Origin of the sequence: Anaerococcus porci (assembly GCF_034090325.1) — a bacterium.
In the GTDB taxonomy this organism is placed as follows: domain Bacteria; phylum Bacillota; class Clostridia; order Tissierellales; family Peptoniphilaceae; genus Anaerococcus; species Anaerococcus porci.
In genome coordinates, this window is record NZ_JAXDSU010000029.1 from 1 (window position 1) to 49,318 (window position 49,318).

Annotated in this window: 51 protein-coding genes, 1 tRNA gene, 1 other RNA gene, 2 pseudogenes and 1 riboswitch; of the genes and pseudogenes, 46 read left to right on the top strand and 9 right to left on the bottom strand. The window is 28.6% G+C overall.

Annotation, left to right across the window (positions count from 1 at the left end; all coding sequences use genetic code 11):
• Positions 1-563: 563 nt before the first annotated feature.
• On the top strand, positions 564-1,403 hold the full coding sequence (locus tag SOR60_RS02965; protein ID WP_154538947.1) for a PrsW family intramembrane metalloprotease: 840 nt from the start codon (positions 564-566) through the stop codon (positions 1,401-1,403).
• A gap of 466 nt (positions 1,404-1,869) precedes the next feature.
• Here SOR60_RS02965 and SOR60_RS02970 read toward each other — a convergent pair whose 3' ends face one another.
• Positions 1,870-2,328, bottom strand: a complete 459-nt coding sequence (locus SOR60_RS02970; RefSeq protein ID WP_154538946.1) for a MaoC/PaaZ C-terminal domain-containing protein — start codon at positions 2,326-2,328, stop codon at positions 1,870-1,872.
• 107 nt (positions 2,329-2,435) lie between these two features.
• On the opposite strand from SOR60_RS02970, the gene SOR60_RS02975 reads away from it, so the two are divergent.
• The 18 genes and pseudogenes from SOR60_RS02975 (at position 2,436) to SOR60_RS03060 (ending at position 18,542) form a co-directional block, all read left to right on the top strand.
• Complete coding sequence (locus SOR60_RS02975; protein WP_176269240.1) at positions 2,436-3,209, top strand: DODA-type extradiol aromatic ring-opening family dioxygenase; 774 nt, start codon at positions 2,436-2,438, stop codon at positions 3,207-3,209.
• Between the two features lie 186 nt (positions 3,210-3,395).
• On the top strand, positions 3,396-4,061 hold the full coding sequence (sdaAB, locus tag SOR60_RS02980) for an L-serine ammonia-lyase, iron-sulfur-dependent subunit beta (RefSeq protein ID WP_154538945.1): 666 nt from the start codon (positions 3,396-3,398) through the stop codon (positions 4,059-4,061).
• On the top strand, positions 4,061-4,945 hold the full coding sequence (sdaAA, locus tag SOR60_RS02985; RefSeq protein WP_154538944.1) for an L-serine ammonia-lyase, iron-sulfur-dependent, subunit alpha: 885 nt from the start codon (positions 4,061-4,063) through the stop codon (positions 4,943-4,945). The genes sdaAB and sdaAA overlap by 1 nt, the downstream gene beginning before the upstream one ends.
• A gap of 258 nt (positions 4,946-5,203) precedes the next feature.
• A complete protein-coding gene (gene gloB, locus SOR60_RS02990; protein ID WP_154538943.1) occupies positions 5,204-5,890 on the top strand; it encodes a hydroxyacylglutathione hydrolase in 687 nt (228 codons plus the stop codon).
• Between the two features lie 183 nt (positions 5,891-6,073).
• Positions 6,074-6,145: riboswitch (Fluoride riboswitch) on the top strand.
• 46 nt (positions 6,146-6,191) lie between these two features.
• Positions 6,192-7,382: a cation:proton antiporter gene (locus SOR60_RS02995; protein ID WP_154538942.1), complete on the top strand. Its 1,191-nt coding sequence runs from the start codon at positions 6,192-6,194 to the stop codon at positions 7,380-7,382.
• A gap of 386 nt (positions 7,383-7,768) precedes the next feature.
• Entirely contained in the window at positions 7,769-8,671 is a 903-nt protein-coding gene (locus SOR60_RS03000) for an alpha/beta fold hydrolase (protein ID WP_176269244.1), read from the top strand.
• 346 nt (positions 8,672-9,017) lie between these two features.
• Positions 9,018-10,322 carry a citrate transporter gene (locus SOR60_RS03005; protein ID WP_176269245.1) on the top strand — a complete coding sequence of 435 codons (1,305 nt, stop codon included), beginning with the start codon at positions 9,018-9,020 and terminating at the stop codon, positions 10,320-10,322.
• Positions 10,323-10,330: 8 nt separating this feature from the next.
• Entirely contained in the window at positions 10,331-12,460 is a 2,130-nt protein-coding gene (locus tag SOR60_RS03010) for a hydantoinase/oxoprolinase family protein (protein WP_176269246.1), read from the top strand.
• Positions 12,460-13,077 (top strand): hypothetical protein, encoded by a 618-nt coding sequence (locus SOR60_RS03015; protein WP_154538938.1) that lies wholly within the window; start codon positions 12,460-12,462, stop codon positions 13,075-13,077. The genes SOR60_RS03010 and SOR60_RS03015 overlap by 1 nt, the downstream gene beginning before the upstream one ends.
• A complete protein-coding gene (yiaK, locus tag SOR60_RS03020) occupies positions 13,067-14,080 on the top strand; it encodes a 3-dehydro-L-gulonate 2-dehydrogenase (protein WP_154538937.1) in 1,014 nt (337 codons plus the stop codon). The genes SOR60_RS03015 and yiaK overlap by 11 nt, the downstream gene beginning before the upstream one ends.
• The gene (locus SOR60_RS03025) at positions 14,073-14,354 is read left to right on the top strand and encodes a DUF1294 domain-containing protein (protein ID WP_154538936.1); all 282 of its coding nucleotides are present in this window, start codon (positions 14,073-14,075) and stop codon (positions 14,352-14,354) included. The genes yiaK and SOR60_RS03025 overlap by 8 nt, the downstream gene beginning before the upstream one ends.
• A 513-nt stretch (positions 14,355-14,867) precedes the next feature.
• Positions 14,868-15,071, top strand: coding sequence for a P-loop NTPase family protein (locus SOR60_RS03030; RefSeq protein WP_195837831.1), 204 nt, complete (start codon positions 14,868-14,870; stop codon positions 15,069-15,071).
• Positions 15,064-15,378 carry a hypothetical protein gene (locus SOR60_RS03035; RefSeq protein ID WP_229771189.1) on the top strand — a complete coding sequence of 105 codons (315 nt, stop codon included), beginning with the start codon at positions 15,064-15,066 and terminating at the stop codon, positions 15,376-15,378. The genes SOR60_RS03030 and SOR60_RS03035 overlap by 8 nt, the downstream gene beginning before the upstream one ends.
• The gene (locus tag SOR60_RS03040; protein WP_229771188.1) at positions 15,272-15,928 is read left to right on the top strand and encodes an ABC transporter permease/substrate-binding protein; all 657 of its coding nucleotides are present in this window, start codon (positions 15,272-15,274) and stop codon (positions 15,926-15,928) included. The genes SOR60_RS03035 and SOR60_RS03040 overlap by 107 nt, the downstream gene beginning before the upstream one ends.
• A gap of 214 nt (positions 15,929-16,142) precedes the next feature.
• Positions 16,143-16,571: pseudogene (locus SOR60_RS03045) on the top strand (glycine betaine ABC transporter substrate-binding protein).
• Between the two features lie 61 nt (positions 16,572-16,632).
• Positions 16,633-17,160, top strand: coding sequence for an NUDIX hydrolase (locus SOR60_RS03050; protein ID WP_154538935.1), 528 nt, complete (start codon positions 16,633-16,635; stop codon positions 17,158-17,160).
• 79 nt (positions 17,161-17,239) lie between these two features.
• On the top strand, positions 17,240-18,178 hold the full coding sequence (locus SOR60_RS03055) for an L-lactate dehydrogenase (RefSeq protein ID WP_154538934.1): 939 nt from the start codon (positions 17,240-17,242) through the stop codon (positions 18,176-18,178).
• A gap of 61 nt (positions 18,179-18,239) precedes the next feature.
• On the top strand, positions 18,240-18,542 hold the full coding sequence (locus SOR60_RS03060; protein ID WP_154538933.1) for a DUF4298 domain-containing protein: 303 nt from the start codon (positions 18,240-18,242) through the stop codon (positions 18,540-18,542).
• A 616-nt stretch (positions 18,543-19,158) separates the two neighbouring features.
• Here SOR60_RS03060 and SOR60_RS03065 read toward each other — a convergent pair.
• The 3 genes from SOR60_RS03065 to SOR60_RS03075 form a co-directional block, all read right to left on the bottom strand.
• Positions 19,159-19,896 (bottom strand): ECF transporter S component, encoded by a 738-nt coding sequence (locus SOR60_RS03065; protein WP_320595160.1) that lies wholly within the window; start codon positions 19,894-19,896, stop codon positions 19,159-19,161.
• A gap of 297 nt (positions 19,897-20,193) precedes the next feature.
• Positions 20,194-20,269 (bottom strand) — tRNA-Lys (locus SOR60_RS03070).
• 61 nt (positions 20,270-20,330) lie between these two features.
• Positions 20,331-21,221 (bottom strand): C39 family peptidase, encoded by an 891-nt coding sequence (locus SOR60_RS03075; RefSeq protein ID WP_320595161.1) that lies wholly within the window; start codon positions 21,219-21,221, stop codon positions 20,331-20,333.
• 630 nt (positions 21,222-21,851) lie between these two features.
• On the opposite strand from SOR60_RS03075, the gene SOR60_RS03080 reads away from it, so the two are divergent.
• Positions 21,852-22,352 carry a QueT transporter family protein gene (locus SOR60_RS03080; protein ID WP_154538930.1) on the top strand — a complete coding sequence of 167 codons (501 nt, stop codon included), beginning with the start codon at positions 21,852-21,854 and terminating at the stop codon, positions 22,350-22,352.
• A gap of 97 nt (positions 22,353-22,449) precedes the next feature.
• Here SOR60_RS03080 and SOR60_RS03085 read toward each other — a convergent pair whose 3' ends face one another.
• The 3 genes from SOR60_RS03085 to SOR60_RS03095 all read right to left on the bottom strand — a co-directional run bounded on the left by SOR60_RS03085 (position 22,450) and on the right by SOR60_RS03095 (position 25,743).
• Positions 22,450-22,872 (bottom strand): Asp23/Gls24 family envelope stress response protein, encoded by a 423-nt coding sequence (locus tag SOR60_RS03085; protein WP_320595162.1) that lies wholly within the window; start codon positions 22,870-22,872, stop codon positions 22,450-22,452.
• A gap of 64 nt (positions 22,873-22,936) precedes the next feature.
• Positions 22,937-23,209 (bottom strand): metal-sensing transcriptional repressor, encoded by a 273-nt coding sequence (locus SOR60_RS03090; RefSeq protein ID WP_176269253.1) that lies wholly within the window; start codon positions 23,207-23,209, stop codon positions 22,937-22,939.
• Positions 23,209-25,743: a heavy metal translocating P-type ATPase gene (locus SOR60_RS03095; RefSeq protein WP_176269254.1), complete on the bottom strand. Its 2,535-nt coding sequence runs from the start codon at positions 25,741-25,743 to the stop codon at positions 23,209-23,211. The genes SOR60_RS03090 and SOR60_RS03095 overlap by 1 nt, the downstream gene beginning before the upstream one ends.
• Before the next feature lie 112 nt (positions 25,744-25,855).
• Between SOR60_RS03095 and SOR60_RS03100 the strand changes: the two genes are divergently transcribed.
• Positions 25,856-26,122 (top strand): acylphosphatase, encoded by a 267-nt coding sequence (locus SOR60_RS03100; protein ID WP_176269255.1) that lies wholly within the window; start codon positions 25,856-25,858, stop codon positions 26,120-26,122.
• Positions 26,123-26,287: 165 nt separating this feature from the next.
• Here the strand turns inward: SOR60_RS03100 and SOR60_RS03105 are convergent, their stop codons facing one another.
• Positions 26,288-26,641, bottom strand: coding sequence for a phage holin family protein (locus SOR60_RS03105; protein ID WP_176269256.1), 354 nt, complete (start codon positions 26,639-26,641; stop codon positions 26,288-26,290).
• 138 nt (positions 26,642-26,779) lie between these two features.
• Here SOR60_RS03105 and SOR60_RS03110 point away from each other — a divergent pair, with 138 nt between their 5' ends.
• The 11 genes and pseudogenes from SOR60_RS03110 (at position 26,780) to SOR60_RS03165 (ending at position 39,880) form a co-directional block, all read left to right on the top strand.
• On the top strand, positions 26,780-27,469 hold the full coding sequence (locus SOR60_RS03110; protein ID WP_176269257.1) for a DeoR/GlpR family DNA-binding transcription regulator: 690 nt from the start codon (positions 26,780-26,782) through the stop codon (positions 27,467-27,469).
• The gene (gene pfkB / locus SOR60_RS03115; protein ID WP_154538923.1) at positions 27,466-28,380 is read left to right on the top strand and encodes a 1-phosphofructokinase; all 915 of its coding nucleotides are present in this window, start codon (positions 27,466-27,468) and stop codon (positions 28,378-28,380) included. The genes SOR60_RS03110 and pfkB overlap by 4 nt, the downstream gene beginning before the upstream one ends.
• Positions 28,371-30,248 carry a PTS fructose transporter subunit IIABC gene (locus SOR60_RS03120; RefSeq protein ID WP_320595163.1) on the top strand — a complete coding sequence of 626 codons (1,878 nt, stop codon included), beginning with the start codon at positions 28,371-28,373 and terminating at the stop codon, positions 30,246-30,248. Before pfkB ends, SOR60_RS03120 begins: the two co-directional genes overlap by 10 nt.
• A gap of 109 nt (positions 30,249-30,357) precedes the next feature.
• Positions 30,358-31,733, top strand: a pseudogene (locus tag SOR60_RS10585) (aldehyde dehydrogenase family protein).
• A gap of 82 nt (positions 31,734-31,815) precedes the next feature.
• A complete protein-coding gene (gene dnaG, locus SOR60_RS03135) occupies positions 31,816-33,468 on the top strand; it encodes a DNA primase (protein WP_320595166.1) in 1,653 nt (550 codons plus the stop codon).
• A 26-nt stretch (positions 33,469-33,494) separates the two neighbouring features.
• Positions 33,495-35,357: an RNA polymerase sigma factor RpoD gene (rpoD, locus tag SOR60_RS03140; RefSeq protein WP_320595167.1), complete on the top strand. Its 1,863-nt coding sequence runs from the start codon at positions 33,495-33,497 to the stop codon at positions 35,355-35,357.
• Complete coding sequence (locus SOR60_RS03145) at positions 35,358-36,065, top strand: tRNA (adenine(22)-N(1))-methyltransferase (RefSeq protein WP_154538919.1); 708 nt, start codon at positions 35,358-35,360, stop codon at positions 36,063-36,065. It begins immediately after the preceding gene.
• Entirely contained in the window at positions 36,031-36,798 is a 768-nt protein-coding gene (locus SOR60_RS03150; protein ID WP_154538918.1) for a Nif3-like dinuclear metal center hexameric protein, read from the top strand. The genes SOR60_RS03145 and SOR60_RS03150 overlap by 35 nt, the downstream gene beginning before the upstream one ends.
• Before the next feature lie 36 nt (positions 36,799-36,834).
• Positions 36,835-37,168: RNase P RNA component class A (gene rnpB, locus SOR60_RS03155), an RNA gene on the top strand.
• Between the two features lie 265 nt (positions 37,169-37,433).
• The gene (locus SOR60_RS03160) at positions 37,434-39,035 is read left to right on the top strand and encodes an NlpC/P60 family protein (protein ID WP_320595168.1); all 1,602 of its coding nucleotides are present in this window, start codon (positions 37,434-37,436) and stop codon (positions 39,033-39,035) included.
• 47 nt (positions 39,036-39,082) lie between these two features.
• Positions 39,083-39,880: a bifunctional 5,10-methylenetetrahydrofolate dehydrogenase/5,10-methenyltetrahydrofolate cyclohydrolase gene (locus tag SOR60_RS03165; protein WP_320595169.1), complete on the top strand. Its 798-nt coding sequence runs from the start codon at positions 39,083-39,085 to the stop codon at positions 39,878-39,880.
• A 284-nt stretch (positions 39,881-40,164) separates the two neighbouring features.
• On the opposite strand, the gene tpx is transcribed toward SOR60_RS03165, so the two are convergent.
• On the bottom strand, positions 40,165-40,677 hold the full coding sequence (gene tpx, locus SOR60_RS03170) for a thiol peroxidase (RefSeq protein ID WP_320595170.1): 513 nt from the start codon (positions 40,675-40,677) through the stop codon (positions 40,165-40,167).
• Between the two features lie 154 nt (positions 40,678-40,831).
• Here tpx and SOR60_RS03175 point away from each other — a divergent pair, with 154 nt between their 5' ends.
• From SOR60_RS03175 to SOR60_RS03240, 14 genes are all read left to right on the top strand, one after another.
• On the top strand, positions 40,832-41,479 hold the full coding sequence (locus SOR60_RS03175) for a 50S ribosomal protein L25 (protein WP_154538914.1): 648 nt from the start codon (positions 40,832-40,834) through the stop codon (positions 41,477-41,479).
• 112 nt (positions 41,480-41,591) lie between these two features.
• Complete coding sequence (gene tmk, locus SOR60_RS03180; RefSeq protein ID WP_154538913.1) at positions 41,592-42,221, top strand: dTMP kinase; 630 nt, start codon at positions 41,592-41,594, stop codon at positions 42,219-42,221.
• Complete coding sequence (locus SOR60_RS03185; protein WP_154538912.1) at positions 42,218-42,547, top strand: cyclic-di-AMP receptor; 330 nt, start codon at positions 42,218-42,220, stop codon at positions 42,545-42,547. The genes tmk and SOR60_RS03185 overlap by 4 nt, the downstream gene beginning before the upstream one ends.
• A gap of 3 nt (positions 42,548-42,550) precedes the next feature.
• Positions 42,551-43,378: a DNA polymerase III subunit delta' gene (locus SOR60_RS03190; protein ID WP_320595171.1), complete on the top strand. Its 828-nt coding sequence runs from the start codon at positions 42,551-42,553 to the stop codon at positions 43,376-43,378.
• On the top strand, positions 43,353-44,165 hold the full coding sequence (locus SOR60_RS03195; RefSeq protein WP_154538910.1) for a PSP1 domain-containing protein: 813 nt from the start codon (positions 43,353-43,355) through the stop codon (positions 44,163-44,165). Before SOR60_RS03190 ends, SOR60_RS03195 begins: the two co-directional genes overlap by 26 nt.
• Before the next feature lie 79 nt (positions 44,166-44,244).
• Positions 44,245-44,421 carry an indolepyruvate ferredoxin oxidoreductase subunit alpha gene (locus tag SOR60_RS03200; RefSeq protein ID WP_154538909.1) on the top strand — a complete coding sequence of 59 codons (177 nt, stop codon included), beginning with the start codon at positions 44,245-44,247 and terminating at the stop codon, positions 44,419-44,421.
• 118 nt (positions 44,422-44,539) lie between these two features.
• Complete coding sequence (gene uraA, locus SOR60_RS03205) at positions 44,540-45,805, top strand: uracil permease (RefSeq protein WP_320595172.1); 1,266 nt, start codon at positions 44,540-44,542, stop codon at positions 45,803-45,805.
• A 289-nt stretch (positions 45,806-46,094) separates the two neighbouring features.
• Positions 46,095-46,334, top strand: coding sequence for a hypothetical protein (locus tag SOR60_RS03210; RefSeq protein ID WP_229771186.1), 240 nt, complete (start codon positions 46,095-46,097; stop codon positions 46,332-46,334).
• Positions 46,327-46,629 (top strand): hypothetical protein, encoded by a 303-nt coding sequence (locus tag SOR60_RS03215; RefSeq protein WP_320595173.1) that lies wholly within the window; start codon positions 46,327-46,329, stop codon positions 46,627-46,629. The genes SOR60_RS03210 and SOR60_RS03215 overlap by 8 nt, the downstream gene beginning before the upstream one ends.
• Before the next feature lie 153 nt (positions 46,630-46,782).
• Positions 46,783-47,463, top strand: coding sequence for a polymorphic toxin type 50 domain-containing protein (locus SOR60_RS03220; protein WP_320595174.1), 681 nt, complete (start codon positions 46,783-46,785; stop codon positions 47,461-47,463).
• A complete protein-coding gene (locus tag SOR60_RS03225; protein ID WP_154538906.1) occupies positions 47,456-47,662 on the top strand; it encodes a hypothetical protein in 207 nt (68 codons plus the stop codon). The genes SOR60_RS03220 and SOR60_RS03225 overlap by 8 nt, the downstream gene beginning before the upstream one ends.
• A gap of 74 nt (positions 47,663-47,736) precedes the next feature.
• On the top strand, positions 47,737-48,048 hold the full coding sequence (locus tag SOR60_RS03230; protein WP_154538905.1) for a DUF6275 family protein: 312 nt from the start codon (positions 47,737-47,739) through the stop codon (positions 48,046-48,048).
• A gap of 24 nt (positions 48,049-48,072) precedes the next feature.
• The gene (locus tag SOR60_RS03235) at positions 48,073-48,240 is read left to right on the top strand and encodes a hypothetical protein (RefSeq protein WP_176269269.1); all 168 of its coding nucleotides are present in this window, start codon (positions 48,073-48,075) and stop codon (positions 48,238-48,240) included.
• A 68-nt stretch (positions 48,241-48,308) separates the two neighbouring features.
• Positions 48,309-49,037, top strand: coding sequence for a hypothetical protein (locus SOR60_RS03240; RefSeq protein ID WP_229771185.1), 729 nt, complete (start codon positions 48,309-48,311; stop codon positions 49,035-49,037).
• Positions 49,038-49,318: the final 281 nt, after the last annotated feature.

Genomic DNA, 49,318 nt, shown 5'->3' on the forward strand with positions numbered 1-49,318 from the left:
TTTCTGATAAAGATTTATATGAGATATTTGATCCTAAATATTCTTTTACTACTTTCATTTTGAATTCTGTACTATATTTTGCCATTTAAAAACTGACCTCCTTAAGTTAGTTTCTAGGTCTAACTTTTGGGGGTCAGTTCATTTTTCTTTGAAGTTTTATATAAAACATGTAAATTATTATTTTAACTATTTATATTGGAAATAATAATTATCATATATTTTATTCTGCTTATAAGGAATAAGAATTTCCTTTAGGAATAAATCAAAAATAAGAAAAGCAGAATATTATTATTTGATAATTTAGTAAATTCTAAAATTAAGGATGTTTTTAAACAACACTAAAAAAATTTAGTCATTTTAAATATCAAAAATAAGATGTAGGTTTAGAAGACAAATCTTATTTAGATGGTTGAAATAATATCTAAAAAATGATATAATTATCACGAAAATTTTATTATTTTAATGAATAATATAATTCTAAATAATATATTTTTTTACTATGAAATAAATTATATTATATTAAAAAATAATTCAATTATATTATTAAATATGGAGGATGATATATGAAAAAATTTATTAGTAAATATGGGCGTAATTTGTTAGTCGCGATAACTTTAGCATTAGTATTTGTGAGTTTTCGTGATTTTTTTATTCAGTTTTCAGAAAAAGATAAAGATGTAGCTTTATTTCCTAGCTTTTTAATTGCATCAAGTATAGTTTTATTATATGCTATACCAATTGCATTTTTAATATACTATTTAGTAAAAAAATTAAATGTTTCATGTAAAGTAGTTATGTTGAGCTTTATACTTGGATTTACATTGCCATTATATTTAGGAAGTCTAGGAAATTCCTTGATTTCAATGTTCTTATTTTTTATAAAAGCACCACAGACATTACTTGATGAGTGGGGAGCTGCTTTAACTGCTCCTTTTGCAGAAGAGATAGCTAAAGGTATAGTTGTACTTTTAGTATATTTATTGTGTAAAGGAATTTCATTGAAAGAAGCTTTTATATCTGGAATGATTTCAGGATTTGGATTTCAGGTTTTTGAAGATTGGGCATATATTTTTCAAAGTACTTTTGGGGAGACAAATAGTGGATTTACAATAGCTTTTGAGAGGGTTTCTAATGCCCTTGGTAGTCATATGGCTTTTGCAATAGTTTTTGGAGTTGGACTTATAGCTCTTATAAAAAAGAGTTCTGTAATTTCTAGACCTAAAGCCTTATGTTTTATTATAGCTCCAGTTATCTTGCATTTCATTTGGAATTCTCCACTTGAAGGTGATTGGGTATTTCTTTTGATTGGAAGTATAAATTTAAATCTTGCTTATTATGTATTTACAAATGTTAATAATTTAGATAATAATGATAAGCTAGCTAGGAATGTGTTGGTTGAATAAAATTGCAATTTAATTACAATTAATAACATAAGTATTATATTTATAATAATTATAGAAATAATAAAATGATTATTGATTATATATTAATAAATATATTTAATTAAGCAGATATCAATTTGATAAATGCTTATTCAAGAAACAGTAAATCAGATTAGTTTTACTGTTTTTTGTTGCTTAAAATTAACAAGATAGGAGAAGAAAATAGACATATTGTCAAAAATTAAATCTTTCAAAGACTATTTTATAAAGATAATAAATTTATAAAAGATTAATTTATTAACTTAGCACATTTTAAAAACTATAAAATGAGTAAATCTAAGATAGTTAAATCTTGAAATAGTAAGTATTGATGATAAGATTTCTAAGTTAAGGTTAGATAATTATTAAGATAATAATTATCTAGCTTATCTTAGATAAAATATGGATGGAATTTTAATAATATAATGACTTACCAAAATATTGATTTTTAAATAGAATCTTGATTATTTGTAGAAGTTTTACTTTTAACTAAAATATTTGCCTCAAAGTATAAAACTTTCTGATTATTTTGGTTTGTGGTAAGATAAGATAAATTTACTATACCTTGCTTCTTTGTCTTAGATTTTCTCTTATCTAAAACTGTAAGAATAGACTTTAGTCTATCATTTGCATAAACAGGATTATACCATACAAGATTATTTAATCCAGCACCTGCAATCATTCCCTCTTCGTCTTTTTTTGTCTTAACCCACTTAGACCAAGAAAAGGCTAATGTAAAAAAACCTGATGCAATTATATCATTAAATCTGGTTTCTTTTGCACTATTTTTATTAAGGTGAAATGGCCTAGGGTCATATTTTTTTGCAAAGTCAATCATTTCATCAAAGTCTACTATTTCTTCATCTAGTAGATATTTATCACCTATTTTATAATCTTCAAAATACATAATAACTCCTTTTAACTCTTATAACATTATTATCCATTTATAGATAATTTAAACATTTATATAATAATTTGATTTTAGGGTATCTATATTTTTGTAAAGGAGATTTTATGAAATTACCAACATTATTTGTAGGTCATGGCTCACCTATGATCGCACTTGAAAACACAGAGATAACAAAGAATTTTAAAAAAATAGGAAATTATATAATAGATGAATATGAAAGGCCTAAGGCAATATTAGCTATATCTGCACATTGGTTTACAAGAGGGAATTTTACTCAAAATGAAGATAATCCTAGACAGATTTATGATATGTATGGATTTCCAAAAGAATTATATGAGGTCAAATACCATGTAAATGGAGACCATGTATTGACAGATAAGATTCTTAATCTTTTAAAAAATGATGATATAAAACTAAATCAACAATGGGGGATAGATCATGGTACTTGGACAGTTTTAGTTCATATGTTTCCAGAAGCTGATATTCCTGTTGTTCAATTATCAGTAAATGCTAGTATAGGAGAAAGAGAAGTATTTAAGATTGGAAAAAAATTAAAAGATTTAAGAGATGAAGGATATCTAATACTTGGAAGTGGAAATATTGTCCACAATCTTAGGTATGTTGATTGGGAAAAAAAAGATGCAAGTTTAGAAAATAGGGAGTTTGATAAGTTCATAGTAGAAAATGTCTTATCTAAAAACTTTGAGAATGTCATAAACTATGATAAAAACCCTTATTCATCCTATGCAGTCCCAAGCAAAGATCACTTTTATCCTCTTATTTATGTATTGGGAGCAAGTGATAATGATAAGGTAGAAGTTTTTAATCAAGTTGGAAGTTTAGCTTCTATTTCAATGACTTCTTTTATATTTAAATGATGATAAGTAAGACTTTTGTGCTTACTTTTTAAGTTATCTTAATTAGTCAAGTAAAGGTATGAATTAATAATATATCAATATTTAATTATAAAAATATAAGAGTATTATAATATTGTAGATGTATTAAAATGATAAGCTTGAAAAGGTTTTATTTATATTTAAATTATAGTAAATAAAGGAGAAAATATGAAAGAATATGGAGTATTTGACATAATAGGACCTGTTATGATAGGTCCATCGTCATCTCATACTGCAGGAGCTGCAAGAATTGCTCAAGTAGCTATATCTATTGTGAAAAAAGGCTTCTATAGAGTGGACTTTCATTTACATGGCTCTTTTGCCAAAACTTATAAGGGTCATGGTACTGATAAGGCACTTTTGGCTGGTGTTTTAGGTTTTAAACCAAATGATAAAAGGCTTAGGGATTCTTTTGCAATAGCTAAAAAAGAAGGTTTAGAATTTCACTTTATTAAAGATGACTTAGGTACTGTTCATCCAAATACAGCCAAGCTTGTATTTTATTATAAGGATGGAACTACATCATCTGTTACAGGATCATCAATTGGTGGTGGTAATATTGAAATTATTGAAATAAATGACGTATTAATCTCCTATAACGGAAAATTTCCTACAATTATACTTAAATATGGGGAACAGAAGGGTGTTATCTATGAAGTGTCTAAACTTCTTGCAACCAATAATTACAATATAGAAAGTATAAAGACCGTTAAACAAGATGAGGAAGTAACATTGATTGTCGAGCTTAATGAAAGGCTTAAAAAAGATTTGATTGATAAAATTATAAATGATAAAAGATATGACTATGCAAACTATATAGAAGGGGTTAAATAATGTTTAGAAAGGCTAAAGACGTAATTAAAGAATGTGAGGAAAGAGGACTTCACATCCACGATTTAGTATTGGAAGAAGAATTAAAATCATCGCAAATTGACAAAGATGATATTTTAAATAAATTAAGAAAAATGTTTAAGGTAATGGAAAGATCAGCTCAAGGCAATCTAAATAATGAAACTAAGACCACCATGGGTATGATTGATGGATTTGCAAAAAAAATGAATGCATATTCTAAAGAAGGCAAGTCAATTACAGGTGATTTTATAACAGAAGCTATGGCTATGGCTTTTTCAACTCTTGAAATATCAGCCGCTATGGGTGAGATTGTTGCAAGCCCTACAGCAGGTTCTTCAGGTATTCTACCTGCGATTTTATATTCTTTAAAGAAGAGAGAAGGATTTTCAGATGAAAAAATTGTAGAAGCAATGCTTACAGCAATAGGCATAGGTAAAATGATTGGTTATTATGGATCATTTGCTGGAGCTGAAGGTGGTTGTCAGGCTGAAACTGGCTCAGGCTCTGCAATGGGAGCAGCAGCCGCATGCTATCTCTATGACCAATCTCCAGAAGTATGTTTTCATGCTGCAAGTTTTGCTTTTCTTCATGTTTTAGGACTGGTTTGTGACCCCATAGCAGGACTTGTAGAGTATCCTTGTACTTTTAGAAATGCATCTGGTGTTGTAAATGCTTTTATTTCTGCTGATATGGCCATGGCAGGAATTACATCTATTGTACCATTTGATGAAGTTTGTAGGGCTGCTGGTGAAGTTGGATCAACACTTCCGGAAGCGTTAAGAGAAACAGGAATAGGTGGAATAGCAGGTACAGAAACAGGAAGAAGAATAAGAGAAAAATTCTTTGCACTTGGAAATGATGAATAAAAAATAAGACCTAGTTATATTTCTTACCTGTTACATTACTATATTAATAATATATTTTTGTAGACTTTATAGTACTAATATAAAAGTATTCTAAATATCGATTGTGATTTTTAGAATTTAGAAATGAAGAAAAAAAGACAATTAGCTATATTAAAACTTTAAAAACAAAATCCAAATGTATAAAAATACCTTTTTCTTTATTAAATAATTAAATTTGTGGTATAAATAATAATAACTACTAATAAGAAGGGATTGTGTATGAAAATTAAATATATAAAAGCTTTAAAAGATAATTATATATGGGCTATAGAAAAAGCTAATGATATTATTATAATAGATCCAGGGGAAACAAGACCTGTTTTAGAATATATCAAAGGTAAAAATCTTGTAGGAATTTTAATAACTCACAAGCATATGGATCATATTGGTGGAGTTTCGAGCTTGAAAGAAAAATATAAGAACTCTATTGTAATAGGACCAATTGAAACTGAAGATTTAAACGATAAGACAGTAAAAGATGGGGACGAGTTTGAGCTTTTGGGATTTAAATTTAAGGTAATAGAGACAGATGGGCACACTGAAGAGCATATATCATATCTTACTGAAAATAACCTATTTTGTGGAGATACTATTTTTTCATCAGGCTGTGGCAGGGTATTTACTAAAAAATATGATAGAGCATTTAATTCTGTTAAAAAAATTAAAAATCTAAGCATGGATACTCTAATATATCCTGCTCATGAATATACCATAGATTGTCTAAAATCATCAAAGAAAATTATAAAAGATAAGATTATTGATGATGCTATAAATGAAGCTCAAGAAAAAATTGATAAAGGACTTCCAAGCTTACCTACAAGTGTAGAAAAAGAATATCGTATTAATCCATTTTTTATGGCTAAAGATCTTAATGAGTTTAAAGAATATATTAGGATAAAGAATTAGTTAAGGATTTAAATAATGATTATGATAGTGAAGATATAAATATTTCTAAAATAATTATAAGTGGTAAAAATAAAAACAAAGCTAGTATTATTTTGATAAGGGCTTATTTTATATAAGAGCTATCAGTATATATTCTTAAATATAGACTTTAACTTCTTGACTTAAATTATAAATTTATATATAATAAATTTAGGGAATGAAGTTCTCCCTAAGATTAATCTTAAACCGCATTATGCTGATGACTTCTGTCTATATAAGGGACAGGATTCATCAGTTTTTTTGTCCCAAAAGGAGGATATATATGTTATTATCACTAGGCCTCATTATACTTATAGGTCTTTTTCTTGGGGAGATTTTAAAAAAATTAAAGCTTCCCTCTCTTATTGGAATGCTTCTTACAGGTATTATACTAGGAACTTTTGGACTAAACATACTAGACGATAAAATTCTTTTGATTTCAGAAGATTTAAGACAAATTGCTCTAATAATAATTTTATTAAAAGCAGGATTTTCCTTAGATATATCAGATTTAAAAAGGGTGGGAAAATCTGCCATTCTTTTATCTTTTCTACCTGCAAGCTTTGAAATTCTAGCTTATTTTTTATTTGCAAGATTATTTTTTAATATAAGTCCTATTGATTCGCTTTTAATGGGGTCAGTTCTTGCCGCAGTATCTCCTGCTGTTGTAGTACCTAGGATGGTTAAGTTAATAGAAGAAAAGAGGGGAGTAGGAAAGTCTATTCCACAAATGATTATGGCTGGCTCGTCTTGTGATGATATATTTGTTTTAGTTTTATTTTCGATTTTTCTATCTATGGCTAAGGGAGAAGGTACAAATTTCATATCTTTGCTAAATGTTCCTGTGTCTATTATTTTAGGAATATTACTTGGGTGTATAATAGGATATTTACTTGATAGGATATTTGAGTTTTTTTATAGTAGAGATTATCTAATAAGAAATTCTATTAAGTTACTTATATTTTTGGGTATTTCCTTTCTTCTAGTATCTTTTGAAAATATTTTGAAGGGAAAAATTCCAATATCTGGACTTTTGGCAATAATATCTATGGCAAGTTTTTATAGGCTTAAAGCAAAGGAAATTGTATCTAATAGGCTTTCAGAAAAGTTTGGAAAAATTTGGATTTTTGCAGAGATTCTTTTATTTGTTCTAGTAGGTGCAGAAGTTGATATAAGATATTTGTCAAATATTGGACTTTTAGGGATAGTTATGATATTTATTGCTCTTTTATTTAGATCTTTTGCTACTTTAATAGCTGTAAAAGATGCAAAACTTAATAAGAAAGAAAAGATATTTACTATTGTATCATATATGCCAAAGGCAACAGTTCAAGCGGCTATTGGTTCAATTCCCATGGCAAATGGACTATCATCTGGAAATGTAATTTTGTCTATTGCAGTCTTAGGTATTTTAATAACAGCACCTTTAGGAGCAATATTTATTGATAATCTTTATAATAAGTTATTGGATTAATTATAGTCTAAATAAAAAACTCGTATAAATCATTGGATTGCTTATACGAGTTTTTATATTTGAGAGAAATCTTTGCCTAGTATTTTATTTAAAAATTTTACATATGTATTTTCTTAAATTTATATCTATTGAATCTTAATATATCATTATAGATAACTTTTTATCTATTTTTTTAATATACAACAACTATAGGTTTTTATTAGTAAGAATACTACATTTATTATATTAAATAAGTTTTTTTCTTAATTGCTTTCTATATGAAAAAATATCTGTTTTTCTAAAATTTTTTATTAGATATAAATTAATAGACTTATCTATATAAATATATTATTTTTAGTATATAATAGAATTGTATAATTATATAAGAGTGAGATAGAAGGTGCAAAATGAAAGAAATTGAATTTAGTAAAATTAAATTAGAAAATGGCGAAATAATGGCTTATAGACATGTTGGTAAAGGAGACAATGTGCTTATTCTTGTACATGGTTTTCAATCTTCATCTAGTTTTTTTGAAGATTTGCTAGAATCATTTGATCAAGATATAAATGTCTATGCACCTGATTTGATAGGTTATGGAGACTCAACATATAAAATTAAACATAAAGAGATGAAAGATTGGGCTTTTGATTTATATTATTTTTTAAATGCTTTAAAGATTAATAGGATAAGTCTTGCAGGTTGGTCTTTGGGAGGATTAGTCTGTATGGATTTTGCAGGATTATACCCAGATTTTGTTAAAAATCTTATCTTAATAGCATCTGTTGGAAATGAAGGTTTTATTATGCCTGATAAGAAAGAAAAAAAAGATGATCACTTTAAATTAAAGCTTCCAAACTTTTTAAAAGATTTTAGCTTAAAGCATGATGAATCTTTTACTATTCCAATTTTAAATGGGATAAAGGATAAGGATATTGACTTTTTTAAAGACCTTTTAAGTCAAACTATATTTAATGTTAATGATCCTGATCCTAATGATTTAAGAAAAATGGCAGAAGACTTTATAAAACAAAAATGTTTTCTAGAAGCCTTGCTTGCCATGGTTAAATATGATAATACTAAAAATGGTTCTGGTTTGATTAATAATATTATCATGCCAACAACTTGGATGCATGGGGATAAGGATATGGTTATTCCGATTGATAATGCTTATAAAAGTATAGAAAATTTTCCAAAAAAAGTTAATTTTATAGAGTTTAAAGATTCAGGTCATGCGATTTTTGTTGATGAAAAGGACAAATTTTTATTATCTTTATATAAAATTTTGGGAAAAGAGAATAAAAATAATTGACGAATTTTAAAATTAAGAATTCTATCTTTGCATAATACTCTAATATAATTATCTATTTTGCTTTGATAGATATGGGTAATAAATGGTTGTATTTTATTATAATCTATATTAGGATTTTTTAATGTAAAAGATTAGTAGCTAATTAATAATTTCATTTATCTTATATATTTTGATTAAGCTCTTATCATTCAATTTACTTAATGGTGTATAAAGTTTTATTTATAATAATTCTTATATTTAATTTATAAATAAAAATATTTTAATTGACTTTAGTAAAAAGTTTTCATATAATAGATCTTATGAATGTAAGCGATTACATTTTATTTTTTAAAATTAGGAGGTTAGTATGGAACTTGCTATTGGAATAGCACTTATTATTTCCTATATAGGTCTTGCGATTTATGCGGCAAGAGGAGGAAACCTAATGACTGGATTTTTTGTTATGGCAGTTATTTGGCTATTCTTTTGTATCTTAGGTGGTAAGCTTACTTGGGAAGATGGAATGAAAGATATTTTACAAGGTGGACCCGAATCATGGGGTGCCACAGCAGTTAATGTAATTTTTGGTTCTTGGTTTGGGAAAATCCTTGTTGATACAGGAATTGCATCAAAACTTATAAAATCTGTAACAGAGCTTGGTGGAGATGATCCTTTTATAGTTACTCTTTTACTTTCTATTGTTACAGGAATAATTTTCACAGCAACATTTGGAGCAGGAGCTGTAGTTGCTATAGGGGTAATTGTTTTACCTATATTATTATCACTAGGTGTACCTAAGTATTTAGCAGTAACTTCATATTTGATGAGTGTTGCAAGTGGTATGTATTTAAATCCTGTTTTATTTTCACAAATGCAAGCAATTTTTGAAGATATGACTTATAATAGTGAATATTTAAATTGGGCTTTTATTGCCATGGCTGTTCAACTTATAATTATTGGAATTATGCTTTTTGTTCATATGAAAGTTTTAAATAAAACAAAAAGAAGAAAATCTTGGGATCTTAATTTAAATGAAGAAAATGTGTCTTTAGATAATGTACCAGCTATAGCATTAATAACACCAATTATACCTACAACCTTATCAATAGCATTTTCGTGGGCATCTATTCCTGCTTTTATTGTAGGTTCAGTATTTGGTTTAGGAGTTTGTGGTAAATTAAAAGGTGGTTGGAATAATATTTCAAGAGTAGTATCCCAAACATTTTATGATGGGGTAATAGATGTAGCAAGCCTTTTAGGTTTCTTATTTATTCTACCTATGTTTAATAAAATAAGTGGTGTAGCAGCACCTTTCTTCGATCCTATTTTAGGAGATTTATTGCCAAAAACTACTTTGGGTTTAACAATTGCTTTTGTAGTAATTGCCCCTTTGGGATTATTTAGAGGACCACTTACAATATTTGGTGCTGGTGCTGCAACTGTGGGTGTACTTTCACAACTTGGATCATATTCTACACCATTTTTATTTACTCTTATGTACGTACCAACTATAGCAATGAACCTTGCAGCTTGTCCTACTCAATCTTGGAATTTATGGGCTTTAAATTACAGTAAGGTTAGTGTAAAAAGTTTTATGAAAACTGGAGTTGTATGGGCATGGCTTATATCAGCCATTAATTTATTCTTAGTTTTCGTATTTTTTGGATCATAGGAGGTATTATGTCAAGAAAAATTCGCGTAGGTATAGATGTTGGCGGAACAAATACGAAGGCAGTAGCCATTGATAATGAAACATATGAAATAGTCGGAGTAGGAATTATACCAACAACTCACGATCATGAACTTGGTGTAAGCCAAGGGGTAATAGATTCGTTTAAAAAATGTTTAACTGAAAATAATATTTCACCAGATGAGGTTACATTTATTGCACACTCAACTACTCAAGCTACAAATGCTCTTGTAGAAGGTGATGTTGCAAAAGTTGGAGTAATAGCTGTATCAGATGGTGGAATTGTTGGATTTTTATCAAAAATTCAAGCTAAAATTAAAGATATAGATCTTGATGAAGAGGGTAAAAGAAAGATAACTACTGCTTTTAGATATATCAATAAAAAAAATTTTAATGAAAAAAATATATCAGATGCGATTGATAGTCTTATAAGTGAAGGATGTGGGGTTATAGCAGCTAGTAAAACTTTTGGTGTTGATGATATAGAAGAAGAACTTTTAATCAAAAAGATTGGCAAAGAAAAGAATATTGAAGTATGTGCTGCATCTGAAATTTCAAAATTATATGGTCTTACAAGAAGGACAAGAACTGCAGTTATAAACGGTTCAATTCTTCCTAGAATGATTCAAACAGCAAATTCAACTGAATCTGCCGTTAAATCTGCTGGCATTAAGGCACCTCTTATGATAATGAGAGGTGATGGTGGAGTAATGGATATAGAAGAAATGAGAAATAGACCAGTTCTTACTATGCTTTCAGGCCCTGCCGCATCTACAGTAGGTGCTTTGATGTATCTTAAGGTTTCAAATGGTATATTTTTTGAAGTAGGTGGCACAACAACGGATATTGGAGTTATAAAAAATGGTAGACCTATGATAGATTATGCGGTTGTAGGTGGACAAAGAACGATGGTAAATTCTATGGACGTTCATACAGTAGGAGTTGCTGGAGGTTCTATGATTAGGGCAAATAATGGTAAAATTATAAAAGTAGGGCCTAGATCATGCCATATTGCAAATCTTGAATATGTTGTTTTTAATAAACCAGATTTATTCGATGGTGCAAAAATCAAGCAAATATCTCCAATAAAAAATGATCCAGAAGATTATATAGTTATTACTGCAAATAATGGCAAGGACTATGCATTAACAACTACTTGTGCAGCAAATGCCTTGGGAATTATAGAAGAAGGAGACTACTCATTTGGTTATGTAGAAAGTGCAAAAAAATGTTTTAATCTTCTAGGGGAATTCTTAAATATGTCTGGAAAAGATGCAGCCCAAGCTGTTCTTGATGATGCGGCCAATACAACTAATGAAGTTATTTATGAGCTAATGGATAAGTATAAAGTTGAAAAATCACAAACTACCATAGTAGGAGGTGGAGGAGGGGCAAAGGTGCTCCTACCAAATGCTAGCCGTAAGATGGATGTTAAATATAAATTAGCTGATAAGGCAGAGATAATTTCATCAATAGGGGTTGCACTTGCAATGGTAAGAGATGTTGTGGAAAGGGTAATACCACAACCAACTAATGATGATATAAGATTATTAAGAAATGAGGCAACAGATCAAGTAATAAAATCTGGTGCTACAGCTGAATCTGTAGAAATACAAATTGAAATTGACCAACAAACTTCAAAGGTTCGTGCTATAGCAACAGGATCTACAGAAATCGCAACTCAAGAACTATCAAAACATATAAGTGATGATGAGGCAAAAGAATTAGTAATAGATAGTTTTTCTGATACTAAGGGTGAGATAAAACTTGAAGCTAAAAATGATTATTTTAGAGTTTATACAAAAGAAGTAAATGGTAAGTCAGAGCTTAGGGCTATTGATAATAAAGGTTTTATAAAACTACAACGAGCTGATGCAAAGGCTTTAAAAACTTCTAGTGCAAGTATAAGATCTCTTGCAGATAAAATTTGGGAAAATTTATCAGTATTTAAATCAGATATTAAGCTAAACCCAGATCTTTATTTGTGTATTGGTGCAAAAATAGCAGATTTTGAAGGACTTACAAGTTTAGAACAGTTAAATATGTTGATAGATTCAGAACTATCAGTAAGGGATACAAATGAAGAGGTAATCTTAATTGGAGCTAAAAATGATTTATAATGGATATAATAAAAGATATTTTACTAATAGATGATAAAACTTTTGCATTATTTTTATTAGATCAAGATTTCTTATCAAGAAAAATTAAAAATAAAAAGGAAATCATAAGAAAATCCATGGAATGTGGGTTTTCTTTTGCTAATAAATATAAGAGTTATAGTATTAAAGATCTGTTAGAAAGATTTAATCTAAAAGTAGTTGAAGATTGTGGAAGTGAAAATTTTTCCTATTATGAGTTAGCCTTTTTTGAGAAACCTAACCAAATTCATCTATGCAAAAACAATATTAAAAAGGTAGAAGATAAGATTATATCTTTAGGCTTAAATATTAATGTAGAGGATATTGTGCTTGCTCATGAAATATTTCATAAAATAGAACAGGAAAATAAGTATGTATATACTGATAATATTTATATTGAAAGTTTTAAACTTGGTCCCATTAAGAAAAAAAATAAATTAAAATCATCAAGTGAGATAGGTGCAATGGCATTTTCAAAAGAATTTTTATCACTTTCTTTTAATCCAGTACTGATAGATTATTTTCTTTCCTTAGCATTTAATAAAGAAAATGTATTCTTAAAAAAAATTAATTATTACAGGAGTAAGAATGAAAGTTAAATATGATATTTTAAAAAATACTATAAAATTAGCCCTATTAAAAAATTGTGTATCAGAAGAAGATGCTGAAATAATGGCTAAAGTTCATGCAGATTCAACACTAATAGGAGTAAATTCACATGGTTTAAATAGGATTCCTAGACTTATTAATTTTATAAATGATGGTTTAATTAATATAAATGGAAAACTCAAACTCATTAAAAAATTTGGAGCTATAGAAAATTATGATGCAAACTTGGGTTTTGGAGTTATAAATTCTATAAAAGCTTCTAAAAGAGCTGCAGAACTAGCAATAGAAAATGGAATAGGAATGGTTAGCGTTAAAAACTCCACTCATTGGATGAGAGCTGGAACTTATGGTGAGCTTATAGCAGAAAGAGGGATGATTGCTTTATGCTTTACTAATACTGAATCACTTATGCCTTTATGGGGTTCGGATGAAAAATCCATAGGAAATAACCCAATGTGTATAGCAATACCATCAAAAAGTGGAAATATAATCCTTGATATGGCTATAAGCCAATATTCATATGGTAAACTTGATTCGTCAAAAATAAAAAATGAGTATCTTCCATATCCTGGTGGCTTTGATAGTGAAGGCAATCTAACTAATGATCCTAATAAAATCATTGAATCTCAAAGACTTCTTCCAATAGGTTATTGGAAAGGCTCAGGTCTAAGTTTATGTCTTGACGCTATGGCATCATTGTTATCAACCGGAAAGTCAACCTACGATATGGATGAAGACAAAGCTTTTAACTGTACAGGATGTTCCCAAATATTTATTGCTATGAATCCAGAAGTTTTCTCCACTGAGCAAGAAAATGAAAAAGTAATCGAGAAAATAAAACAAAAAGTTCACTCTGTAAGAACTCTTGAAGAAAATTCATCTGTACGTTTTCCTGGGGAAGGAAGCATAAAAAGAAAAGATAAGAATCTAAAAGAAGGAATTGAAGTTGATGACTTCTACTATGAGAAAGTTAAATCTTTTATAAATGTTTAATTTAGGAATTTTAATTTACCTATTGATAATAAATCTTTTTTCTATAAATTTAACTTGCTATGATAAAATAGCTTCAAAAAAAATAAAAAGAAAAAGAATTAAGGAAAGCAAGCTTTTAACAATAGCTTTTTTAGGTGGAGCTTTAAGTATGTATATTTTAATGAGACTAATTCATCATAAAACAAAGCATAAAAATTTTATGATACTTCTTCCTATATTTACGCTTATACATTTATTTATAATATTGATATTAAAAACCAATCATATATTATAAATAATATCATTATGGATAAAAAACATTACAGATATTTGAACTTATTTTGCCAAAAAGTTAAATAAGCCTGTGAGAGAAAGAACATTTACTCGAATTTAGTCCGATTAAATATATTCTAGATTAATTCTTGCAGGTATTTTTAACTATCATAAATAAAAATATTTTATTATATCAAATTGCTTATAATTATAAATTTTTAACTAATAAAGCTGTCTTTGTAGTTATGGCTTCTTATGTAGTTTATTTCAAAAGAAGAACATGTAATATCAAGATTATTTTTTAATTTGATTCAGTTAAGATAGGAATTATGGCTAAAAATTCATATATGAAAGTAAATTTTAATACCAAGAAGTACTAGAAATTATTTAGAAAAGTTTGGAGAAGATTGTATAAAAGAATTTTACAAAAAATAGATGGGGTATACTTAAGGCAGTTATTATTAAACCCAAAATACTTCTAAAGGATGAGCCGTTCTCTGCATTTGATCCAATTTCTAGAAATCAATTACAAGATTTGGTTAAAGATATTCATAAGGAGCTTTCCTTAACAACTATATTTGTAACTCATGATATGGATGAAGCACTTAAGCTAAGAGATAGGATATGTATAATGAAAGATGGAAAGATTGTTCAAATAGGTTCTCCTGAAGAGATTAAAAATAATCCTGAAAATAATTTTGTTAAGTTGTTTTTTAAAAAGGGGGAAGTAAATGAATAATTTCATTAATGTCCTTATAGAGAAAAAAGAAGATTTGATAAAGGCGATTTTTGAGCATTTACAAATATCCCTTATTGCCTTATTTATAGCTATGATTATAGCAATCCCTTTTGCTATATCCATAGCTAAAAACAAGAAAACGCCTGAATTTACACTCCAAGTAACAGGAAATATTACAAACTATACCATCTTTAGCCTTCTTGGGGCTTTTTATTCCAATTCTTGGTATAGGAAATATTCCTTATATTGTTGTCTTAGTAATTTATGGACTTTTTCAAATTCTACAATCTACTATTACAGGACTTAGGTCAATAGATCCTATTTTAAATGAAGCAGCTACAGCCTTTGGGATGACAAAGTGGGAGAAGTTAAAGAAGTTTGAACTTGCTATGCCTTCTATTGTAGGTGGCATAAGAACTTCATCAGTAATGCTGATTGGAACGGCAACTCTTGCAGTGTTTGTAGGTGCTGGAGGTCTGGGTTCTTTTATACTATTGGGCATAGATAGGAACGATTCTTCTTTAATTTTAATAGGAGCTATAGCATCTTCACTATTGGCAGTTATGATTAATGCTTTAATTAAATTACTTGAATATAAGAAGTTAAAGACTATTATTTTAAGTTTTTTAGCAATTTTATTCATACTTTTACTATCTCTTTTTAATTTTGGAAATAGTAGATCTGAAAAATTAATACTTGCAGGAGAGCCTGGTTCAGAACCAGAAATTTTAATAAATATGTACAAAGAAGTAATAGAGCACAACACAAACTTAGATGTTGAACTAAAACCTAGTTTTGGAAAGACTAGTTTCTTATATGAGGCTTTAAAATCAGGTTTTATAGATATATATCCTTAATTTACAGGGACTATTACTTCAGCACTTCTAGAAAAAAATCCGATTTCTTGTCAAATTATGAAAAAGAGGTTTATAAATTTGCAAGAGATGAGATAAAAAAGCAAGATAGATTAAGTTTTCTTAAACCAATGAAATTTCAAAATACTTATGCTCTTGCAGTAAAAAATACTTTGCAAATGAGTATAGTTTAAAAACAATTTCTGATTTAAGGAAAATTGAAGACAAAATAGTTGTAGGATTTTCTCTCGAGTTTAATGACAGACTTGATGGAAATAGGGGACTCAAATCTATATATAATCCTAATTTAGATGTTAAGACTATGGAGCCATCTTTAAAATATCAGGCAATTTAAAGTGGAGAGGTTAATTTAATTGAAATTTATTCGACAGATTCTGAGATTATTTCACACAACCTAGTTTTACTAGAAGATAATTTAAATCTTTTTCCACCTTATCAGGCAATAGCCTTTATGAGGGAGGATACATCAAAAAAACATCCTGATTTAGTTAAATCTTTGGAAAAGCTTTCATATAAAATCACAAATGAACAGATGCAGGAGATGAATTATAGAGTTGATGTAAAAAGAGAAAGAGCAAGTGATGTCTCAAAAGAATTTTTAGAGGAAAATAATATTTTAGATTAGCGGGTTTTAGTCCCGCTTTTTATTATTAATAGGGTATAAAAATAGATAAGAAGGAGTTTATATGATAGAATATGTAGATTTATATGATAATTTTAGAAATAAAACAGGAGATATTATTGAAAGAAGACAGAGGGTTCCAAATGGTTTATATAGACTTATAATCCATGTTTGTATATTTGATACAAAGGGTAAGATGTTAATTCAACAAAGAACCTCTAATAAAAGTTCTTGGGCGAATATGTGGGATTTGACCATATCAGGTGCAGTATCAAGTGGAGAAACATCTCAAATCGCAGCAAATAGGGAACTCTTTGAAGAACTTGGGATAGAATATGATTTCTCAAAAGATTATCCAAACCTTTCAGTTAAGACTAAGTTTAGAATAGATGATATATTTATAATAAATAATATGAAACTTGGACTTGATAGTCTGATTTTACAAAAAGAAGAAGTAAAGGATGCTTCATTTAAAACTCTTGATGAAATTCTTAGTTTGATAGATAAAAAAGAATTTGTACCTTATCAAAAAGATTACATAAAACTTTTGTTTTACTTAAAGGACAATAATAATTTATTTGATATGCGATAATATTTATCATTTCTCCTAAAAGTAGTATAATAAAATTAAAGTATAGTAAATTACTATAGATTAAAATAGAGGAGGAAAGATGAAAGATAGTAAAGTTATTTTAGTTGGTGATGGTGCAGTTGGCTCATCATTTGCTTATGCCTCTACAATTCTCGGTATAGGAAGAGAATTGGGAATTATAGATATAAATGAGAAAAAGGCAGAAGGAGATGCGATGGATCTTTCAGATGTCTTATCTTTTACTAATCCAAAACAAATATATAAGGCTGATTACTCTGATTGTGAGGATGCTGAAGTTGTTGTAATAACAGCTGGTATGCCACAAAAACAAGGGGAGACTAGGCTTGATTTAATAGAAAAAAACCTTAAAATCTTTAAGGATATGATAGGACAAATTGTAGATAGTGGTTTTGATGGAATCTTTTTAGTAGCATCAAATCCTGTAGATGTCCTAACCTATGCAACATGGAAATATTCAGGTTTTCCTGCAAATAAGGTTATAGGAACTGGTACAACCCTAGATTCATCAAGGTTTAAAAAAGAAATAGCTTCTCTTATAGGAATAGACCCTAGAAGTGTTGACGCTTTTATTATGGGAGAGCATGGAGATAGCGAATTTGCAGTATGGTCCCACACAAATGTTGGTGGTCTTCCTTTATATGAATGGGTTAAAAACCACTCAGACACTGATGAAGAAGCCCTATTAAATACATTTGATAAGGTTAAAAATGCAGCTTATGAAATAATAGATAAAAAGGGAGCTACATTTTATGGTATAGGAATGGCTTTAGCAAGACTAGTAGAAGCTATTATAAATGATACTAATAGTGTATTTTCAACTTCATCATACTTAAATGGGGAATATGGGCTTAAGGATATTTTCATAGGTGTACCGAGTGTTATTGGAAAAGATGGAGTGAAATGGGTTATTGAAGTACCTCTTACAGATACTGAAAACGAAAGAATGCAAAAAAGTGCTGAAATTCTTAAAGATATAATAAATAAATCAAAGCTGTAAAATAATCCTAGGTTTTAAAGCCTAGGTTTTTCTGTAGTAAGATTAAAAGGAGATTGTAATTATGAATATAAAAAAAATAAAGGATATGGAAGAAATTTTAGTTAGCCACAGAAAGATCATTGATGATTTTAATGATGCTTTAGATAAATTCAAAGAAAGTCAAAAATATTATGAAAAGCTTAGTAATTACTACTCATCTAGTGCCTATATGGATGATTTAGAAGAGTCAAACCAAACTGAAATTTCTCCTAATATAAGTCAGGGTATATATTCTGAAGACTTAGTATTTGACTTAATTGGAGACAATTATCAAACAGCAGTAAAAATGCTTGAGATTGGACTTGACATTATTAAAAAACATTAAAATAAAAATCCAAAAATTTACAAAATTAAAGTATACCAATTAAAATTCAATAATATTAATTTATTAGAACTGAACGCTATCCTACATTATTTAGGAGCTATCATTTTGTTTTTGATTGATTTTTTTCTCTATTATAATAATATATAGTCATATATTACTTGTGAGAGTCCATAAAAATATAGATTTATAATAGAATTCATTCTTTAATCTTGAAAATTAAGAGCTAAGTTTTATTAACTTTTCTCTTTAAGATTAATTAAATTTTTTATCTTATGGCTATTATCATTTTTCATTCTTGCTTTTTCAATCTTACAGACTTAATCAAGTTGCCTATAATTATATTAGGCGTCATTAATAATTTTTACTTGGAACTTAAATTAATGTTCTTGACATACATTAAAATCTCATGTATATTAAGTTCTTCAAACTATGCTCTAATCTAAAAATCTTATAAAAGCTCCCTTCCTAGACTCATTTAAGGGTTTACATTTCTATATAGTTTTATCCAATTTTTTGAACCCATAACTATATTTTATTAAAATACCCTCCTTACTGCTTATACAGTAAAGAGGGTATACATCGAAATAGAGTAACTTTTAGTAACTCTTTGGTTTTTTTATTTTTTCTTATAAGCTTTTATTATAGCTGATACCATAACTATTGACATAATAGCTTCAGGTAATCCATTTGTAATAATTGCTCCAAATATAGTACTTCTTGCTAGATCAGTTGAAATTCCTAAGGAAGTAACATATTTTTCTGCATAAAATAGGTATATAAAACCCATTACAAAAAGTGTATTGGTCATAGTGCCAACAAATGATGTTATTGCTACTGAAAGGTTAGAATTTTTATTTTTAAAGGTTAAATATAGCATAATCATGGCTATTATTTCAAAAATAATAGATAAAACTATTTGTAAGATATTAGCCTTATTACTAATGTTACTGTAAACTAAGTAAAATAAAAAAACTGTAAGTAATATCCATAATCCTAAGGATACGTATCTTATATTTGAAGTTTTCTTATTTTTTAAATATCTAAAAGTAAGTCCTGAAAAAACACCTATTAATATTCTTGGAAAGATTGATATTAAAGGATTATAAAATACAAAAGATATAGGACCTGGTCTTAACATAGCGTTGGCAAGTGAAGATAGACCGAAAATAAGTCCAACTAGTCCTCCAACCACTGGACCTTCTAATATTGCTGCTATAATTACTGGTATGTGCATGGTAGTTATATTGATTAAACCAAGGGGGATATATCCCATAGGAGTCAATCCTAAAACTATAGTAATAGCTCCTAACATAGACACAGTAACCATTTGTCTTGTTTTTTCTTTGTTATTCATTTTTACCTCCTGATGCAACTTCTTTTATGAATGTCGCTCAATTTAATAATATTATATACCTATTTTATAAAAAGTAAAAAAATAATAAAAATTCGAAAATAATTATAGGAGAATAAAAGAGGATAAAGTTCAAATTATTTATTTACAAGATAATTTTTAAAAATCAAATTCTTTGTTAGTAAATTTTTCGCATTGTAATTAAAATTTGTATGATTTTTATGTATTATAGAAATTAATAAAGCGTGGATTGTTGAAATCCACGCTTTAGACACCTTATAGATGTTTTTAAATATTCTATGGTGCGCCATCAGGGATTCGAACCCTGGACACCCTGATTAAGAGTCAGGTGCTCTACCAACTGAGCTAATGGCACTAACTTGCTGACTTAATTATAATACCATGAAATTATAATTAAGTCAACACTTTAAAAAAAATTATTTAGAAATAGCCCAAATCTTTAAAATTTGGCCAGAAATATCATCAAAAGACCAGGTAATATTAGTATTTTTTATAGAATTTGGATCATTTATTAAGAATTTATCACCATCATATGAATCTATTACTAAAATATGACCACTTGTTGTGAAATATCCTGGAGTTACCGAAACTATTAGGGGTCCTTTATCCAAGGCTTTTATTAAATCATCCTTATTATTAGCAATTTCATTTATACTTAACTTATATTTATTGGCTTCATGGGAAAAAAACTCCCAAGCAATACCATTTTCTGTCATAAATTCATTGGCATCATTTGCTATTGTTTTTGGGTTTATAGAATCATCATCTATGAATCTTCTTATAGCCATAGACATAGAAGTTGGACCACAGCCAGCTATAGCTATGCAAGTATCAGATAAATTATTATAGGCCCATCTATTATCCCATTGAAGAAAAAATGGCGTTTTTCTATTTAACTTTATACTTTCTCCATCTTTCATCTTAAAATCAGTCTTATTATTGTGCCTATTGTAAATAAATTCTCCAGTGTCAGTATCATTTCCAACGAGCCTTTGCTCAATTTCATCAATTTTATCGAAATTTTCATATATCCAATTTAGTTTAAGGTCATTTTTCATATTTTCTTTAAGATAATTCTTTAGCTCTGTATAATCACTAGACTTGATTTTTGGTTTATATTCTTCATCTTGATAAGTTATATTTAAAATATCAGATTTAGCATTTGTATCATAATTTATGTATTTTTTTGTAATATATTCAATATCTTTTAAGGTAGTAGGTAAGTCTTTATCATCTATAGATTTTTTATCTTTTCCACATCCAGTAAGACTTAAACTTAAAAGAATTAAAACTAATATTTTTGTCATAATCCACCTTTATCCTCATATAATTATAGCAGAAATTTATAAAATAATTTAAAGCAAATAAGTATTTTTAAAATTTTGATAAAATAAAAAATCACCTTACCTTTACCTAACATCAATAAGAGAGAAAAATTAAAGGATAATGTAAGTCAGTTATGACCGTAAAGAACTTAATCTATTTGACTTGTTTTGAAAATATATTTTAACTATTCATATTATAAAATAGGAACTTTACTAGAAATGATTAAATTATACAAATTTAAACTTGAAAATTCTAATACATTAAATAGTTTATAAGTGTAAAAATTAATATGCTATTTTAATTATTGTTTGAGTACCTATATTAAGAAAAAGATGTGAATAATAAAGCAATCGAAAAACTTTTAGCTTTGTTCAATAGTTATATGTAAGGGCAAGAAAGAGTTGAGTTTTTCTTTTATATTACAAAAAGTATTAAAAAGAGAGTTAAATAATTAAGCGAGAAGTTACAAACTCTTTATTTTATCCTTAATAAATCGTGTGACATTTTGTCTATTTTTAATTTTTGGATATTGCCACAAATGGCTAAATATGCTACAATAAGTAAAGGATGTTTACTTGGGACCCATCCTAAAAAATATCAAGGGGGTATATATGTCAAATCAAACATATAATTTTAAAGATACAAATTTTTTAGTTAAGTCATCTGCTATAGCTGCCATTTATGCAGTTATAACTCTAATATATCCGGCACTAGCATATGGACCTATACAGCTGAGATTTAGTGAAATCTTGGTACTTTTAGTTTTTTATAATAAAAGATTTATACCTGGTCTTGTCTTAGGATGCTTTTTGGCAAACCTTGCTTCGGATATGGTCGTTTTTGATCTTATTTTTGGTACACTTGCATCATATTTAGCGTTTTCATTGATTAGAAAGCAAAATAATTTATTTATTGCTTCATTATTTCCAGTGCTTTTTATGTTTATACCTGCCATAGGAACCTACATATTACTTGACTCATCAACTGCATTTTTTATAATTCTAATTCAGTTTATGATATCTGAGTTTATAGTGGTAAGTATAATAGGTGTAATTATTTTTAAGATCTTGGAAAAAAATGAAGGTCTTATGAAAATAATTAAAAATTTTTAAAAAAAAGAGTTATTGTAAAATGAACTAATTGTTAAATATCATATAAGCAATGATAGACAAAATAATTCATTATATTGCAATAACTCTTTTAAAATTTTTATTTTTCTTCTTTTTTGTTTTCGTTTTTAGCTTTCTTTTCTCTATACTCATCTTTTGTAAGGATATCAACGATTTCAGCTTTAACTGCTTTTACATTAATTCCTGTAAGATCATTTACTTCTTTCTTTATATTTCTATCTAATGAAGCAAATACTTCTTGAGCTTTTTTACCATATTCAATAATAATTTTAGCATTTACTACTGCATTTTTAGCATCATCAATGTCGATTGTAATGCCTGCTGTATTTTCTCCATCAGAAAAATTATCAGCAAATGAACTTAGGATATTGCCCTTAAGTGCTAATACTCCATCTGTATTGTTTAAAACTTTTTTGGCAATTTTAGCTATTACATTATCATTAATTTTGTATTCACTTACTTCATTGGCAAATTCGCTTTGTACTTGATTTTTTTCTGTCATTATTCCTCCTTGTTTTATATCTATACAGTATAATTAATACCCATAGATCAAGTTGGTAAACAAATCACTTTGAAAGCTTCTTTATTACTTGTTCGATTTCTTCAATCTTTTCTATCCCATCTTCTGTTGAACCTTTGTTTACAGCATCATATACACAGTGTTCAAGATGGGATGAGAGGACTTCAGTATTTATATTTTTAAGTATTGATATTGAAGCCATAATTTGATTTGAAATATCTATGCAGTATCTATCGTCTTCGACCATCTTGATTATTCCATCAAGTTGTCCTCTAACAGTTTTTAATTTTCTTAAAGTTTTATCTTTATTAGCTTGCATTATTTATGTTCGATACCAACAAATTCGTATCCAGCATCTTCAATTGCTCTTTTTATTTCATCTTCATCAATAGAACCAAAGTAAGCAACGTTAGCTAACTTTTCATCTAAGTTTACTTCTGCCTTTTCAATTCCTGCTATTTTTTTGAGTGCTTCTTCTACATGATTTTTGCAGTGATTACAACTCATTCCATTTACCTTTACAATCATTTTATTTAAATCTGACATTTTATTCTCCTTTATATTTTCTTTGTTTTTTATTTCTTCTATTTTTTTACTATTTTTAAATTCTGGTTTAAATCCTCTTAACCTAAGTGAGTTTAAGCATACAAAGACTGATGAAAAACTCATTGCAAAAGCTCCAAACATCGGAGAAAGCTTAATACCAAAGAAAGGATATAATAAACCTGCAGCAAGAGGTATACCAATTATATTATAAAAGAAAGCCCAAAATAGGTTTTCTTTAATTGTTTTGATGGTTTTACTAGATAGCTTTATAGCACTTACGATATCAAGAATATTGTTTTTTATTAAGACAATATCGGCAGATTCAATGGCTACGTCTGTACCATTTCCTATAGCCATTGATACATTACTTCTTGCAAGAGCTGGAGCATCATTTATACCATCTCCAACCATCAATACTTTTTTACCCATATTTTGGAGGTTTTTAACTTCTTTTTCTTTATCTTGTGGCAACACTTCTGCATACTTTTCATCTATACCAAGTTTTTTTCTAATAGCTTCTGCAGTTTTTTCATTATCTCCAGTAATCATTATTACTTCATAGCCTAGACTTTTCATTTCATCTATAGCAATTTTAGATAAAGCTTTTGGTTTATCTTGTACTGCTATAAGTCCTATAACTTCGTTTTCATCTGCAAAATACATTGAAGTTTTACCTTCATTAGATAAAATATCAGCTTTTTGATCATATTCTTTTAAGTTGATATTTAACTCTTTCATAAGTCTTGAATTTCCAGCATAATATGTCTTGTCATTAAATTTTGCCTTAATTCCTTTTCCGCTCAAGGCTTCAAAATCACTTACATTAATTGGATTGATTCCATTTTCTTTAGCATATTCATTAATAGCATTTGATAAGGGATGCTCGCTTGCCATCTCCATAGAAGTAGATATTTTTATAAATTCGTTTTTTTCTATTTCTGTAAAAATATCAGTTACTCTTGGTTTACCTTCGGTAATAGTACCTGTCTTATCAAGTAAGATTATATCCACTTTGTGTAGGTTTTCTAAACTTTCTGCATTTTTAAATAGAAGACCGTACTCAGCACTTTTTCCGGTAGAAACCATTATTGCCATTGGTGTGGCAAGACCTAAGGCACATGGACAAGATATTACTAGAACTGAAATAGCAAGGTTTAGTGCGAATTCAAATCCATATCCTAAAATCATCCATATAATAAAAGTTATTATAGCTATGATAATAACAGCAGGTACAAATATAGAAGAAATTTTATCAGCCATTTTCGCTATAGGAGCTTTTGTTTCATTTGCCTCATTAACAAGTTCAATAATTTGAGCAAGGGTTGTATCTTCACCAACTTTAGTTGCTTTAAAAGTGAAAGTTCCTTGATTGTTTATTGTAGCTGAAATAACCTCATCACCAACCCCTTTATTAACTGGCATTGATTCGCCAGTTATAGCTGACTCATCAACTAAAGATGAACCTTTTTTTATAATTCCATCAACAGGGATTGATTCTCCTGGACGAACTATAATTAAATCTCCCTTGTTTAATTCATCTACTGAAACTTCTCTTTCTACTCCATTTACTATGACCCTTGCAGTTTTAGGAGCAAGATTCATAAGAGATTCTAAGGATTTTTTAGTTTCACCTTTTGATCTTTTTTCAAAGTATTTACCCAAAGTAATAAGAGTTAAAATCATTGCAGCTGATTCAAAGTAGAGATTATGTCTATACATTTCAACTATTTCTAAATTATCAAAACCTAATCCGTAAGACATTCTCATTATAGCAAATATACCATATGACAAAGCTGCACTTGAACCTAAAGCAACTAAAGAGTCCATATTGGGAGCCTTATTTATAAGACCCTTAAATCCTGATACATAAAATATTCTATTTACAAAAATTACCGGAATAGTCAGTAAAAATTGAATAAAAGCGAAGTTTACACTACCCTCAGCACCGTCTAAAAAATGTGGTAGGGGAAGATTTATCATATGTCCCATAGAAACGTACATAAGTGGAATCATAAATAAAAATGATACTATAAGTCTAAATCTTACACTTTTTTCTTCATCCTCATATTTATCTTCTAGAACGGAAGTTTTTGCTCTTTTATCCTTAAGCCTTGCTCCGTAACCAACTTTCTCTACAGCTTTTATAATATCATCTTCGGAAATTTTATCTTTATCAAAATCAACATTCATTGTTTCTGATACAAGATTTACATTAACATCATTTACGCCTAGATTTTTAACGGCTCTAGTAACATTAGCTTGGCATGAAGCACAAGTCATTCCAGTAATATCAAATCGTTCTTTCATTTTACCTCCTTACTAACACCGGGTGGGGGTGTATATTTATATTATAATACAAATTTTAAATATGTAAAGGAAAATCAATTGGGTATTAATATAAAAAGTTAGGAGTTAAAATATGAAAAGATATAATTTGATTTTTAAAGGAAGAGTCCAAGCGGTTGGTTTTAGATATAAGGCCTTGATGCTTGCAAATGAATTAAACTTAACAGGAAATGTCCATAATCTGTATGATGGTGATGTTGAAGTAAATATTCAAGGAAGTAAGCAATATATAAATGTTTTTATAGAAAAACTTAATAAGGATAAGTTTATTAGAATTGATGATATATTAATAAAAGAAATTGATCTTATAGAGGGTGAAGAAGAATTTAATGTAATATAGGGGATTTTGCAAAATTAGTTAATCTTTGCAAGGTCATTACAAGTTTTCAAAATTTTATATGCTAATTCCCTATAAAAATCTATCCCAACGATATTAAGATGTGTTTTTAAAATGTTTAGGAATAACTTGTAATGATGCAAAGAAATACATAATTTGAAATAATACCTAATTTTTTTTGAATGAACTATCTAGTATTGGATTTATTATTGAAAGAATTATAGATGCAAAAATTGCTGTAGTAAATGAATCAATAAAAGCTCCACTAGATAGAGAAAAAGCTAGTTTTAATACAAATGCATTAACTATAAAAGAAAATAATCCAAAAGTTATTATAGTTAATGGCAAAGATAAGAGCTTTAAGATTGGTTTAATAAAGCTATTTACAATCATTAACATAAGAGCAGTGATAGCTAGTGATTTAATTTCTGTAAATGATATGCCAGTAAATAATAAATCTATTATATATAGGCTTATGCCATTTGTTATCCAACTTAGAAATAATCGACCTATAAAAAACATGTTTTACTCCCCTTTCTTTTTGTTACATTATCTTTTATATTATATAAAAAAGCAAGTTTTAAGTCTTTTTGATTAAAAATGATAGATTTTGAAAGAAAATGATTGACTTTATTTTATTATGTGTTAAAATATATACAAATGATATTTGAAAAAAGGTTAGAGATTATTTTAGATACTCTAAAAGAGTTTAGACAAGTTTCTAATAAGATTTTGATAGATAAGCTTGATATAAGTGAATCCACCTTAAGAAGGGATTTAGATTTTCTTGAACAAAGAGGTGAGATTAAAAGGGTTCATGGTGGTGCGATTTTAACAAATGTAGAGTTTGAAGAAAAATCTTATGATAAAAATATTGTATTAAATATTGATAAAAAGTGTAATATAGCCAAAAAAGCTTCAAATTTAATAGGTAATTCAAAATATATATTTCTTGATGCAGGAACTACAACTAATTTACTAATAGATTATCTAGATAAGGATATTAATGTTGTAACTAATGGAATTATGCATATAGATAAGCTAAATAAGAAAAAAATAAAAACCATATTATTAGGTGGATTAGTTAAGTCAAAGACAAATGTGACTATTGGAGAGAAAACTATTTTAGAGCTTTCAAGTTTTAACTTTGATATAGCTTTTATTGGAGCAAATGGTTATGCAAATGGTGAATTTACTACTCATGATCCAAGCGAGGCGAAAATAAAAAGGCTAGCTATAGAAAGATCCAGAAAAGCATATATTTTAGCTGATAGTTCTAAAAAAAATAGAATATACTTTTCAAAAATATGTAGTATAAACGAAGTTGACTTAATAAGGGAGGACTTATGATTTACACTTTAACTTTAAATCCGTCAATAGACTATATATTAGGTATTGATAAATTTGTTGATGGGGAAACTTTAAGGAGTACCTATGAAGAAAAATATCCAGGTGGGAAGGGAATTATGGTTTCTAAGCTTCTTAAAAATCTTGGAGAAAGTTCAATTAATATTGGATTTTTAGGAGGCTTTACAGGAGATTATATTAAAAAAGAGCTTGATAAATTAGATATATTTCACAACTTTACAGAAGTTTCAGATGATTCGAGAATAAATGTTAAATTAAAATATGGACAAGAAACTGAAATAAATGCCAAGGGTCCTAATATTAGTGAAGCTGAAATAGTTAGCTTCTTAGACTTTATAGATGAACTTAATGAAGATGATTTTGTAATTATTTCAGGTTCTATACCAAAGAGCTTGGGAGATGATTTTTATAGGATAATTATTAATATCTTAGATATAAACAATGTAAGGTTTGCACTTGACACTAGTGGGAAGAAACTTTATGAACTTTCAAGCTATAAACCATTCTTAGTAAAACCAAATAAAGATGAGCTAGCAGATGTTTTTGATACATCTATCGATAATGAAGAAGATATAATAAGGTATGCTAGAAAGCTTTCAGATAGAGGAGCTGAAAATGTAATAGTGTCTCTTGGTGCAAATGGATCAATTTTTATTGATGAAAATTTTGCTTATAAGGCAAATCCTATAAAAGGAAAGCTTATTAATTCAGTTGGTAGTGGAGATTCTATGGTTGGAGCCTATATTTATGGATATATGAGTGGACTTTCAAAAATAGATTCTTATAAGCTTGCAGTTGCAGCAGGCTCTGCTACAGCCTTTAGCCAAGATATAGCTGATAAAAAATTAATATATGAAATTTTAGACAAAGTTGAGGTAAAAGAATGGAAATAAAAGATTTATTAAAAAGAAATCTTATGATTATGGAGCTTAAAGCTTCTAATAAGATGGATGTTATTGATGAAATATCTCAAAAGTTTTTTGACGAAGGGATAGTTGAAAGTAAGGAAGAATTCAAGCAAGGACTTATAAAAAGAGAAGAGGAAACATCAACTGCCTTAGGTGAGGGAATTGCCATGCCTCACTCAAAAAATGATACTGTAAAAGAGCCTGCAGTTTTGTTTGCTAAAAAAGAAGAGGGGCTTGATTATGAGGCTCTTGATGGAGAAAAATCATATATATTCTTCTCAATAGCAGTACCAAATGGAGAAAACAATCTTCATGTTGAGACTTTGGCGCAATTATCTAAGATGATTCTTAAAGAAGGATTTATTGATAAATTAAAAGAAGCCAAAACTCCAGAAGATGTTTATAATGTAATTGACTGTTATAAAGAAAATATAAAAGAAGAAATAGAAGAAGATAAAGAAGAAAAAATAAAAACAGACCAGAAATTTATAATTGGAGTTACAGCTTGTCCTAATGGTGTAGCTCATACTTATATGGCTCAAGAAGCTTTAGAAAAAGCAGGCAAGATCAATAATGTAAGAGTAAAAATTGAAACTAATGGTTCTGATGGTGTTAAGAATAGACTTACAGATGAAGATATTAAAAATGCAGATGCTGTAATTATAGCTGCTGATAAAAAGGTAGAAATGAGTAGATTTGATGCTAAGAAACTAATCCAAAGGCCAGTATCTGATGGAATTAGAAAAAGTGATGAACTTATAAAAGAAGCTATATCAGGTTCTTTTCCAATTTATTATGCAGATAATCATGAAAAAGAATCAAATACCTCTTATAGTGAGAAAACAAATCTAAGATCTGAAATTTACAAAGATCTTATGAATGGAGTAAGTCATATGCTTCCGTTTGTCATTGGCGGTGGTATTTTAATGGCTATATCTTTTTTATTTGAAAGATTTTTTGGTGATTCATCAATTGCTTTCATCTTTTTAAATAAAATAGGAATAAGTGCATTTAACTTTCTCATTCCTGTTCTTGCAGGATATATTGCCTACTCAATAGCCGACAGACCAGCTTTAATGCCTGGTATGGTTGCAGGTCTTTTAGCTAGTGAGGGAGCTGGATTTTTAGGAGGACTTTTGGGAGGCTTTATAGCTGGTCTTGTGGTAAATACGCTTAAAAAAGTATGTAGAAACATGCCAAAGTCACTAGATTCTGTTAAACCAATGCTTATTTATCCTGTATTTGGTCTATTAATTACAGGAGTTATAATGTTCTTTATTGTAGATCCAATATTTACAGGAATTAACAACGGACTAAATAGCTGGCTTATGAATATGGGTACTACTAATAAGGTATTGATTGGTTCTCTTCTTGGAGCTATGATGGCAGCTGATATGGGTGGTCCTATAAATAAGGCGGCATATACTTTTGCAACAGGAGCTTTCATCGGAACAAATGATGGAGCCTTCATGGCAGCTGTTATGGCAGGCGGAATGGTTCCACCAATAGCAATAGCTTTAGCTTCAACATTATTTAAAAACAAATTCAATGAAAATGAAAGAAAGTCAGCCTTATCAAATTACCTACTTGGATTATCTTTCATAACAGAGGGAGCAATTCCATTTGCAGCAGCAAAACCACAACTTATAATTCCAATATCAGTTATAGGAGCTGGTATAGCTGGAGGATTAACTCAATTGTTTAATGTATCAGTACCAGCACCACATGGTGGGGTATTTGTACTTCCAGCAATGAGCTCTTTAAATCAGGCTATATTTTTTATTCTATCCTTTGTAATAGGCTCAATAGTTTCTGCTATACTCCTTGGTATATTTAAGAAAAAAGAAGATTAGTTAAAATATTAATTATTTAACTGAACCCCCAAATCTAAAATACAGATTTAGGGGTTTTTTTAATTTCTAAAATTGGGTATTAATATCTTAAGGTATAAAGGAGAAAGTTATGAATGAATTTAAAAATATAATAAATGAACAAAAGATATTATTTAAATCTGATAGAACAAAAAATGAAGAATTTAGAATAAATACACTAAAAATTTTGAAAAAATCTATTAAAAATAATGAAAGTGAAATTATTCTTGCTTTAAAAAAAGATTTAAGTAAATCAGAAACTGAATCATATATATCTGAGATAGGTCCTGTATATAGTGAAATAAATTTTGCTATAGATAATTTAAAAAATCGGATGAAAAAGGAAAGAGTTCAGACAAATTCTATATCTATGCCTGCAAAAAGTTATATTATATATGAGCCTTTGGGACTTACTCTTATTATATCTCCTTGGAACTATCCTTTTATGCTTTCAATGGGACCTATTATTTTGGCTATATCTAGTGGAAATACTGTAATCTTAAAAACATCTAGAAAATCCAATCATACATCTTATATAATCAGAAAAATTATTAATGAAAGCTTCGATAGATCGTTTATATATTGTATTGATAATGAAAAAATAGATTATGATGAACTTTTAAGTTATAAATATTACCATATATTTTTTACGGGTTCATCAAAAGTTGGTAGGACTATAATGAAAAAAGCAAGTGAAAATCTTGTAAAAGTCACCTTAGAGCTTGGTGGAAAGAGTCCTTGCATAGTAGATGAAACAAGCAATCTAAGGCTTGCAGCTAAAAGGATAATTTGGGGGAAATTATTAAATGCAGGACAAACTTGTGTTGCACCAGACTACTTACTTGTGCATAAAGATGTTAAAGAAAAGCTTTTAATGTTAATGAAAGCTTATATTATAGAATTTTTTGGCGATTTTCCTTTAAATAATCCTGACTATCCCAAAATTATAGATACATATCTTTGGAAAGACTTGTTTCATTGATAAAAAATCAATATATTTATAGTGGTGGTTTATATGATTTAAATCTTTTAAAGATTGAACCTACTATTATAGAAAATGTAGACTTTAATAATAAAATAATGAAAGAAGAAATTTTTGGATCTATATTACCTGTGATAGCATATGAAGATATGTTCGATATTATAAATAAAGTAAAGAATATGGATAAGCCACTTAGTATGTATATTTTCTCTGAGGATAATGAACATATAAATAGTTTTGTAAATGGTATTTCAGCAGGTGGTGTCTGTATAAATGATACTATTATGCATATAACAAATCCTAATCTAGAATTTGGTGGAGTAGGAGAGTCTGGTATGGGAGGATATCATGGGAAATTTGGATTTATAAACTTTTCTAATAGAAAAGCTCTTATGCAGAGGTCAATAAATATTGATATTAAGGTAAAATATCCTCCATATTCTAATGGACAAAAAATTTTACTTAAGAAAATATTTGATAATTAGGATAACTACCTTATCCTTTTATTTTAATTATTGAAGAAAAAAATTATAAAAGTATAATAACTTAATATCAAGGGGTGGTTTAATGGTATTTATATCTGATGAAAAGAAGAATGAAATTTTAGACAATTCGGATATTGTAGCTATAATAGGAGAATATGTCGATTTAAAAAAAGCTGGTTCTTCCTATAAGGGTTTATGCCCGTTTCATCATGAAAAAACTCCATCTTTTACAGTTGATGACAAGAAACAATTATTTCATTGCTTCGGTTGCGGCCAAGGAGGAGATGTTGTTTCTTTTATTATGCAAAAAGAAGGTCTTTCTTATATTGATTCAATGAAATACTTGGCTAATAAGGCAGGTATTAAGATAGATAATAATGTTTCTTCTAAAAAGAACGCTATTTTGAATTCTTATTATGATATAAATAAAGAAATTATGATGTTTTTTTATAAAAATCTTTTAACAAATAAAGAAGCTCAAATTTATCTTAAAAATAGGGGATTTTCTTCTAGTGTCGTTAATACCTTTATGCTTGGATATGCCAAAAATTCTTGGGATGATTTATTAAATTTTGTAAAAAAGAAGGATTACCTACTTGAAGATATTCAAAAGCTAGGTTTAATAAAGAAAACTGAAAATGGAAGATATTATGATAAGTATAGAAATAGACTTATTTTTCCAATAATAAATCATTATGGGAAGGTAATAGGTTTTGGTGGAAGAAGTATAGATAATTCTATGCCTAAGTATCTTAATTCACCTGAAAGTGAGGTCTTTAAGAAAAGATATAATCTATATGGATTAAATATCTATAAAAAACAAAATACTAAAGATATAATTTTAGTAGAAGGCTATATGGATGTTATGGGACTTAATAACCAAGGTATAGATATTGCAGTGGCAAGCCTAGGTACAGCTTTAACTCATGATCAAGCGAAGCTTTTGAAAAGATATGCTGATAATGTCTATATCTGCTATGATCAAGATAGTGCTGGAATAAAAGCTACAGATAGAGCTATTGAAATACTTTTAGATGAGGATATTAAGGCGAGGGTAATAAAACTTGAAGATGGTCTAGATCCTGATGATTTTGTAAAAAAATATGGAAAAGATGTTTTTAAAGAAAGAATGGAAGAAGCTGATGATGTATACAACTATAAGTATAATAAAATACTTGATATTTATGCTTCAAGTAACAAAAATGAAAAATTTGATAAATTAAACTTATTTATTGAGTTTTTGGCATCAATAAGATCTGATTTAACTAGAGAAATATTTATAAATAATGTTAGTAAGCTTTTTAATATTGAAAAACAAACTTTAAAACAATCCATATTAAAGTATAATGAGAACTACACAAATAAAACAAATTCTAGAAACTTAAAAGAAAAATCTTTCAAGAAAAATAGAATTATTGACTATAAAAAATATACCATATCTACAAATGAACTTGAAACACTTAGGTTATTTTTAAACCAAAGAGATGATTACAATGATGATGCGGAATTTTTTGATAAGGTTTTAAAGGATGAAAGAGTAGAAAAGCTGAAAGACTACATCAAAAGTCATGATGATATAGTAAATATAAGAGATGATTTTACAAAAGATTACTATTTTATAATAGATTATATAGAAAACAAAGCAAATAAAATTGAATCCTTCGAATTAAAGGAAAAAATAAAACTTGAAAATAAAAGAAAATTACTTAAAAAACTTAGATCAAAGAAAGATTAATCACTTCAGAGCTGGAGGGGAGACTTATGACTAGTGATAATGATAAGATGCTGGAAGATGATCTTCTAAAGGAAATTATAGATGAATTTAAATCTATAAGTGAATCACAAGATGGAGTTGTAACTTATAAACAAATTTACACTTTTGAATCTATTAGTGAAATGGAAGATGAAGGCAAAAAGTACGTTATAGGCCAGATAATTTCTAATGGTATTGAGATTGTAGAAGAACAAAGAACTATACTAGATGAAGATGAAGATACAGAAGATGATTTGGAAGATGACTTAGATGATGATTTAGAAGATGAATTAGATGAAGATGAAGATTTTTCAGATGAGTTATTAGAAGATCATATGAAAAGGGCTAATGTAAAGGAAAAAATAGAAAAAAAGGCTAGTCAAAATGATGTCGTCGGAATAAAGACTGATGATCCAGTTAAGATGTATTTAAAGGAAATTGGCAAGGTTAAGCTTTTGGATGCAAGAGAAGAAATTTATCTTGCTAAAAAAATGGAGTTAGGGGACATAGCTTTAAGATCAAAAGCTGGGAAAAAGCTAACTAAACAAAACAAAACAAAGCTTGCTCTAGATATATTTTATGGAGATTTATCTATAACTTTGCTCAAGGCAAATAGCCTTACAAAAGAGGGAAAAGAGCTTGATGAAGATACAAGGGTAAATATATTATCCTTAATAGATATTGGCAGTCAATTTCAGAATATGCTTAATCAAGAGCTTACAGAAGATCAACGTGATGCAATAAAATCAAAGATTTTAATATGTGATATAGCTCAGAAGTCGATTTTAGATAAGGAATTAAGCGAAAAAGAAGCTAATATCTTGTGTGATTTATTTGATAATTTTGGTAAACTTGTTGCGACTAAAGAATCAGATGATATAGTATCATTGATTTATCTTGCTTTTTCAGATCTTTATAAAAAAGGTGTAGAAGTTCAATCATTGAAAACAAATGATAGACTTTTAATTAATGATTTAATTAATTTTGGGAATAAGGCTAAACAAATTCTAGATAAAAAGACACTATCAGAAGATTCTATAAAAGATTTAGAAAGATTTAAAGCTATCAAATCTCTTTGTAATAAAATTTTCAGTGATAAGGGATTTGATTCAGAAGATGTAAAAAAACTTAATAAGGCAATATTTGATGCCAATAGAGCTAAACAAAAACTTGCTGAAACGAACTTAAGATTAGTAGTATCAATTGCGAAAAAATATGTAGGTCGTGGAATGAGCTTTTTGGACCTTATTCAAGAAGGAAATATGGGTCTTATGAAGGCTGTTGATAAATATGATTATAATAGAGGGTTTAAATTTTCAACTTATGCTACATGGTGGATAAGACAAGCTATAACTCGAGCTATAGCAGATCAAGCAAGAACTATTAGAATACCTGTTCATATGGTAGAAACTATTAATAAACTTGTAAGGATTCAAAGGCAATTAGTTCAAGATTTGGGTCGTGATCCTTCTAATGAAGAAATAGCTGAGCAAATGGGAATAGAGGTAGAAAAGGTTCAAGAAATTAGAAAAATCGCACAAGAACCAGTTAGTTTAGAGACACCTATAGGTGAGGAAGAGGACAGCCACTTAGGAGATTTTATAGAAGATGATACAGCCATAAATCCTGATGATGCTGCAAATTATTCGATGCTTAGAGACCAATTAAATGAAGTTTTATCGTGTCTTGGTGCAAGAGAGAAAAGAGTATTACAACTTAGATTCGGACTTATAGATGGTACACCTAGGACACTTGAAGAAGTTGGTAAAGAATTTGACGTTACACGTGAAAGAATAAGACAAATTGAGGCAAAAGCACTTAGGAAGTTAAAATCTCCTAATAAGAGTGAATTATTGAGAGACTTTTTATAAATGAAGATTACAAAAAGATTAAAAGAGATAGTAAATATTGTAGACTGTGGAAAGAAAGTTATAGATATAGGGACTGATCATGGATTGGTCCCTTTATATTTAGCAAAAACTGGTAAATCATGTGATATACTCGCAACAGATATATCAAAAGCGAGTCTAAAAAAACTTGAAGATGAACTAAATGATGATTTAAGAAAGATAATAAAAACAAAAGTGTGTGATGGTTTTGAAGGAATAGATATAAAAGAAAATCAAATAGCGATAATAGCTGGTATGGGAGCTGTAAGTATAATTGAGATTTTAAAGGCTAATATAGATAAGGTAAGAAAGCTTGATTATGTAATTTGTGAGGGAAATATTGGTAACGAAAAGCTTAGGGAATTTCTTAATAATAATAATTTCTATATAGATAAAGACTTTCTAATTAAAGATGGTAGAAAACATTATGATATAATTAGATTTAAAAATGGAGCTGACAGAGTTTTAAAGCTTTCGGAAATTTATTTTGGTAAGTTTATATATGAGGAAGAAAATCCTTTACTAATGCCAAGACTTTTTAAAATTGAGAAAAAGAACTTAGCTTTTAAAAAGCAGATTGAGAACAATTCTATTAATAAGGAAGGGCTTGATTTAGTTGAACAAAGACTTAGAGCAATAAAAGAGGTAAAAGAATATGAAAATAAGAGAAGTAATAGAATTTCTAAATGAAAAATTTCCAGAAGATTTACAAGAAGATTGGGATAATTCTGGTCTTCAAATTGGAAATCTAGAAAAAGAACTTACAGGAATACTAGTATCCATGGACTTAAGTTATGAAACTATAATAAATGCTAAAATAAACAAATGTAATCTTATTATAAACCATCACCCGATGTTTTTTATCCCACTTAAATCAATAGATTTATCTACAAAATATAATAAAAATATAGAACTACTTATAAAAGAAGATATAAGTGTCTATGCTATGCATACTAATCTTGATAAGGCTGAAGGTGGAGTAAATGATAATCTTGCAAAAATATTAAGCCTTAAAGATGTCAAAAAATTGGATGATTACAATGAATACCCTATTGCTAGATTTGGAAATGTAGAAAAAATTAAAGCTAGAGATTTTGCACAGATTGTTAAAGAAAAACTAGAATGCAAGGGAATAATTCTTTATGGAGATCCAGATAAAGAAATATCAAAAGTTGCCTTATGTGGAGGAGCAGGAAGTGATTTTATAGAAGATGCCATTAAAAAAGAATGTGATCTTATAATAACAAGTGATGTAAAATATCATGAAGCTTTAGATAACTATAAGGATATAGTTATACTTGATCCAGGGCATTTTGCAAGTGAGAATCATGTGATATGGATGCTTAGAAAACTTTTATTAGATAATTTTGATACCAATATAGTATATTTTTCTTTTAATGAAAAATTTAGAGAGTTTATTTAATTTTGAAATTTATAAAAATATGGTAAAATACTAAATAGAGTAAATCGAATAATCGCGTCTTAGACGAGGAAAGTCCGTGCACCACAGAGCAAGGATGCTAGATAACGTCTAGTAAGGGTGACCTTCAGGCAAGTGCAACAGAAAGTATACCGCCAATTTATTTGGTAAGGGTGGAATGGTGATGTAAGAGCTCACCAGGTGATTAGTGATAATTACGCTGTGTAAACCCCATCCGGTGCAAGAACAAAAGGGACAGTAGGATTGCTGCTCGTAACGGTCCAGTATGGTAGTTCGCTTGAGCTAATTGGTGACAATTAGCCTAGATAGATGATTATTTTAACAGAACACGGCTTATAGATTTACTCTTTTTTTATATATAATTTTATCAAAATAATTTTTAATAGTTACAAATGTTTCGTAAAAGTGAATAAAAAATTACGAAATTTATTTTTTTATTTTTTAATAATTTAAATTTATTGGGAATTATCATTCTAAATTATAAATATACATAAAAAAAGCTGCTAAAAGTGTAATTTTTTTGTAACTAATTGTTGACTATTTTATCAAAAAGATATATTATTATTCTAGATTTCATAACAGAATTTCATAACAGATAATAATAGACGGAGGATACAATGAGTAAGAAAAATATAGGATCGACAATTGGAGTATTAGCAGCAGTAACTATCGGGGCAACTGCTTATGCTTCTACAATGAATAATCTAGATAAAGAAGATCAATCAAAAAAGGTACTTGATAGCAACGTATCTTATGTGGACAGTAATCTTGCTTCAAAAGTAGAAACTGTAAAAAAAGACTATGCTAATGAAGTTAAGAATACTAAGTTTGCTGAAAAGGAAAATAAAAGTAATAGAAAAAATGAAAAGATTGAAACATCTAGAAACCTAGCTGATCCTTCAATTCTTGAATCTTCAAGTGAACAAGCAATCGTAAAAGCTGTTAACAAAAAAATCAAAGAAAACGATGTAAAAAAAATTGAAGAAGATACAATTTCAAATGTAGTTGAAAAAAAGAATGATAAAGTAGATGAATCTGTAGTAGAAAAATATGTAAGTGTTGATTCTCTTAATATTAGATCATCAAAAACAGACCAAGAAAATAACATAGTAGGTGTTTTAAATAAAAATGATAAAGTTTCAGGTATTATAGAAGATGGTTGGCTAAAAACTGAAAAGGGATACATAAACTTAAACTTTTTATCTGACCAAATAGTTGAAGAAAAAGAGCCTGAAGAAGCTCAAAAGGTAGAAGCTGAGAAAAAAGCCGAAGAAGAGGCTCAAAAAGTAGAAGCCGAGAAAAAGGCTGAAGAGGAAGCTCAAAAGCCAATTGCTTACACAGGATGGGTAAATATTGAAGCACTTAATGTAAGAAGTGGTGCAGGTACTAGTTCAAACTTGTTAGGAGTCGTAACTAAAGGTGATAAGTTAAGTGGAGAGCTTAAAGATGGTTGGCTAAAGATTTCTTACAATGGACAAACAGGTTTTGTAAGTGCTGATTATCTGTCAGATACAGAAGTAGCAAAACCAGCTCCAGTTGTAGAAGAAAAAGAAGTAAATGAAGAAAAAGAAGAAGCTAAGGCTGTTTATTATACAGGTTGGGTAAATACACCATCATTAAGAGTAAGAAGTCAAGCGAACACTTATTCTAATACTATAGGTAATATAAGTAAAGGAGATAAGGTAGAAGGACAACTTGCTAATGGCTGGTTACAAATTTCATATAATGGACAAACAGCTTATATAAATGCAAGCTATCTTTCAGATACAGAAGTAGCAAAACCTGCTCCAATAGTTGAAGAAAAAACAAATAATATAGTAGCAGAAAAAGCTTCATACCAAAATAACCAAGTTTCTGGAAGTGGGCAACAAGCTGCAAACATTGCCGCATCATTTGTAGGATATCCTTATGTGTGGGGTGGCTCAACACCAAGTGGATTTGATTGTTCAGGATTAGTTTATTATGCTTATAGACAAGTAGGAGTGAATTTAAATAGAAGTTCTAAAACTCAGTTTTATAATGGATATTCAGTAACTAATCTTCAAGCAGGTGACCTAGTATTCTTCTCATCTGATGGAGTTATAGATCATGTAGGAATGATTATTAATTCTAATGGAGATTTTGTACATGCATCTACACCATCAAGAGGAGTAGTTATAGATAATATCTATAGTTCATGGTATCAAAATTCATATGTTGGAGCTAAAAGAATATTTTAATATAAGTAAAGTACAAAACGTCCTTAGGGACGTTTTTTATAAATAATATGAAAATTATAAATTCAGATAAAATAATAGAAAATCTAATTAAAAAAATAAAAAAAAATAAATACAAAAAGAAACTTTTAATAATTTCTCAGATTAATAAGGGGCCTGTTTTAGCATATAAAAAGGCTATTTTAAAAAGATGTGAGGAATTTGAAATTGATGTAGTTGATAAGCTCTTTAGTAATGATCAAAATCATATAGATATAATTGAATATTGTAATAAGATTAGTAATATTGATGGCTTTATAATTCTTCAACCTTTAGATTCAAATACTGATTTAAAATATCTTAGAAATAACATGCCTTTTAACGATTTAGATGGGTTTACTTATGAATCTTTAGGAAAAATTATGGATAAGGATTTCTCGCATATGCCTCAAACTGCAAGGTCTGTTATAAAGTTTATTGAATATATGAACATAGATTTAAAGGGCAAAGATGTAATTGTAGCTAATTCTAATAATGTTATTGGAAAGCCATTATTTATGTATCTAAATTCAAAAAAAGCTACGGTGACAATGTTTAATTCCAAGAGTGAGAATCAAATAGAAAAAGTAAAAAATGCTGATATATTTATAAGTGCTATTGGTATAGCTAATTACTATGATAAAAAATATTTTAAAGATGGGCAAATACTTATAGATGTTGGAACAAGTTATATTGATGGTGTTTTATATGGAGATATAGATTATGAAAGTATATCTCCACTAAATATTGATTTGGTAAGCTCTAAGAAAGGGGTTGCCTCTATAACAACCCTATCTTTAATTGAGAGTTTGCTTTATAAGAATAGTTAACTTAGATAATTAGAAAATATATTTTTGTGTATCATTCAATTATAGTGATTTTAAAACATATGGATAATATGTGATAAAGTTGCTATAATCTGACTTTTTGAAAGCTAATAAATTGTATTAATGATTTTTTAGCTTAAGAAAATGTAGATATAGATTAACTATTAGATTAGAGCATTATAAATAAAATTCAAATAGTTTTTAATATGACTTTAGAGTATTTAAAGGTATTAAGAATTTATATCTATCTAAAAAACATCCCGTTGGGATGTTTTTTGAATAGATATTTAAATTAAATTTTTAGCAGCTTCTATAGCAGCTTTATAATCAGGTAGAGATGTATTTTGTTCAAGATATTCAATATGAACTAATTTATTATCTTTATCTATTACAAAAACTGCTCTATTTTGTAATTTTAGCTCTTTAATTAAAGTTCCATATTTATCAGCAAAGTCAAGATAGTTATAGTCGGATACTGTTTTTACTTGGTCAATACCTTTAGCTGAGCAGAATCTTTCTTGAGCAAAAGGTAGATCGTTTGATATAGTAACTATAACTACATCTGGGCTTATATCAGCAGCAGCTTGGTTAAATTTAGTAGTTTGTATTTCACAAACTGATGTATCAAGTGAAGGAACTACTGATATAATTTTTATTTTTCCTTCTTCTTCTTTATAAAAGTCATATTCTGATAAGTCATTGTTTATAGCTTTAAAATTTGGAGCTGTATCACCAACATTAAGCTCATCACCAATAACGGTAACTATTTCTTCACCAAATTTTTTCTTTCTTTCTGTCATATATACCTCCTAAAATAAATCTTATCTACAATAATATACCCCAAATTTATGTTGTTATTATAAAAAATATAAATTTGATATTTAAATTGTCAAAATAAGTAAAATAAGGTATAATAAGTCAGTATGAAGTGATTATTAAAATAAGGAGGACACAATGGCAGATATAGTATTAGAAGCGAAAAAAAGAGATGCTGTTGGAAAAAATAAAGTTAATAAACTTAGACAACAAGCTATTGTACCAGGTGTTGTATATGCTAAAGATAAAGACAATGTAAATGTACAATTTACATCAAGAGATTTTGAAAAAGTACTTAGCCAAGCAGGAACATCTACAATTATTGATTTAAACATTGATGGAGAAAAAGTAGCGGTTTTAATTAAGGATTATCAAATGCATCCTTTTAAATCACAATTTTTCCACGTAGACTTTCAAGCAATCAATGCTAAGGAATCTATCAGAGTAAATGTACCTGTTTACCTAAATGGAAGAGATGATATAAGAGTAGAGCCTTCAGTTCTTGTTCAAAATATTGACACTGTAGAAGTTGAATGTTTACCTATGTATATACCACAATATGCCGAATTAGAAGTAGCTGAAATGCAAATAGGTGATTCATTCACAGTAGCTGACCTTGATATAGCTAAAGATAATAACATTACAATATTATTAGAAGATGATGAAGTTATATGCTCACTTCAAGAACCTCAAGAAGAAGTTATTGAAGATGAAGAAGAAGCTAATAGTGATGCAGCTGATGTTCCTACAGTTAATGAAACTGAAGAGAAAGAGAACGAAGAATAAAATTAAGGCCGAGTAAGGTCTTTTTTTTATACAAATTTATGATTAAAGTTTATAGATATTTTATATATAACATCTTGTTTTAATCTTTCCTAAATTAATGTATAATAAGGATATGAATGGTAAATTAATTGTATTTGAAGGTCCAGATGGTTCTGGAAAAACTACTGTCTTAGAAAAAATATATGAAAAATTATCTAAAAATGGGTATGAAGTATATAAGTTCAGAGAACCAGGTGGAACGCAAATTTCAGAAAAAATTAGAGAAATAATATTGGATAATGAAAATATTAATATGTCTGATAAGTGTGAAGCTTTATTGTATGCATCTAGTAGAGCACAACTAGTTGATGAGAAACTAAGGCCACTCTTAAAAAAGGGAAGTTTAATCTTATGTGATAGATATGTCTTAAGTTCAATGCTTTATCAAGGTATAGGAAGAAACTTAGGTATAGATGAAATAAAGAAAATTAATGATTTTGCTATAGGAGATGTCAGTGCAGATTTGACAATTTTTCTAAATATAGATTATAAGACTGCTCTTGATAGAAAGAGGAAAAACTTTGTTTCTGATAGGTTAGAGAATGAAGATTACACTTTTCATAAAAAAATATATGATGGATATATTAAACTTTCTAAGATGTATGAAGATGAAATTATATCAGTTGATGCTAATAAAGATGTTAATACTGTGATTAATTCATGTTTGAAAATTATTAATGATTATTTAAAGGAGATAAAATGAAACTTTTAATAGCTATAGTTCAAGATGCAGATGCAAACTTTTTGATGGACTCATTAACAGATAAAAGATATAGAGTAACTAAACTTGCAACTACTGGAGGTTTTTTAAGAGAAGGAAACACAACCTTACTTATAGGTATAGAGGAAGAAAAACTTGAAGAAGTTAAGAAAATTATAGAAGATAATTGTAGAAAAAGAACAACCCAATCTTCAGTTATAAATCCTACAGCTGATTCTCCACTTCTTGCTGCAAGTGCACCAGTAGATGTGAATGTAGGTGGAGCAACAATATTCATTTTAGATGTAGACCAATATATTAGAATCTAATTTATGGAAATATTAGAAAATCAATTAAAAAATAATAAAATTTTTAATGCTTACATCTTTGAAAGCATAAACAAAAAGTACACTTTAGAGAAGGCAATAGAGTTTTCAGAAAAAATTTTTAATAATTATGGTGTTGATATAATGGATAATGAGAATCCTGATCTTGACATAATTAATAAGGACTTTGATCTTAAAAATATTCCTATAACTATTATTAGAGATATGATCAGAGATATGTATCTAAGACCATATAATGGAAAAATTAAAATCTATATAATAAATGATAGTCAAAATCTCACTTTAGAAAGCTCTAATGCCTTATTAAAGAGTATAGAAGATTCTAAAGATTATGTGGTAACTATATTTACGACAAATAATTCTTATAATTTACTTAAAACCATTAGGTCAAGATGCCAAATTATTAGTTTTGAAAGTAAAAACGAAAATGAATCAGTAGATTATGATAAACTTTGTGATATTTTAACAGGTATTATTAAGGGAAATCTTTCAATATTTTATAAAAACAAGGAATTCTTTAATAAGCTAAAGGATAAAAGAGAAGATTTGTTTGATCAAATATCAGTTTTTTTTAATAATTTATTAAGATATAAGTATTTTAGTAAAGATATGATAGAAGATAAGAATTCCATATTCTACTTTAAAAGAATAGAGGATTTGCCTTTTGACTCTATTGAAAGGATAGTAAAAAAAATAGAAGAGATTAAAAAAGGCTTTAAAAATAATGTTAATTTTGACATTTCTGTTGAAAATTTCATTTTTTTTATATATAGAGAGGGGAAAGAGTTTGAAAGTAGTAGGAATAAGCTTTAAAAAAGCAGGGAAAATATATTACTTTGATCCTTGTGATCTAGACCTTAATTTTAATGATCAAGTTATAGTTAACTCTAACTCATGCCTTGAAATAGGAATGGTAAAAGTGGTAAATAAGGAAATAAATCCAAAAGAATTTGATAAAGAATTAAGTAAAGTAATTAGAAAAGCTAATGAAGAAGATTTAATTAAAGACTACAAAAACAAAAAAGAAGCTAAAGAAGCAGTTCAAATTTGTCAAGAAAAGGCAGATAGACTAGGTCTTAATCTTCATGCCATAGATGGAGAATTTACATTTGATAGGAAAAAACTAATGATTTATTTTTCTTCAAATACTAGGGTTGACTTTAGAAAGCTTGTCAAAGAGCTAGCATCAATTTATAAAAATAGGATTGAGCTTAGGCAAATTGGAGTTAGAGACCATGCAAAACTTATTGCAAGTGTTGGAATATGTGGTCAAAAGTGCTGCTGTTCTAGATTCTTAAATGACTTTCAACCTCTTTCTATAAAAATGGCCAAACAACAAGAAATAACTCTCGATCCTAATAAAATTTCAGGTTTATGTGGAAGACTAATGTGTTGCCTTGCTTACGAAGATGAAAATTATAAAATTGCTAAAAAAAGTATGCCAAAACCAGGTCAAAAAGTAAAAACAGAAGATGGCATTGGTATAGTTTTAGAAAATAACTATGTAAAGAAAAAATGTAAGGTGAGAGTTAAACTAGAAGATGATGATTCTGAAATTATAAGAACATATTGCTCTAAAGAAATAAGTGAAATTAGTTAAAGTTGTTGATACTTACTATCATTTGACATAAATAAAGCTAACTACTATAATATAAATATAATAAATTAGGAGGTAAATTATGGCTTATAGAATAGATGAAAATACATGTATTTCATGTGGTTCTTGTGAAGGAGAATGTCCAGTTCAAGCTATTGAACAAGGAGATGCAGCTTATGTTATAGATGAAGATACTTGTATCGACTGTGGATCATGTTCAGCAGTATGTCCAGTAGAAGCAATCTCACCAGCAGAATAAGATAATACATAAATTTAGCCCAGATTCTCTGGGCTTTTCATATGCCTATTTTTAAGATTATTATTGACAATATAATCTATATTTGTTAACATAACTCTTAGTAAAATATGGAGGTATTATGAAAAATTCAAAAAAAATTTACCAAGTCGAAGATAGAGTACCCTTTAAATTATTATTGCCCTTGTCAATCCAACATACCTTTGCAATGTTTGGAGCAAGTGTACTAGTTCCTATTTTATTTAAAATAAATCCAGGAATTGTGCTATTTATGAATGGTATAGGAACTTTATTATTTATATTAATTACAAAGAAAAAGGCACCAGCTTATTTAGGTTCTTCATTTGCATTTTTAGCACCAGGTACAGCTATAATTGCAAAAGATGGGTTTGAATATGCTCAAGGTGCTTTTATTGTTGTCGGACTTCTAGGTTGTTTATTAGCTTATTTCATTTATAAATTTGGTATAGGATGGATAGATTTAGTACTACCGCCTGCCGCAATGGGAGCAGTAGTAGCCCTTATAGGTTTTGAACTTGCTGGAAATACAGTAACAGGCGGTTCAATTGGTGCTAATCTAATGACAAACACAGCTACCACTGGTGACTTTTTTGTATTTGCCATAACATTATTTACTGCCATAATTGGATCTGTTGCTTTTAAGGGATTCTTTTCAACAATCCCTATTTTAATAGCTATAATAGTAGGCTATATTTCTGCTATATTTTTTGGCATGGTAGATTTCACACCAGTAATAGATGCAAAAATTTTTACTATACCAAACTTCTCTTCACCTAAATTTTCAGCAGAGGCAATTCTATCAATGATTCCAGTAATACTTGTAATAACAAGCGAGCATGTATCTCATCAAGTTGTCACAAGTAATATTATAGGAAGAAATTTACTTGAAGACCCAGGACTTCATAGGTCAATATTTGCTGATAACTTTTCATCTGCGCTTTCTGGTCTTGTAGGAGGGGTACCAACCACAACCTATGGTGAAAATATTGGAGTAATGGCTATAACTGGAGTATATTCTGTTCAAGTTATAGGCGCTGCTGCAATTATATCAATCATTATGGCATTTTTTGGACCACTAGCTGCCTTAATTCAAACCATACCGGGCAATGTAATTGGTGGAGTTACATTTCTACTTTATGGAATGATTGGAACAAGCGGAATAAGACTTCTAGTTGATCAAAAGGTTGACTATTCTAAATCTGTTAACCTAATTCTAACTTCTGTAATTTTTATAGCGGGATTATCTGGATTAAAAATTAAATTAGCATCAATTGAACTTTCTGGAATGGTATTAGCATCAGTTGTAGCAGTACTTCTTTCCTTATTTATGACAATATTAAGAAAATTGAACTTAATAAATGAATAAGATGAAATTGAGACTTTCTTTAAGTCTCTTTTTTTGTAAGAAGAAAAATGATTCTTAAATCTTTAAATAGTATTAGTTATTATTAGTGATTCGTCAAAATATAGATTACCATAAATTCTGAAATTACTTCAGTCTAAAATGAAAATTATTATATACTATCGATGAACTAGGTTTTATTACTGACAATCCATCATCTGCTGAGGCTATTAAGGCAAGTCATGAGACTTTAAGGATTACTGCTAGAAAGGCTCAAAGATGTTTTGGAGCTGGGTTTTTAAATGTTGGCTATGTGGCAAGGTGTCTTGAAGATAAGCATCCATATTTAAGGAATCAGTTTTATTCTATTAAGCCTAAGTGGCAACCTGTGTTCGAGCCTGATGTGGCTACTCTTTCTGGGATTGGAGATGCATCTATTAAGATTAATCAGGCTATACCTGGATTTTTTGGCAAGGATAATCTCTCTGACCTTACTGGTTTTAATGCAAGTGAGAATCCTCCTGAAATAGATAAGGGCGATTTAAATGGATAAGGATATAGTTCCTGAATTAGCTAAGGCTATAGATGAATCTTTTAAGCTTAAGACTAAGGAATCTAGGGTATTAAAAGATAAGCTTTTGAGGTTAAAAAAGAAGATGGCCAATCATGAGGATTCATCTCAATTTGCTAAGGAGCTTGGAGATATTTTAGCTGATGCTTTTAAAGACAATTTGAAAGATGGAGTTCTTCCTGATGGAAAGATGTATTATAATATAGCTGATAGACTTATTAATCCTAGGCTAAAGGAAAACTATAATATTATTAATGATTATGGAAAGGAAGTTTAAACTAGGCTAAATAAGGATGCAGGCATTAGCATAAAGGCTATAGACAGTGGGTATAACGAAGATAAGGTTCGTGGTATTGTAAATTATGTATCTAATAGTGATAAATATGAGGATGCAGCTGATACCTTTTATTCTTCTATAGAAAACTTCTCTATGTCTGTTATAGATAATCTTATTAGGTCTAATGCAGATTTTCACTATAAGGCAGGTCTTTCCCCTAAGATTATAAGAAAGAGTAATGGACATTGTTGTGATTGGTGTTCAAGTCTTGTTTGTGTATATGATTATAAAGATGTCAAAGATAATGGTAATGCAGTCTTTAGACGTCATAGACATTGTGATTGTACTGTTATATATGACCCTAGAGATGGGGGTAAGAAGAGGAATGTTCATACTCATAAAGAATGGACTGATTCTAATAAAGATAAGAGGTTAGCTATAACTGCCAGATCTTCATCTATCTATATAGCTAAGGAAGTAAGAAAAGGAAATTTAAAATTAAACTTTAATAAAGATCATTATGAAAAACACATAGAAGGGACTAAAAGATTTGACGATTATTATAAATCAAGAATAAATAAGGGCTATGGAATGCAAAGTATTTTATCTATAGATTATGATATTGCACAAAGACTTATAAATGATAATTTTGGGAAAGGCATTGTGACAGTTACCAAATCTGGCAAACCTAGGAATGAAGAAAATATAAATTTTAATAGGTTTATTGGGTATTATGTATATAGAAATAAGAGATATCCAACTACAAAAGGAAAGATAATATATTCGAAAAAAGGTAGTCATATAGTTCCAATTAAAGGAGAAGATTTTGATTGATTTAGAAAAGGCACAATGGGCAGATTATATAAAAGTAATATTAAAAAATGGTAAAGTTTTTGAAGGCTCAGGAGATGGCATATTAATGGCAGAAGATTTTGATGACAAGGATTATAAGTTCGATACATTCTATATATCTACAAAAGATGAAAATATTGCTATAAAAATTGATGAAATAAAGGATATAAAATTCGAATAAGCACAACTAATAGCTTACAGGTATAAGATATTAGAGGTGCTTTTTTAATGTTAATTTAAAGAAAGGAAAACAAAATGAAACATGAAGATTTTATAGAAATAGCAAAAAGAGAAGTGGTAAGTTTTGAGGCTTGTAGAGTTGAAATACCGCTTGATATTAGCGAACAGTTTGATGTGAAAGATGTGTTTGTTGTTTGGTCTTGTAAGACTTTACAAAATTCAAAGGCTCTATTGTCTATGCCACATAAGGGGGCCTTATATTATGAATTTACTTTGAATGGAGATAAAGAAGAAATATATATGAATGCATATAGGAAATTAGTTAATAAGAAATTAGATAAAAACTATATAAAATCAAATCATAAAGATATTTATGAGAGAACTTAAGGTTCTTTTTTTATTGGAGGTATTATGGAAACGAAGAGTAAAGGGGTTAATTTTTATGAGCTACTAACTTTGCTTTTTATAGGGTTAAAACTTACAGGCTTTATTGATTGGTCCTGGTTTTTGGTTTGGTTGCCTTACATTGTGGATCTTGTAGGTAGTGTTTTGGCTCTATATATAGATATTAATTTTTAAATTCGATTGACCTTAGTATGTCGTTAAACTGCTTTTTTTATTTGCAATTTTTTAAGGGGGTTTGTTATATGAATAGATTAGGTAAGCAGACTCCTACCCATAAAATAAGTCATAGTTATAGTAAGTCGGATTATAAAGAGGCTATTAAGCTTTATGAAGGATCTAAGAGAAAGACAATGGAGTGGCAGAGGTTACTTTTAAAGGATATCTTGGCCATTAATAAGGATGGGCTTTGGACTCATACTAAGTGTGGATATTCTTTGCCAAGAAGAAATGGTAAGAGTGAAATCTTAGTGATGAGGGAGATATATTCCCTTCTTAATGGTGAAGTTGTAAACCATACTGCCCATAGGACCAATACTTCTCATGCATCATGGGAGAAACTTTGTAGAGTGCTTGATGATGCTGGGATTGAGTATGAATCTCTTAGGGCTACTGGTCGTGAGAGAGTGGAGATTCCAGAAACTGGGGGAAGAGTTGAGTTTAGGACTAGGACTACCACTGGTGGTCTTGGAGAAGGCTTTGACCTTTTAATTATAGATGAGGCTCAAGAGTATACAGATGATCAAGAGTCGGCTTTAAAGTATACAGTTACCTCATCTAAAAATCCTCAGACTATAATGTGTGGGACTCCTCCAACTCCTGTATCATCAGGTATGGTTTTTGTTAATTTCAGGAAACAATGTCTTTCTTCTCATCCTAATAATGCTTATTGGGCTGAGTGGTCAGTTCCTGAAATGAGTGATATACATGATATGGAGTATCTTGATTATGCTACTAATAAGATAATAATATAAGAAATTATTATTCTTTCTCAAGGTTTATTTCCAAAAAAGGATACAGGGAATTCATATATTTAAAGATAAGAATACCAATAAGTTAAATTTAATAAAAAATAGTCAAAGCCAAAATTTCGTGTAAAATTTACTAGTCCTTTATGAGTATATTATATTATCATTTAAGCACAGATAGGGCTTTAGCTTTTATATATTTGAAGAAATTTTACCATGAATACTTGCTTTCACTATAACTTAGGTCTAATCCTATGATTTTTCTATTTTCTTTTTCGTTTATTCTT

Coding starts and splice junctions, on each gene's coding strand:
- SOR60_RS03105 (WP_176269256.1), bottom strand. CDS start 26,641: ATGTTTTTTATAGGTCGATTATTTCTAAGTTGGATAACAAATGGCATA.
- SOR60_RS03160 (WP_320595168.1), top strand. CDS start 37,434: ATGAGTAAGAAAAATATAGGATCGACAATTGGAGTATTAGCAGCAGTA.
- SOR60_RS03005 (WP_176269245.1), top strand. CDS start 9,018: ATGGAACTTGCTATTGGAATAGCACTTATTATTTCCTATATAGGTCTT.
- SOR60_RS02965 (WP_154538947.1), top strand. CDS start 564: ATGAAAAAATTTATTAGTAAATATGGGCGTAATTTGTTAGTCGCGATA.
- SOR60_RS03095 (WP_176269254.1), bottom strand. CDS start 25,743: ATGAAAGAACGATTTGATATTACTGGAATGACTTGTGCTTCATGCCAA.
- SOR60_RS03240 (WP_229771185.1), top strand. CDS start 48,309: ATGAATAGATTAGGTAAGCAGACTCCTACCCATAAAATAAGTCATAGT.
- SOR60_RS03150 (WP_154538918.1), top strand. CDS start 36,031: ATGAAAATAAGAGAAGTAATAGAATTTCTAAATGAAAAATTTCCAGAA.
- sdaAA (WP_154538944.1), top strand. CDS start 4,061: ATGTTTAGAAAGGCTAAAGACGTAATTAAAGAATGTGAGGAAAGAGGA.
- SOR60_RS03025 (WP_154538936.1), top strand. CDS start 14,073: ATGTTTAATTTAGGAATTTTAATTTACCTATTGATAATAAATCTTTTT.
- SOR60_RS03015 (WP_154538938.1), top strand. CDS start 12,460: ATGGATATAATAAAAGATATTTTACTAATAGATGATAAAACTTTTGCA.
- SOR60_RS02970 (WP_154538946.1), bottom strand. CDS start 2,328: ATGTATTTTGAAGATTATAAAATAGGTGATAAATATCTACTAGATGAA.
- sdaAB (WP_154538945.1), top strand. CDS start 3,396: ATGAAAGAATATGGAGTATTTGACATAATAGGACCTGTTATGATAGGT.
- SOR60_RS03035 (WP_229771189.1), top strand. CDS start 15,064: ATGAATAATTTCATTAATGTCCTTATAGAGAAAAAAGAAGATTTGATA.
- SOR60_RS03050 (WP_154538935.1), top strand. CDS start 16,633: ATGATAGAATATGTAGATTTATATGATAATTTTAGAAATAAAACAGGA.
- SOR60_RS03110 (WP_176269257.1), top strand. CDS start 26,780: ATGATATTTGAAAAAAGGTTAGAGATTATTTTAGATACTCTAAAAGAG.
- SOR60_RS03055 (WP_154538934.1), top strand. CDS start 17,240: ATGAAAGATAGTAAAGTTATTTTAGTTGGTGATGGTGCAGTTGGCTCA.
- SOR60_RS03090 (WP_176269253.1), bottom strand. CDS start 23,209: ATGCAAGCTAATAAAGATAAAACTTTAAGAAAATTAAAAACTGTTAGA.
- tmk (WP_154538913.1), top strand. CDS start 41,592: ATGAATGGTAAATTAATTGTATTTGAAGGTCCAGATGGTTCTGGAAAA.
- SOR60_RS03075 (WP_320595161.1), bottom strand. CDS start 21,221: ATGACAAAAATATTAGTTTTAATTCTTTTAAGTTTAAGTCTTACTGGA.
- SOR60_RS02975 (WP_176269240.1), top strand. CDS start 2,436: ATGAAATTACCAACATTATTTGTAGGTCATGGCTCACCTATGATCGCA.
- SOR60_RS03190 (WP_320595171.1), top strand. CDS start 42,551: ATGGAAATATTAGAAAATCAATTAAAAAATAATAAAATTTTTAATGCT.
- SOR60_RS03215 (WP_320595173.1), top strand. CDS start 46,327: ATGGATAAGGATATAGTTCCTGAATTAGCTAAGGCTATAGATGAATCT.
- SOR60_RS03230 (WP_154538905.1), top strand. CDS start 47,737: ATGAAACATGAAGATTTTATAGAAATAGCAAAAAGAGAAGTGGTAAGT.
- SOR60_RS03165 (WP_320595169.1), top strand. CDS start 39,083: ATGAAAATTATAAATTCAGATAAAATAATAGAAAATCTAATTAAAAAA.
- SOR60_RS03065 (WP_320595160.1), bottom strand. CDS start 19,896: ATGAATAACAAAGAAAAAACAAGACAAATGGTTACTGTGTCTATGTTA.
- SOR60_RS03200 (WP_154538909.1), top strand. CDS start 44,245: ATGGCTTATAGAATAGATGAAAATACATGTATTTCATGTGGTTCTTGT.
- SOR60_RS03010 (WP_176269246.1), top strand. CDS start 10,331: ATGTCAAGAAAAATTCGCGTAGGTATAGATGTTGGCGGAACAAATACG.
- uraA (WP_320595172.1), top strand. CDS start 44,540: ATGAAAAATTCAAAAAAAATTTACCAAGTCGAAGATAGAGTACCCTTT.
- SOR60_RS03085 (WP_320595162.1), bottom strand. CDS start 22,872: ATGACAGAAAAAAATCAAGTACAAAGCGAATTTGCCAATGAAGTAAGT.
- tpx (WP_320595170.1), bottom strand. CDS start 40,677: ATGACAGAAAGAAAGAAAAAATTTGGTGAAGAAATAGTTACCGTTATT.
- SOR60_RS03175 (WP_154538914.1), top strand. CDS start 40,832: ATGGCAGATATAGTATTAGAAGCGAAAAAAAGAGATGCTGTTGGAAAA.
- SOR60_RS03185 (WP_154538912.1), top strand. CDS start 42,218: ATGAAACTTTTAATAGCTATAGTTCAAGATGCAGATGCAAACTTTTTG.
- SOR60_RS02995 (WP_154538942.1), top strand. CDS start 6,192: ATGTTATTATCACTAGGCCTCATTATACTTATAGGTCTTTTTCTTGGG.
- gloB (WP_154538943.1), top strand. CDS start 5,204: ATGAAAATTAAATATATAAAAGCTTTAAAAGATAATTATATATGGGCT.
- SOR60_RS03080 (WP_154538930.1), top strand. CDS start 21,852: ATGTCAAATCAAACATATAATTTTAAAGATACAAATTTTTTAGTTAAG.
- SOR60_RS03220 (WP_320595174.1), top strand. CDS start 46,783: ATGTCTGTTATAGATAATCTTATTAGGTCTAATGCAGATTTTCACTAT.
- dnaG (WP_320595166.1), top strand. CDS start 31,816: ATGGTATTTATATCTGATGAAAAGAAGAATGAAATTTTAGACAATTCG.
- pfkB (WP_154538923.1), top strand. CDS start 27,466: ATGATTTACACTTTAACTTTAAATCCGTCAATAGACTATATATTAGGT.
- yiaK (WP_154538937.1), top strand. CDS start 13,067: ATGAAAGTTAAATATGATATTTTAAAAAATACTATAAAATTAGCCCTA.
- SOR60_RS03235 (WP_176269269.1), top strand. CDS start 48,073: ATGGAAACGAAGAGTAAAGGGGTTAATTTTTATGAGCTACTAACTTTG.
- SOR60_RS03145 (WP_154538919.1), top strand. CDS start 35,358: ATGAAGATTACAAAAAGATTAAAAGAGATAGTAAATATTGTAGACTGT.
- SOR60_RS03000 (WP_176269244.1), top strand. CDS start 7,769: ATGAAAGAAATTGAATTTAGTAAAATTAAATTAGAAAATGGCGAAATA.
- SOR60_RS03100 (WP_176269255.1), top strand. CDS start 25,856: ATGAAAAGATATAATTTGATTTTTAAAGGAAGAGTCCAAGCGGTTGGT.
- SOR60_RS03060 (WP_154538933.1), top strand. CDS start 18,240: ATGAATATAAAAAAAATAAAGGATATGGAAGAAATTTTAGTTAGCCAC.
- SOR60_RS03120 (WP_320595163.1), top strand. CDS start 28,371: ATGGAAATAAAAGATTTATTAAAAAGAAATCTTATGATTATGGAGCTT.
- rpoD (WP_320595167.1), top strand. CDS start 33,495: ATGACTAGTGATAATGATAAGATGCTGGAAGATGATCTTCTAAAGGAA.